A 56221-nucleotide genomic window follows, 5' to 3' on the forward strand; every position below is an offset into this window, starting at 1 on the left:
CAGGCTTTCACCGTCGATCCAGTAGGGTTCGGACAACGCATCGGTAATCCGCTCGGCCAGTTGTGCAGCACGTGTGGATGTATGACGGGTGTCGATCAGCAGAGCGAACTCGTCGCCTCCCAGGCGAGCGATCTGATCCCCGGTATCGAGCTGGCTCTTGAGCCGCGCCACCACTTGCAGGATCAACCGGTCACCGGCCTGATGGCCCAGTGCATCGTTGGCACGGCGGAAGTTATCGAGGTCCAGATGCCCCAAGGCAAAACCGCTGCCTTCGGCCAGACGAGCGGTCAGTAACGCCTGAAAACCCTGTCGGTTGGCGATGCCGGTCAGCGGGTCCTGCCCGGCCAGGCGTTGCAGGGTGTCCTCCAGTACTGCGCGCTCACGCACATGACGCAGGCAGCGACGAAGGGTATCGGTCGTCAGGCTGTCACGGATCAGCCAGTCGCTGACACCTGCCGGCGCGACGAACGGTTCTTCGTCGAGCAGCAACACCATCGGCAATACGCAGCTTCCGGCAGGCGGTTGCAGTTCGGAAGTCGTCAACAGCAAGGCCGAGCGCGGTTTGTCGGGCTGGCTGTTGAATGCATTCCAGTCAGCGGCCTGATACAGAATGACCTCATCGCCCAGCGGCGCCAGACAATTGCGCAGCAGCGCCAGCCATTCGGGTTCCCTGACCAACAGTAACAACCGTAAGGGCTCGACAGGCACAGGCACGCTAACTCCCTAACTGCAAAGGAAAAACCGATAAGCATCCACTCAAACGAGTGCGACCGACTGGCGCATCTTCGCGCTTCGGCAAATGTAACAAAAACAAAAAATTTAGATAGCCGTCACTGCGGTGCAATGATGAACACTGCATAAATGTCTGGGCCTGTTAAAATGCCCGACCTTTTCGCAAACGACTCTCTATACCGCCATGTCCCGACTCAATCCCCGGCAACAGGAAGCCGTGAACTATGTCGGCGGCCCTCTTTTGGTGCTCGCCGGTGCTGGTTCCGGCAAGACCAGCGTGATCACACGCAAGATCGCCCATCTGATCCAGAACTGCGGCATTCGTGCGCAGTACATCGTGGCCATGACCTTCACCAACAAGGCCGCACGGGAGATGAAAGAGCGGGTCGGCACACTGCTGCGAGGTGGCGAAGGTCGCGGCCTGACAGTATCGACGTTCCACAATCTGGGCCTGAACATCATCCGCAAGGAACATGTGCGGCTGGGCTACAAGCCAGGTTTCTCGATCTTCGACGAAACCGACGTCAAGGCCCTGATGACCGACATCATGCAGAAAGAGTATTCGGGCGACGACGGCGTCGACGAGATCAAGAACATGATCGGCGCCTGGAAGAACGACCTGATCCTGCCGCCCGAAGCGCTGGCCAACGCCCGCAACCCCAAGGAACAGACCGCCGCCATCGTCTACACCCACTATCAGCGCACGCTCAAGGCGTACAACGCGGTGGATTTCGACGACCTGATCCTGCTGCCGGTCAAGCTGTTCCAGGAACACGCCGACATTCTGGAAAAGTGGCAGAACAAGGTCCGCTACCTGCTGGTGGATGAGTACCAGGACACCAACGCCAGCCAGTATCTGCTGGTCAAACTGCTGATCGGCACCCGCCACCAGTTCACGGTGGTGGGCGACGATGACCAGTCGATCTATGCATGGCGCGGTGCGCGGCCGGAAAACCTGATGCTGCTCAAGGAAGACTATCCGTCGCTGAAAGTCGTGATGCTGGAGCAGAACTACCGTTCCACCAGCCGCATCCTGCGCTGCGCCAACGTGCTGATTTCCAACAACCCTCACGCCTTCGAGAAGCAGCTCTGGAGTGAAATGGGTCACGGCGACGAGATCCGCGTGATCCGCTGCCGCAACGAAGACGCCGAAGCCGAGCGGGTGGCGATGGAAATCCTCACCCTGCACCTGCGCACCGACCGGCCCTACAGCGATTTCGCCATCCTCTATCGCGGTAACTATCAGGCCAAGCTGATCGAGCTGAAATTGCAGCACCATCAGATTCCCTATCGACTGTCGGGCGGCAACAGCTTCTTTGGCCGCCAGGAAGTGAAGGACCTGATGGCCTACTTCCGCCTGTTGGTGAACCCGGACGACGACAACGCCTTTCTGCGCGTCATCAACGTCCCGCGCCGGGAAATTGGTTCCACGACCCTGGAAAAACTCGGCAACTACGCTACCGAGCGCAAGGTTTCGATGTACGCCGCCACCGAGGAAATCGGCCTGGGCGAACATCTGGACAGCCGTTACACCGACCGCCTGCAACGCTTCAAGCGCTGGATGGACGGCGTGCGCCAGCAATGTGCGCAGAACGACCCTATCGCGGCGCTGCGCAGCATGGTCATGGATATCGATTACGAGAACTGGATTCGTCAGAACAGCTCCAGCGACAAGGCCGCCGATTACCGCATGGGTAACGTCTGGTTCCTGATCGAAGCGCTCAAGAACACCCTGGAAAAAGACGAAGATGGCGGCATGACCATCGAAGAGGCCATTGGCAAGCTGGTCCTGCGTGACATGCTCGAACGTCAGCAGGAGGAGGAAGACGGCGCCGAAGGCGTGCAGATGATGACCCTGCATGCTTCCAAGGGCCTGGAATTCCCTTACGTGTTCATCATGGGCATGGAAGAAGAAATCCTGCCGCACCGCTCCAGCATCGAGGCCGACACCATCGAGGAAGAGCGCCGTCTGGCCTACGTGGGCATTACCCGCGCCCGGCAGACACTGGCGTTCACGTTTGCCGCCAAACGCAAGCAATACGGCGAGATCATCGACTGCGCGCCAAGCCGCTTCCTGGATGAGCTGCCGCCGGACGATCTGGCATGGGAAGGCAACGACGACACACCAACCGAAGTGAAAGCCGTGCGTGGCAATACAGCTCTGGCGGACATACGCGCCATGCTCAAGCGCTGAAACCTGAACAATAAACGATCAACCAATGCGCACTGGCGCACCCAAGGAACCGAAGTGGAAGCACTGCACAAGAAAATTCGCGAAGAAGGCATCGTACTTTCCGATCAGGTCTTGAAGGTCGATGCGTTTCTCAATCATCAGATCGACCCGGCACTGATGAAAGCCATCGGCGACGAGTTCGCCCGGCTGTTCGCGGATGCAGGCATCACCAAGATCGTCACCATCGAGGCCTCGGGCATTGCACCGGCGGTGATGGCCGGCCTGAATCTCGGCGTGCCTGTGATTTTCGCCCGCAAGCATCAGTCGCTGACCCTGACTGAAAACCTGCTGTCGGCCACTGTCTATTCTTTCACCAAACAGGTCGAAAGCACTGTCGCCATCTCGCCACGGCACCTGAACAGCAACGACAACGTGCTGATCATCGATGACTTCCTGGCCAACGGCAAAGCCTCCCAGGCACTGATCTCGATCATCAAGCAAGCAGGCGCCAAGGTGGCCGGGCTCGGCATCGTGATCGAAAAGTCCTTTCAGGGCGGTCGTGCCGAGCTGGATGCGCAGGGTTATCGCGTTGAATCCCTGGCACGGGTGGAGTCGCTGGCAGGTGGCGTGGTGACCTTCAAGTAGAACGGCGACGCTGCCTGTCTACGCTTGCATGGCGTGACAGCCATTTACGGCCATGGAGACACCGCAATGATCATTGGGGAAAGGCTGTATGTCGAAGGCATCTTCGACAGCCATACATGGACCATCAGCTATCTGGTGATGGACCTTGCCAGCAAGCAGTGCGCGCTGATCGACAGCGTGCTGGACTATGATCCGAAGTCCGGCCGTACCCGCACCGAGTCGGCCGATCGCCTGATCGAGCGGGTCAGGGCTTTGCAAGCATCGGTGCAATGGATACTGGAAACCCACGTCCATGCGGATCATGTTTCGGCCGCGCCGTACCTGAAACGGCAACTGGGCGGACAGATCGCCATCGGCAGCCATATCAAGGCCGTACAGCAAGTCTTCGGCAAGCTGTTCAACGCACCGGAGGACTTCGCCCGCGACGGCACCCAGTTCGATGTACTGCTGGATGACAATGGCGCCTTTTCCATCGGCTCGCTCCAGGCTCAGGCACTGCATACGCCGGGTCATACACCCGCCTGCATGACCTATCTTGTGCAAGTTGGTGACGAAACTGTCGCGTTCGTCGGCGATACGCTGTTCATGCCCGATTACGGCACCGCGCGCTGCGACTTTCCGGGGGCCGACGCCCGAACCTTGTATCGCTCCATTCACCGAATCCTCAGCCTGGCGCCACAAACCCGGCTGTTCATGTGCCATGACTACCTGCCCAATGGCCGCGAACTGCAATACATGACGACCGTTGCCGAACAGCGCGCCAACAACATTCATGTACACGAAGGCATCGACGAAGACGCTTTCGTCACAATGCGCGAAGCACGGGATGCAACCCTGGAAATGCCGGTCCTGATGCTGCCGTCGGTGCAGATCAACATGCGCTGCGGCCACTTCCCCGAACCGGAAGCAAACGGCGTCAGCTACCTGAAAATCCCGCTTAACGTCCTTTGAAGTGCTGTACGCACCCGGAAAGCCTGATATGAGCCCGATATGCCCCATTCACCCTGGGCTGATCCATGGATGAGCACCAACTGCTGGGCGCGGGCCTGGGTATGATCATTGGCGCGGTGCTGGCGCTGACAGGTGCAGGCGGTGGCATTCTGGCAGTGCCGATGCTGGTTTTCGGGCTTGGGCTTTCCATGGTCGAAGCCGCGCCCATCGGCTTGCTTGCGGTGGGTATGGCAGCGGCAGTCGGTGCCATTCTTGGATTGAAACAGGGCATTGTCCGCTATCGTGCCGCGCTTTATATCGCCGGCATCGGTGTGCTCATGTCGCCATTGGGCCTGTGGCTCGCCCATCGTCTGCCCAATACACCGCTGGCACTGCTCTTTGCCGTTGTGATGCTGTACGCCTGCGGACGGATCTTTCTCAAGGCCACCCGCGAGCTGAAATACGGGCCACCGGCCTGTCGTCAGGAAGTCTTGCCTTGTGTGCTCAACCCGCTGCAAGGCCGGTTACGCTGGACAATGCCCTGCATTCGGGCTCTGACACTGACCGGGATGACTTCGGGATTGCTGTCGGGGTTGATCGGCGTCGGCGGTGGTTTTGTCATCATCCCGGCACTGACCCGCTATAGCGACCTGAACATGAAGAGCGTCGTCGCAACTTCATTGGCGGTCATCGCACTGGTTTCAACCGGCAGTGTGATTACCGCCTCCGTAGCTGGCGTAATGCACTGGCCCGTCGGCGCGCCTTTCGCGCTGGGGGCCATTATCGGCCTGATGGGCGGCAGACAGGTTTCCCGCTACCTCGCAGGCCCACGCTTGCAGCAGTTGTTCGCCATTGCCGGGTGGGCTGCCGCCGTCATGCTTATTTTCAGCACCCTGACTTGAGAGGGCGATTACGATGGTCATCGACTGGCTTCACTTCACACCCTGGTCATCGCTGGCCGGTGGTCTGTTGATCGGCCTGGCAGCCAGCCTGTTTGTGCTGGCCAACGGGCGCATTACCGGGATCAGCGGCCTGCTGAGCAGCCTTTTGCAGACGGGTGAAGGTCGTGCCGAGAAAGCCTTGTTCATTTTCGGCCTGTTGATAGCACCCCTGATCTGGGGGCTGTTTACCGTCTTGCCCGCCATGTCGTTTGAAACCTCATGGCCTGGCCTGATTGTGGCAGGCCTGCTGGTCGGTATCGGCACCCGATATGGCTCTGGCTGCACCAGCGGTCACGGCGTATGCGGTATCGCTCGCCTTTCTCCCCGCTCGATGGTGGCAACCGTGACCTTCATGCTGACGGGCTTTGCCACGGTATTCATTCTTCGCCACCTGATCGGAGCCTGATCATGCGCAAACTCACGGCACTGATTGCTGGCCTTCTGTTTGGCACCGGCCTGTTGATGGCTGGTATGACTGACCCCGCCAAGGTATTGGGCTTTCTCGACATTGCCGGGCAATGGGACCCATCTCTTGCATTTGTGATGATCGGCGCTATCGCAGTGGCATTCCTGCCGTTTCGCTGGGCAGGCAAACACCGCCATTCACTGCTCGGAGCCCCCATGCAACTGCCAGCCAGCCGAACGCTGGACAAGCGGCTGATCGGTGGCAGCCTGTTGTTTGGCGTCGGATGGGGCATTGCCGGGTTGTGTCCTGGTCCTGCCGTCGCTCTGCTGCTGACTCTCCAGTGGCAACCACTGGTTTTCGTTATTTTGATGCTGGCAGGCATGTTGATTTTCCGGGCTCTGGAAACCCGTTCAAAACGCTGATCCGGCAGAGTTGTGCAGCCCGGCCAGCAGCAAACGCTGGTACAGCTCTTCTTTCAGACCTTGAGGCTCGTCAAGTTGCATGCGCTGCAAGTGCTCGATATAGGCCGAAGGCTCGGGCGCATCCAGTGTGGCTTTGCCCAGCTCCAGAATCTCGGTGAGCTTGAATTTGCTCTTGAGCCAGTTCAAGGCCCGCAGCAGATCACGCTCTCGCGCAGTGAAATCGCAACCCAGCGGATATTCGATGAACAGCGCCGGATAGCGGGATGCAATGTCTTGCAGGCGCTCGGGGGTGTTCTGGGTAAAGCGCGGGTCGAGGTGAAAATCCTTCGGCAGCTTGCCGGCTTTCTGCGCCTGCTCGATCAGGCCGCTCTGAAAGCGTGAGTCACTGATGTTCAGCAGTCGCTCGATCACCGTCGCATCGGTCTGACCACGCAAGTCGGCAATGCCGTATTCGGTCACGACAATATCGCGCAAATGCCGGGGAATGGTCGCGTGGCCGTACTGCCAGACGATATTGGAGCTGATCTCGCCGCCCGACTCCCGCCAGCTTCGCAGGATCAGAATCGAGCGTGCGTCTTCCAGCGCATGAGCCTGGGAAACGAAGTTGTACTGGCCGCCGACGCCACTGAGCACACGCCCGTCTTCCAGTTGATCGGACACCGCCGCGCCCATCAGGGTCATGGTGAAGGCGCTGTTGATAAAGCGCGCATCACGACGTTGCAGGCGCTTGAGCTCTTCGTTGCCGTACAGCTCGTTGATGTAACTGATAGCAGTCATGTTGAACTGCGCCAGTCGCTCCGCAGGTAACTCACGCAAGCGCTCATAAAAACTCAGCGGCCCCAGGAAAAACCCGCCATGCAGCACGACGCCATCCGGGTGAACGCTTTCATCGAGGGTTCCCAGGTTGGCCAGCCGTTGCAACTCGACATCGGCATACACCTTGCGCCGCACAATACCCGCGTCGGCCAGCACCAGCAGGCCGTTGACGAACATCTCGCTGCATCCGTAAAGCCCGCTGGCAAAAGGCTGGACGCCACCTTCGCGGTCGATCAGGGTCTGCCAGTTGCTCATGTTCAGTTCCGCGAGCAACCCGCGATAGGTTTCGTTATTGGCTTGCCTGGCCAGCAGCGCGGCGGTCAGTGCATCGCCCATGGAGCCGATGCCAATCTGCAAGGTGCCGCCATCGCGAACCAGCGTGCTGGCGTGCAGACCGATGAAGTGATCCTGAAAGCCCACCGGCATGTTGGGGGTCGAGAACAGGACGCTGCGCTCCTGCTCATCCAGCAACACATCAAAAGCATCGGCATCCAGTTCTGAGTCGCCGGGCATATAGGGCAGATCGGCATGGATCTGCCCCAGAATCAGAATCGTCTCGCCCGCAGCCCTTCGCCTGGCGACCATCGGCAGCAGGTCGAGGGTCACGTCGGGGTTGCAGCTCAGGCTCAACTTGCCGGGCCTTTGCTCATCACGGGCGACCAGTTGCGCAATCAGGTTCAAACCGCTGGCATTGATGTCCCGCGCCGCATGGCTGTAATTGCTGCTGACGTAGTCTTGCTGGGCCGCTTCGCTGTTGAGCAGGCTGCCCGGCTGCATGAAGAATTGCTGGATGCGAATGTTCGGCGGCAGATCGTCACGGCGCAGCGCCGACAGGAACTCCAGCTCCGGGTAATCCCCGAAAACCCGCTCCAGGAAAGGCTCCAGAAAACGTCCCTGCAACCCCTCACCCGCCGGCGGTCGACCCAGACTCAACGCGGTATAAATCGTCAGTTGCCGCTCGGGAAGCTGCCGGATGCGCTCGTACAGCGCATTGACGAACCGATTGGGCTTGCCCAACCCCAGAGGCATGCCCATATGAATATGCTCGGGCAACTGCGCGAGCACATGATCGACGGCTTGCTCAATGGAACAGGACTTGGGCATCCGAACTCTCCGGGGGTTGTGGCTGGATGGAGGTTGGACCGTCTTGAATGAACAGCGTTGCGGCCCGTAACGGGATTTCTTACACGCGATTGCCTACCCGATGCATCACGGGTGGGCAACGACCCTGGCCTGCAACTCGACCCCCATCGCACGCATCACTTTGAGGATGGTATCGAAACGAGGCTTGGCACCCGGTGCCAGTGCCTTGTAGAGGCTGGCACGCCCAAGACCGGAATCCTTGGCAATTTGCGCCATGCCACGGGCTTTCGCCACATGACCAACGGCACGTATCAGCTCATCGGTGTCGCCTTCGGCCAGCACCTGGGAAAGGTATTCGGTTATTGCTTCATCACTGTCCAGCAGCGATGCCATGTCAAAAGGCACGAGGATCTCGTTCATCATCAAACCTCCTTAGCCATTGTTTTAGCCCGCTTTATATCAGCAGGCTGGGTTGATTTATCGCCTCCCACCAAGAGGACAATGAGCGTCCTGTCGCGGGTCGTGAAATAGACACGGTAGCCAACGCCTACATCCACGCGCATCTCGGAAACACCTTAGCCCACTGACTTCACGTCACCCAGATTACCTGCGGATGCACGCTCGATGCGCCGGGCAATGGCGATTCTTGCGCACATATCACGCAAGGCGGCATGCCATGAAGCGAAAGTACTGGTTTGCTGAACACTATAAGTCATGACGCAAGTGTATCCAACTGGAGACAAAAGTATCACGAAAACTCTGTAAGAATTTCTACCGTTCAGCCTTTGGTTTTCTGTGGCCACAAAAAAACCGCCGAAGATCAGGTTTCCGCGGCGGTTCTCGATACAGCGTTGAGCTTATTTGAGCCCGGACATCTTCTGAATCGCACCTTTGAGGTCCTCATCGGTGCAGTCGCCGCAGGTGCCTTTGGGTGGCATGGCGTTGAGGCCGGTGATGGCTTTGGCCAGCAGGCCGTCAAGGCCACCTTCTTTCCTGGCTCGCTCGTCCCAGGCGGCAGTGTCGCCGATCTTGGGTGCATTCAGCAGCCCGACGCTGTGGCAGGCGGTGCAGTGTTTGGCGATGACATCGTCCGCAGATTTCGCGCCGCCGCCACCGACTGATGCCGTGACTGCCATACCTGCGCATTCCTTGCCTTGAATACAGACCTGCCCGACCGGTTCGAGTCGTTTGGCAATTTCATCATTCGTCGCTGCCTGAGCGTTGAATGCCCAAAAAGCCAACATGGCAGCCGCTGCCAGTCTCTTGTTTATCAGGTTCACGCTTACACCCTCATGGTGACTAATCACGCCCGCGACCACGGTTTGGCAGGCGGGCGAATTATAGCGACTAGCCCTTTGAGCCGAAACACCCCTACAGACAGAAAGGTTATTAGCCTTGAAGCCCATTCATGGGGTGTCTGGCCAGCCAGCCCGTATACATGAGGCGATTGCGCTACTTCTGGTCAAAAATTGGCCGGGGTGGCTGCGCTGATTAGTCGCGCCGGCACATCGAACGGATTGCGGAATCGATGTGGTTTGGTGCTCTCGAAATAGTAGCTGTCGCCTGCTTCGAGGATGTAGGTGTCCAGACCGACGACCAGTTCCAGTCGTCCTTCGACCAGAATTCCGGTTTCTTCGCCTTCGTGTACCAGCATTTCTTCACCGGTATCGGCCCCTGGCGGGTAGATTTCGTTGAGAAAGGCAATGGCCCGACCGGGATGCGATTTGCCCACCAGCTTCATGGTCACGGCACCATCGGAAATATCAATCAACTCGCTGGCCTTGTAGACCACCTGGGTTGGATTTTCCGGCTCAAGCTCTTCGGAAAAGAACTCGACCATGGACATGGGAATCCCGCCGAGCACCTTGCGCAGGGAACTGATCGAGGGGCTGACGCTGTTTTTCTCGATCATGGAAATGGTGCTGTTGGTCACACCTGCCCGCTTGGCGAGTTCGCGCTGGGACAGGCCCTTGAGCTTGCGAATGGATTGCAGTCGTTCACCGACGTCCAATGCGGCATTCCCCCTGGTTCGGTAAGGTTAAAGTCGAGATGAACGACATGATGGCAACAGCGTTCAGTATTTACAACACTTCGGACTTTTAACCGGGCCAGCGGGGTCATTCTTGCGAATAGACCCTCGGGACACGCCGCAGATTGCAGAATATCTGGTAAGGGATGGTGCCAGCCTGCGCAGCAACTTCGCTGGCCAGTACGTTCTTGCCCCACAGCTCGACACGGCTGCCGAGGCCCGCCTGAGGCAAGTCGGTCAGGTCCACACAGAGCATGTCCATGGAAACCCGCCCCAGCAACCGGCTCGGTTGACCGTCGATCCAGACCGGCGTACCAGTAGGCGCCTGGCGCGGATAGCCATCGGCATAACCCATGGCGACTACACCGACACGGGTCGGGCGTTCGGTGACAAAGATGGCGCCATAACCCACAGGCTCGCCAGCAGGCAGTTCGCGCACGCCGATGATTTTCGACTCCAGAGTCATCACCGGCTGCAAGCGGTCAGCCAGTGCCTGCGGCTGGTCGAAGGGCGTTGCGCCATACAGCATGATGCCGGGACGTACCCAGTCACTGGGAATATTCGGCCAGCCCAGTACCGCGGGCGAGTTGCGCAGGCTGACTTCCGCCATGAGGCCCTGGCGGGCGGCCTCGAATACGGCGACCTGCTCATCGCTGCGCGAGCACGCCAGTTCGTCGGCACGGGCGAAGTGGCTCATCAAGACGATCTTCGCCACCTTGCCGGTCGCCAGCAGACGTTGATAACCCGCCTGATACTCGGACGGATGCAAGCCGACCCGGTGCATGCCGGTGTCGAGCTTGAGCCATACGGTCAACGGCTTGCTGATGCTGGCTTTTTCGATGGCTTCCAGTTGCCATAGGGAATGCACGACGAACCACAGGTCATGCTCAACGATCAGCGCCAGCTCATCGGCCTCGAAGAAACCTTCCAGCAACAGGATCGGCGCACGAATGCCCGCTTCACGCAGCTCCAGAGCCTCTTCGATGCAGGCCACGGCAAAACCGTCGGCTTGGGCCTCCAATGCCTGGGCCACACGCACAGCGCCGTGACCATAAGCATCGGCCTTGATAACGGCGAGGGCTTTGGCACCGGTCGCTTCGCGGGCCAGTTGGTAATTGTGACGCAGGGCTTGAAGATCAATCAGGGCGCGGGCTGGACGCATGGGAAGATAGTTCTGATATAGAAAAGATTAAAACTCATGTAGGAGCGAATTCATTCGCGAAAGCCACACCCAACACATCCATGCAGTATGCGGCTCAGCCTTCGCGAATGAATTCCTACGGTTATGGCAACGCAGCAACCACTGAAAGCTCGACAAGGATCTCCGGTTCGCACAGCTTGGCCTCGACCGTCGCACGCGCAGGTGCGACGCCTTTTGGCAGCCATTTGTCCCAGACACTGTTCATGCCGGCAAAGTGAGCATCGATGTCCTTCAGGTAAATCGTGACAGACAGGATGCGACTTTTGGTTGTGCCTGCCAGGTCCAGAAGACGCTCGATGTTATCGAGTGTCTCGCGGGTCTGCTTTTCGATCCCGCCCGCCATGTCATCCCCCACCTGCCCCGACAGATAAACGGTGCCATTGTGGACGACGATCTGACTCATGCGCTCATTGGTGAGCTGGCGCTGGATTGACATGTTTTGCACTCTCCTTGGTACTGCCATAGCGAGAAATATCGAGGCCTGCGGCACTGATCTGAGGTTTTTCGCTCGCCATGAGGTCGGCCAGCAAACGCCCGGAGCCGCAAGCCATGGTCCAGCCAAGTGTTCCGTGGCCGGTATTGAGGAACAGATTACGGAACGGCGTTGCACCCACGATAGGTGTGCCATCCGGCGTGGTCGGACGCAGCCCGGTCCAGAAACTGGCCTGGGTCAGATCGCCGCCCCGAGGATAGAGGTCGTTGACGATCATCTCCAGTGTTTCGCGACGCCGAGGGTTGAGCGACAGGTCGTAACCGGCAATTTCAGCCATACCGCCAACGCGGATACGGTTGTCGAAACGGGTGATGGCAACCTTGTAGGTTTCATCGAGAATGGTCGAGGTCGGTGCCATGTCGGTATTGGTGATCGGCACGGTCAAGGAATAGCCCTTGAGCGGGTAGACCGGCGCCCGGATACCCAGCGGCTTGAGCAATTGCGGCGAGTAGCTGCCCAGCGCCAGCACATAACGGTCTGCGGTTTCGAGCTTGCCATCGATCCAGACGCCATTGATACGGTCGCCCACATGGTCGAGGCGCTCGATGGACTGGCCGTAACGAAACTCGACGCCCAGCTTGACGGCCATTTCCGCCAGACGGGTAGTGAACAGTTGGCAGTCGCCGGTCTGGTCGTTGGGCAGACGCAATGCACCACTCAGAATGTTGGTGACGCCAGCCAGAGCCGGCTCGACCCGGGCAATGCCTTCGCGGTCCAGCAGTTCGTAGGGCACACCGGATTGTTCGAGAACCGCGATGTCTTTCGCAGCGTTGTCCAGTTGCTCCTGGGTGCGGAACAACTGAGTGGTGCCCAGGCTGCGGCCTTCGTAGGCAATGCCGGTTTCAAGACGCAGCTCGTCGAGGCAATCGCGGCTGTACTCGGACAGACGCACCATGCGCTCCTTGTTCACGGCATAGCGGCTGGCGGTGCAGTTGCGCAGCATTTGCGCCATCCACAGGTACTGATCGATATCGGCCGTGGCCTTGATCGCCAAGGGCGCATGACGCTGAAGCAGCCATTTGATTGCCTTGAGCGGCACGCCCGGCGCAGCCCATGGCGATGCGTAGCCTGGCGATACCTGGCCGGCGTTGGCAAAACTGGTTTCCATGGCTACGGCTGGCTGACGATCCACCACTGTAACCTGGAAGCCGGCCCGAGCCAGATAATAGGCACTGGTTGTACCGATCACACCACTACCAAGGACCAGAACACGCATGTCGACAACCTCATCGCGGATATCCGCTGACATTTGAAGTTTAAAGCAGGAATGTGTGCAGTATATTGAGCATCGAGCAGTGTATCTCACTGTATATCTGCGTATATTCAGCGCTAATTATCGGCAAAGAACGTTTTCGTAGAGGGGAAACCGCCTGTGCGCACTCAACACCAGTCAAAACGTGAGCTGGACAAGATCGACCGCAATATCCTGCGCATCCTCCAGGCAGACGGACGAATCTCGTTCACGGAGCTTGGGGAGCGCGTCGGGCTGTCGACCACACCCTGCACCGAGCGGGTGCGCAGGCTGGAACGCGAAGGCATCATCATGGGCTACAACGCCCGTCTCAACCCTCAGTACCTCAAGGCCAGCCTGCTGGTTTTCGTGGAGATTAGTCTGGATTACAAATCAGGCGACACTTTCGACGAGTTTCGTCGGGCAATCCTGAAACTGCCTCATGTACTGGAATGCCATCTGGTGTCAGGCGACTTCGACTACCTGGTCAAGGCCCGCATCTCGGAAATGGCTTCGTACCGCAAGCTGCTGGGCGACATCCTGCTCAAACTGCCCCATGTGCGGGAGTCCAAGAGCTATATCGTGATGGAAGAAGTGAAGGAGAGCCTGAACCTGCCGATTGCGGATTAACCCCAATGCCCCCCGGTGGGAGCGAATTCATTCGCAAATAGGGTTTAGACCAGCACCTGCCTTGTCGAAGCCATGTACTCATGGATCTGTTTCTCGACCCGAGGATGAATCAGCTCGACAGGTCGCCGTCCGTTCGGGCATGGCAGGGTCTGGGTGGTACCGAACAGACGGCAGATCAGCGGGCGCTCGTCATACACCGTGCAGCCGTTGGGGCCAAGATGCACACAGTTCAGCTCGTTCAGCGCGGCTTCCTGTTCGGCGGCGGTCTTGCGGGGCAGGCGGGACATTTCTTCGGGTGAGGTGGTCACCGGGCCACAGCAATCGTGGCAACCAGGCACACACTCGAACGAGGGAATCTGACGCCGCAGATCGCGGATTTTTTCACGGTTGCAGCTCATTGAATCGACCACCCGAACACAGTGATGGGATTTTGCCTCAGTTGGCAGGCGCATGACAGCGGCTTATCCTCGCTGCTGATTTTCACCCCCGCCAACAGGATCACTCCATGAACGCCCGCGTTCACCACAACCAGCACGCCGCCTCGTATTACGCCGCCAGCAGCCATCCGCAACCGGATCACCCTGCGCTACAAGGTGAGCTGACGGTGGATGTGTGTGTGGTTGGCGGCGGGTTTTCCGGGCTGAACACAGCCATCGAACTGGCCGAGCGTGGTTTAAGCGTTGCCTTGCTTGAAGCCCGCAAGATCGGCTGGGGTGCCAGCGGACGCAATGGCGGGCAATTGATCCGTGGCGTCGGCCATGACCTTGAACAGTTCACCCCGGTCATCGGCCATGACGGCGTGCGCCAGCTCAAGCTGATGGGGATCGAAGCGGTCGAGATCGTTCGCCAGCGGGTCGAGCGCCATGGCATCGACTGCGACCTGAAATGGGGTTATTGCGACGTCGCCAACAAGCCGCGTGATCTTGCCGGTTTCGCTGAAGACCTCGAAGAATTGCGCAGCCTGGGCTATCGCCACAGCCTGCAACTGCTGCAACCGGAACAGATGCACTGCGTAGTGGGTTCGGATCGCTACGTCGGAGGCATGATCGACATGGGTTCCGGGCATCTGCATCCCTTGAACCTGGCGCTGGGCGAAGCCGCCGCCGCTCAAGCGCTGGGCGTTCGACTGTTCGAGAACTCAGGCGTGACGCGCATCGACTATGGCCCGCAGGTCAGAGTGCATACCGCATCGGGCTCGGTTCAAGCCAAAACCCTGGTGCTGTGCTGCAACGCCTACATGAATGATCTGAACCCGGAACTCGGCGGCAAGGTTCTGCCTGCCGGCAGCTATATCATTGCGACAGAGCCGCTGACCCAGGCACAGGCAGCCGAACTGATACCGCGGGACATGGCGATCTGTGACCAGCGGGTGACGGTGGATTACTACCGGCTTTCAGCCGACCGGCGCCTGCTGTTCGGTGGCGCGTGTCACTACTCGGGGCGCGACCCACAGGACATCGCCGCCTACATGCGGCCCAAGATGCTTGAGGTCTTCCCGCAACTGGCCGGGGTGAAAATCGATTATCAATGGGGCGGGATGATCGGCATCGGTGCCAACCGTCTGCCGCAGATCGGCCAGCTCAAGAACCAACCCAATGTGTTCTATGCCCAGGCCTATGCGGGCCACGGCCTCAATGCCACTCACCTGGCAGGCAGATTACTGGCCGAAGCCATCGCCGGTCAGCACAGCGATGGCTTCGAGTTGTTTGCCAGGGTGCCGCACATGACCTTCCCCGGCGGCAAGTATCTGCGCTCGCCATTGCTGGCGCTGGGAATGCTCTGGCATCGGCTCAAGGAACTGCGCTGACTTACATCTTCCAGAAGGGTTTCATGGCTTCAGCCATGGCCTGTTGAGCATCGAGCCCGATGTCGCGAAGCTGATCGTCGGTCAGCTTCAGCAGCGCGTGGCGGGTTGTCCAGCGGTGACGGTACAGCGCCCAACGGCTCATGTCTGGCTGTGAGTTCGTCCTGGCCTTGACCGAACTCTTCTCCTCCAACTCCTGGCTGTGAAGCGCTAAACGCACATCGCTGAGCCCGTTCATTTTTCGACCCTCCATCACGTTTTGGTGTGATGTCATGATGGAGCGTCCCGGAAAACCATTACAGATTCAAAAACCATTATTTATTTACATACAGACAAGTCAGAATCCGCACTGAATGCTATATTTTTGCCCAATCTGTATTGCTTATCAGCCCACAACACTCAAGAGTACGCCATGACGCTCTACGTCAATCTTGCCGAACTGCTTGGCTCACGCATTGAAAACGGCTTCTATCGCCCAGGCGACCGCTTGCCGTCGGTTCGGGCTCTGAGCCTTGAACACGGCGTCAGCCTGAGCACCGTTCAACAGGCGTATCGAGTGCTGGAGGACAGTGGGCTGGCAGCACCGAAACCCAAGTCCGGCTATTTCGTGCCCGCCAGCAGAAAGGCACCGGCACTCCCGGCAGTGGGCCGCCCGGTACAAAGGCCGGTGGATATTTCCCAATGGGAACAGGTGCTGGACCTGATTCGCGTCTCACCTGCCAATGCAGTTACCCAGTTGGGGCGTGGCATGCCGGATATCAGCAGCCCGACCCTCAAACCGCTGCTGCGCTCGCTGAGTCAGCTGAGTCGCCGCCAGAGCATGCCCAGTCTGTACTACGACAATATCTACGGTGTCCATACACTTCGCGAACAGATCGCACGCCTGATGCTGGATTCCGGCTGTAACCTCACGGCCAATGACCTGATCATCACTACGGGCTGTCACGAGGCCTTGTCGGCGAGCATCCGCGCCATTTGCTCGCCAGGCGACATCGTGGCAGTGGATTCGCCCAGCTTCTTCGGCGCCATGCAGACCTTGAAAGGGCTGGGCATGAAAGCGCTGGAAATCCCCACCGACCCGATAACGGGCATTAGCCTCGAAGCCCTGGAACTGGCGCTGGAACAATGGCCCATCAAGGTCATACAGCTGACGCCCAGTTGCAACAATCCACTGGGCTACGTGATGCCCGAAGCGCGCAAGCGGGCTTTGCTGACCCTTGCGCAGCGTTTCGATGTGGCGATCATCGAGGACGATGTGTATGGCGACCTCGCCTTCAACTACCCTCGCCCGCGCACCATCAAGTCCTTCGATGAAGATGGCCGCGTCCTGCTGTGCAGTTCGTTCTCCAAGAGCCTTGCCCCTGGGCTGCGTGTCGGCTGGGTCGCGCCGGGGCGTTATCTGGAACGTGTGCTGCACATGAAATACATCGGCACCGGCTCGACAGCCCCTCAGCCGCAACTGGCGATTGCCGAATTCCTTCAGGGTGGCCACTACGAGCCGCATCTGCGGCGCATGCGCACGCAATACCAGCGCAGCCGCGACCAGATGATCGACTGGGTCATGCGCTACTTTCCAGAAGGCACACGGGTCAGCCGGCCTCAAGGCGGCTTCATGCTATGGGTGGAACTGGCGGAAGATTTCGACACATTGCGCCTGAATCGTGCCTTGCTGGAGCACAACGTACAGATCGCAGTGGGCAGTATTTTCTCGGCATCGGGAAAATACCGGAACTGCCTGCGCATGAACTTCGCCCCAAAACCGACACCCGAAATCGAGAGCGCCATACGCAAGATTGGCCTGACGATTGCGAAAATGACCGAACAAACCGACTGACGTCTGAAAATCTTTCCGCTATTCCAGGGTCATATCGCATGCGAAACCCTGCCTGACGGATAAACAATTTGAAGAAATCATGGGCCTTGCCCCTTTGCCTGCTGGTTGCGCTGTGCGTCAGTGGCTGCACTCATCTCAGCGTTCCCAACGAGCCGAGCCAGGCCCTGGCGCCTTCAACCTCCGAATTCGGGCGCTCGATCCAGGCCTTGGCAATGCCCCATGAAGGGCGCTCGGGGTTTCGCCTGCTGCCCGAAAGCACCGATGCCTTCATGGCCCGTGCCGAGCTGATCCGCAATGCCAAAAGCAGCCTGGATCTGCAGTACTACATCGTGCATGACGGCCTGAGCACCCGCGCCCTGATCGATGAGCTGCTCAAGGCGGCAGATCGCGGGGTTCGTGTGCGAATCCTGCTGGACGACACCACCAGTGACGGCCTCGATCAGCCCATTGCCACCCTCGCCGCTCACCCGAACATCCAGATCCGCCTGTTCAACCCGCAGAACCTTGGCCGCGAGACCGGCGTGACACGCAGCGTCGGGAGGCTGATGAACCTGTCACGGCAACATCGACGCATGCACAACAAACTGTGGCTGGCCGACAACAGTGTCGCCATCGTCGGTGGACGCAACCTGGGTGACGAGTACTTCGACGCCGAGCCCAACATGAACTTTACCGACATCGACATGCTCAGCGTCGGGCCGGTCGCCGAGCAATTGGGACACAGCTTCGATCAGTACTGGAACAGCACGCTGAGCAAACCCATTGATGAGTTCATGTACATCCTGCCCACCGCCAGCGACCTGACCCAGGCCCGTGAACGGTTGGCCGCTTCTCTGGAAGAGGCCCATCAGCTACATAAAGCCCTGTACGAGCGCCTGATGAGCTACAAGACCCGGCCTCGCCTGAAAACCTGGCTCAACGAACTGGTCTGGGCACACAACCAGGCCTTGTGGGATGCTCCGACCAAGGTACTGGCGCGCGGAGAGCCCGATCCGCACTTGCTGCTCACGACGCAACTGGCTCCCGAGCTGCTGAAGGCGCATCAGGAGTTGATGCTGATTTCGGCGTACTTCGTGCCGGGCGAAGCCGGCTTGCTGTACCTCACCAACCGAGCGGACGCCGGTGTGTCCGTGAGCCTGCTGACCAACTCACTGGAAGCTACCGACGTACCCGCCGTGCATGGCGGCTATGCGCCCTATCGCAAGGCGCTGCTGGAACATGACGTGAAGCTCTTCGAGCTGCGCCGCCAGCCCGGCGACACGGGAAGCAGCGGCAGCGGCCCGCATCTGTTCAAGAAAAGCTCGTTCCTCACCAGTTCCGACTCAAGCCTGCACAGCAAGGCGATGATTTTTGATCGGCAGAAGATCTTTGTCGGCTCGTTCAATTTCGACCCGCGCTCGGTGCTGTGGAACACCGAAGTAGGCGTGCTGGTCGACAGCCCGCAACTGGCCGAAGAACTGCGCGAACTGACCCTGCAAGGCATGGCCCCGAACCTGAGCTACGAGGTGAAACTGGAAAACGGGCAAGTGGTATGGGTGACCGAAGACAACGGCCAGATGCATACCCTGCACAAGGAGCCAGGCGGCTGGTGGCGCCGCCTGAACTCCTGGGTCAGCAAGGCCATTGGCCTGGAAAAGATGCTCTAAGCGGCAATGGGTTGTTTGCCGCCGAATGCATTGCTTCTCAACGACAGAATCACCAACCCGAATGCCCCGGCCGCCATCATCAACGGCAAGGCATGGCCACTGACCCACTGGCTACCGGCACCGGCAGCCAGCGGCCCGAGCAGGCAACCGATGCCCCAGAGCTGAGCCACATGAGCATTGGCGCGCACCAGCGCATCATCGCGATAACGCTCGCCAATCAGAATCAGCGACAGAGTAAACAAACCACCCGCACTGGCGCCAAACAGCACCCACAGTGGCCAGATCAGCACTGTATCGATCAGCAACGGGATCAACAGGCTGGAAACCAGCAAGGCAATCGCGCAGCCCGAGAACAGGGCACGACGCGATACACGGTCAGCCAGCAGGCCGATCGGCAATTGCAGCAACGCATCCCCGACCACCACAGTGCTCACCATCATCAAGGCGATTTCCGGCGTGAAGCCTTCGCGCAGACAGTAAACCGGCAAGAGCGTCAGGATCAGCGCCTCGAACGCGGCAAACAGAGAAACCGCCCAGGCGATGGCCGGCATGCCCCGGCAAAAGCCGAGCAAATCCCGAAACGTCACCGAGCAGGCTTCGGTACTCGGCGCTCCGCTGCGCCCGAGCAACAGCAAGGGTGAACTGACCAGCAGCGCCACGCCGATCCAGAAACCATAATCGGCCTCGGTGCCGATCACGCCCAGCAACAGCGGCCCGGCCAGTTGGCTCAAGGCATAGCAACTGCCATACAGAGCGACCAGACGCCCACGCAAACGCTCGATCACCAACTGGTTGATCCAGCTCTCGCCCAGAATGAAGACGATGGTCAGAATCACGCCCAGCATCAGGCGCAAGACCAGCCAGACCTCGTAATAAGGCAGCAGCGCCAGCAGACCGACCGAGAATGCACCGGCCCACAGACACAGACGCATCAGGTTCGCCGTGCCGAAGTGTGAGGCCAGTCGGCTCGCAAGCCCCGCGCCCAGCAGCACCCCGATGGCAGGCATCGCCGCCATGATCCCGATGGCAAACGTGCCATAGCCCCAGCTTTCCAACCGCAATGACACCAGCGGCATGCTGACGCCCACCGCCAGGCCGACACTCAGGACCGAGGCCAGCACAGCGAAATAAGTACCCCAACGCATTTCCCTGCTCCGACGGGTCAAGAAGTGTTCAATACAACCGGCAAACCTGGACCTGTGGGAGCGAATTCATTCGCGAATGAATTCGCTCCCACAGATTAAAGCCTTACAAAACCGTGTTTACAGCTTGATCCAGGTTGATTTCAGTTCGGTGTATTTATCGAACGCATGCAGCGACTTGTCGCGGCCATTGCCCGATTGCTTGAAGCCTCCGAACGGAGCGGTCATGTCGCCACCATCGTACTGATTGACCCACACGCTACCGGCCCGCAATGCTCTGGCTGTCAGGTGCGCCTTGGACAAGTCAGACGTCCATACCGCCGCAGCCAGACCATATTGCGTGTCGTTGGCGATCTGAATGGCTTCTTCAGCGCTGTCGAAGGTCAGGACGGACAGAACCGGACCGAAGATTTCTTCCTGGGCGATTTTCATCGCATTGTTCACGCCATCGAAAATGGTCGGCTCGACATACGTACCGCCCGTTTCCTCCAGAATGCGCTTGCCGCCTGCGACCAGCTTGGCGCCATCGGCGTGTCCGGCCTCGATGTACGACAGCACCGTATTCATCTGCTGGGTATCGACCAGAGCACCGACTGTCGTCGCCGGGTCCAGCGGATTGCCTGGCTTCCAGGCCTTGAGAGCCTCGATCACCAGCGGCAGGAAGCGATCCTTGATGGAGCGCTCGACCAACAGCCGCGAACCGGCCGTACAGACTTCACCCTGGTTGAAGGCAATGGCGCTGGCAGCCGCTTCGGCGGCGGCCTGCAAGTCCGGCGCATCGGCAAAGACGATATTCGGGCTCTTGCCGCCAGCCTCAAGCCAGACGCGCTTCATGTTCGACTCGCCCGAATAGACCAGCAATTGCTTGGCGATCTTGGTCGAACCGGTAAACACCACGGTATCCACATCCATATGCAGGGCCAGAGCCTTGCCAACGGTATGACCATGCCCCGGCAGGACATTGAGCACGCCAGCCGGAATACCGGCTTCAATCGCCAGTTGCGCGATGCGGATGGCGGTCAGCGGCGACTTTTCGGAAGGCTTGAGAATCACCGAGTTACCGGTGGACAGCGCAGGCCCCAGCTTCCAGCAGGCCATCAGCAACGGGAAGTTCCACGGCACAATGGCCGCCACGACACCCACAGGCTCGCGGGTTACCAGGCCCAACTGGTCATGAGGCGTGGCGGCGACTTCGTCGTACAGTTTGTCGATGGCCTCGCCACTCCAGCTCAGCGCCTGGGCTGCACCCGGAATGTCGATATTGAAGGAGTCGCTGATCGGCTTGCCCATGTCCAGGGTTTCAAGCAGAGCGAGTTCTTCAACGTGTTTTTTCAGCAGGCCCGCGAAACGGATCATCGTGGCCTTGCGCTTGGTCGGTGCAAGACGCGACCACGCACCGGAATTGAATACGCTACGGGCACTGTCTACGGCACGCTGGGCGTCGGCGGCATCGCAACTGGCGACTTTGGCCAGTAAACGGCCATCAACCGGGCTCAGGCAATCAAAGGTAGCGGCTGAAGCGGAAGCTGTATATTCGCCATGGATGAAGGCGCGGCCTTCTATCTTTAAATCCTGGGCACGTTTTTCCCAGTCAGCATGAGTCAGGGTGGTCATACGCATGTCCTCCTTTTGATGGTAGTGGCGTGGCTGTAGAACATTAAGGACTCGATCCCGAGCCTGCGAGTTCAGCCCGAAGCATTCGCCACCCTAAACCAGCGATCTCACAAATCCAATATATTTGACAAAAATAGCCACTTTTGGCCGTATATGTTGATTTTATTCAACGACCATTTTAAACGTCACGGCACTTATCAAGGCTGCGCGTTATCCAAGCCAGCATCACTTCTCAGCGCCAGGTGAACACATGAGCATCGAAAACATTGTCGATTTCAGCGAAGCCGGTACGACTGCGGAGCACTATCGCCCTGCCCCCGAAAAAGTCTTCAAGGGTGATCCGCAGCAGACGATCTACAACCACTACAACAGCCCGTGCGGACAGATGAATGCCGGCGTCTGGGAAGGGACACCTGGGCAATGGCGGGTCAATTACACCGAACATGAGTATTGCGAGATCGTGCAGGGTGTTTCAGTACTGCGTGACGAGGAAGGCCGCGCCAAGACCTTGCGGGCAGGAGACCGGTTCGTGATCCCGGCAGGCTTCAGGGGGACTTGGGAAGTACTGGAAACATGCCGCAAGATTTACGTCGTGTTTGAGGCCAAAGATATAAATAAGTAACGCTTGGGGCGCGTCTGGATCCATGAATCTAGGGGCGTCCATTCCGGACATTCTTCATAAAGGACTATGAAAATGACTAACGAACAAATCACCCAGACCCTTCAATACCTGATCGGCACCCGCTACATACCGACTATCAAGGCCTACATCAGCGAGCTGACCGGCCGTGCCCGGGTTCTGGGTCCTGACGATTTCAGCACCAGGGAATTCGATCTGAACCGCGTCCAGGTAAACACAGATCAGGCAGGTCTGATTTCGAGCTTCACGTTTGGCTGATCCCGCCAGATGACAGGCACAAAAAAGCCCGCAGCGATGCGGGCTTTTTTGCAGGAGACAGAATCAATTACTTGATTTTGCCTTCTTTGTAGATCACGTGCTTACGTACAACCGGATCGAATTTTTTGATTTCGATCTTGTCGGGAGTAGTGCGCTTGTTCTTGTCGGTAGTGTAGAAGTGACCAGTACCGGCGCTCGAGATCAAACGAATCAATTCACGCATGATTATCTCCTTAGATTTTGCCGTCGCGGCGCAGATCAGCAAGCACAGCTTCGATGCCACGCTTGTCGATGATACGCATGCCTTTGGCAGATACGCGCAGACGGACAAAACGCTTCTCGCCTTCAACCCAGAAGCGATGATGCTGCAGGTTTGGCAGGAAACGACGACGGGTTTTGTTGTTTGCGTGGGAAATGTTATTCCCGGTTACTGGACCCTTACCAGTAACTTGACAGACTCTCGACATGCCTCAGCCCTCTAAAACCACATGCCCAACCCGGCATGGGTTGGCCGCTTAATCTCTCAGTCATTTGGCGCCAGGCGCCGCGTTTCTTTAAGGGTCTTACCGGCTACACCTACAGTGAAGGAACCGGGCCCCTAGAAAAGAGCGCTGCTTTATACCAGAAACCCTTTGAGGCAACAACAAGCAATGTACTTTGCGCCTCAGGAATATGTATTCGCAAGCCCTGCGCTCAAGCTATACGGGCACGCAGGCAAATTGACCGCTCGTCGCGCTGTGACGATTGTTCTGAGCAGGCACATGGTCTAGGGTAAGGCGCTCACCAGACTGCGCCGGCAGATGGACCCTTTCTGATTACAGGAATATCGCCATGCGTCTTGCTGCAATACCCTTTTTGCTCGCCCCGCTGCTCTTCCCGGTCATGACTCAGGCAGCGAGTCTTGTGGTCTGCACCGAAGCCAGCCCCGAAGGCTTCGATGTCGTGCAGTACAACTCACTGACAACCACCAACGCTTCGGCCGATGTGCTGATGAACCGTCTGGTAGATTTCGATGCCAAGAGCGGCAAGCTGGTACCGAGCCTGGCGCAGGAGTGGACAGTCTCAAGCGACGGGCTGACCTACGATTTCAAACTGCGCTCCGGAGTGAAATTCCATAGCACCGCCTATTTCACCCCGACCCGCGAACTCAGCGCAGAAGACGTAGTGTTCAGCTTCAAGCGCATGCTCGACCCGCAGAACCCCTGGCACAAGATTGCCCAGAGCGGCTTCCCGCATGCGCAGTCCATGCAACTGCCTGCACTGATCAAGAATATCGAATCGCCGGACGCCCATACCGTGCGCTTTACCCTGAACCATGCCGACTCGACCTTTCTGGCGACCTTGAGCATGGGGTTTGCGTCGATCTACTCGGCTGAATACACCGACCAGCTGTTGAAAGCCGGCACACCGGAAAAACTCAACAACCAGCCTATCGGCACCGGCCCTTTCGTATTCAAGCGCTTCCAGAAAGACGCTGTGGTGCGCTACGAAGCCAACAAGGATTACTTCGCGGGCAAGCCTGAAAGCGACACGCTGATTTACGCCATCACGCCGGATGCCAATGTGCGCCTGCAGAAGATCCGCCGTGATGAATGCCAGATCGCGCTTTCGCCCAAGCCGCTGGATATCCAGGAGGCCAGCAAAGACCCGACGCTCAAGGTGGAAAAGAACGAAGCCTTCATGACAGCGTTCGTGGCCATCAACAGCCAGCACGCGCCGTTCGACAAACCGGAAGTGCGTCAGGCTGTAAATCTGGCCTTCGACAAGGCGAACTACCTGAAAGCCGTGTTTGAAGACACCGCAGAAATCGCCAACGGCCCTTACCCGCCCAACACCTGGAGCTACGCCAAAGAGCTGCCGGGTTATCCACATGATGTCGCCAAGGCCAAGGAGTTGCTGGCCAAGGCCGGACTGAAGGATGGCTTCAAGACCACCATCTGGACTCGCCCTTCCAGCAGTCTTCTGAACCCCAACCCAAGCCTGGGTGCGCAGTTGCTGCAAGCGGACCTGAAACAGATCGGTATCGATGCCCAGATCAAGGTCATCGAGTGGGGCGAGCTGATTCGTCGCGCCAAGGCAGGCGAGCATGACTTGCTGTTCATGGGCTGGGCAGGCGACAACGGCGACCCGGATAACTTCCTGACGCCGCAGTTCTCCTGTGCCGCCGTGCAGTCGGGCACCAACTTTGCCCGCTACTGCGACAAGACCCTGGACAAGCTGATCAGCGACGGCAAATCCACCAGCGATCAGGCGCAGCGCAGCAAGCTGTATCAACAGGCCCAGGCGCAGATCCAGCAGCAGGCACTGTGGCTGCCACTGGCCCACCCGACCGCCGCCACCCTGACCCGCAAGGACGTTACCGGCTATGAAGTCAGCTCGTTCGGGCGTCAGGACTTTTACAAGGTGAAGGTGAAGTAAGCGCTCTGTGAAACTTCGCGAATGAATTCGCTCCTACGCAGACTGTGTGGGAGCGAATCGGGCGGCGCTCCGCTCATTCGCGAAAGGCCTACACCAAACCCATTTCCACCATCGACAGCGGTTCTCCATCGCCGATGATCACATGGTCCAGCACCCGCACATCGATCAGCGCCAGCGCCTGTTTCAGGCGCTTGGTCAGTTCGATGTCGGAATGGCTGGGGTCGGTGACGCCCGAAGGGTGGTTATGGCACAGGATTACGCTGGCGGCATTGTGGACCATGGCACGTTTGACGACCTGTCGCGGATGCACATACGCCGCGTTGATCGTCCCGTGAAACAGGGTCTCGAACGTCAGGACACGATTCTTGCTGTCGAGAAACAGGCAGCCGAAGACTTCATGCTGTTCCTGCCGAAGTATGGCCTTGAGATACCTGCGCACTTGCAGCGGGCTTTCCAGGATTGAATCACGACGCAATGTTTCGGCCATGTGCCGACGCGCCATCTCCATCACCGCCTGCAACTGGGCAAACTTCGCTGGCCCAAGCCCCAGATGCGAGCTGAACATGCTCAGGTCGCTTTCCAGCAGCGCTCTCAGACTGCCAAATTGATTCAACAGATGACGCGCCAGATCTACAGCGCTTTTTCCGGCCACGCCGGTACGTAAAAAGATGGCTAACAACTCGGCGTCGGAAAGGCTTTGCGCCCCCGATGCCAATAAACGCTCACGCGGGCGTTCGGACACAGGCCAATTGCGAATACTCATAGCACCTCCATGTGTGTGGCGCCGCTGTTCCGGTGCGGTCGCTGTGCTATCTTAGCCCATCTTTTTTGCGCGGCGACCTGGCCTGGGGAGGCGTCATCGCTGTCGCGTATTCAATCGACCAAAAAGGCAGGCCTATGCAGCGGCTGTATCGAAAACGCATCGTTCTGGGCGTCGGCGGCGGCATCGCGGCCTACAAGAGCGCCGAACTGGTTCGCCGGTTGCGCGACCACGGCGCAGAAGTGCGTGTCGTCATGACCAAAGGTGGCGCCGAGTTCATCACGCCCCTGACCATGCAGGCCCTTTCCGGGCACCCCGTACACATGGATCTGCTGGACCCGGCGGCCGAGGCCGCGATGGGCCATATCGAGCTGGCCAAGTGGGCCGACCTGATCCTCGTCGCTCCGGCCACTGCCGACCTGATAGCCCGTCTGTCACAAGGCATTGCCAATGACCTGCTGACCACCATCGTCCTGGCGACCGACGCAACGGTCGCCATTGCCCCGGCCATGAACCAGGCCATGTGGCGCGACGAGTCGGTGCAGGCCAATACCCGCCTGCTGGAAGACCGCGGCTTTCGCGTCTTCGGCCCGGCATCCGGCAGCCAGGCCTGTGGCGACGTGGGTTTCGGGCGCATGCTCGAAGCCAACGATCTGGCCCAGTGCGCCGCCGACTGCTTCCAGCGCCTGACCCTGACCGGCAAGCATGTCCTGATCACCGCAGGCCCGACCCAGGAAAACATCGACCCGGTGCGTTACATCACCAACCACAGCTCCGGCAAGATGGGCTTTGCCCTGGCCGAAGCCGCCGTGGAAGCGGGTGCCCGTGTCACGCTGATTACCGGCCCGGTCAACCTGCAAACGCCGGATCGCGTATCGCGTATCGATGTGGTCAGCGCCCGCGACATGCTGGCCGCCTGTGAAGCTGCGATCCCCTGCGACTTGTTCATCGCCTCCGCAGCCGTGGCCGACTACCGCCCGGAAGTCATCGCGCCACACAAACTCAAGAAAGATCCTACCAACGGCGACGGCCTTCTGCTCCAGATGGTCCGCAACCCGGACATCCTGGCCACCATCGCCACCCGCCCGGATCGCCCTTTCAGTGTCGGCTTCGCCGCCGAGACCGAACACCTGCTCGACTATGCTGCACGCAAGCTCAAGGACAAGAACCTCGACCTGATCGTCGCCAACGATGTTGCCAACCCCAGCATCGGCTTCAACAGCGAGGAAAACGCCTGCAGCGTGATCGACCGGGCGTTGCACGCAACGCTTTTCGCCCAGACCAGCAAGGCCAAGATTGCCCGCCAGCTGATCACTTTTATCGCAGAACGCATGAATCAGGTTTAACTACGAATGCACGCTCTACAAGCAAAGATCCTCGACCCTCGCATCGGCAACGAATTCCCGCTCCCGGCCTACGCCACTCCAGGTTCGGCCGGCCTGGACCTGCGCGCCATGCTCAAGGAGGAAACCATCCTCGAACCTGGCCAGACGCTGCTGATCCCCACCGGCCTGTCGATCTACATCGGTGATCCGGGTCTGGCAGCCATGATCCTGCCGCGCTCGGGCCTGGGCCACAAACACGGCATCGTGCTGGGTAATCTGGTTGGCCTGATCGACTCCGATTATCAGGGCGAACTGATGGTTTCCTGCTGGAACCGTGGACAGACCGCATTCAAGATCTCCATCGGCGAACGCATCGCCCAACTGGTGTTGGTACCGGTGGTTCAGGCCCGCTTCGAGCTGGTCGAAGAGTTCGATGAAAGCCAGCGTGGCGCTGGTGGTTTCGGTCACTCCGGCAGCCACTGATCGCTCGCGGCTCAGGAAGATCACCCCGTTTCAGGACGAATCGCAGGAGAGGTCGGGTGAAAGGCAGTCAAAACGTGTCAAAGCAGTCTGTAACCGCCACGAACCCGCTTCCGGCTGCAAGCCTGCAAGGCTTGTTTCCCGGCCTCCTCCTTGCCGTCGCAGGCTTGCTGTGCTCAGCGGTGCTGATCTGGTTTGCGCTGTTGAGCAACCCCCAGCAACAAAACCCGCTGACCCAAGCCTGGGGAAGCAGCCAGGCCTCGGCCGTCAATCTGGCCCTCAAGCAGATGAACGCCGACACCCAGGCTGCCGCCTCCAACGACGCTCTCGTACAAGCCCTGCAAAGCAAGGACACTGCTGCGCTGGCGGCACTGCAACACCAGCTCAGGTACTGGGATGGCCTGGTCGGTGCCCGAATCGATCCCAAAGGCCTGAATGACGTCGATCCGCAAGGCCCGCTGCCAGTGAGCTTTGCGACTCTGGATATGCTGAACGACGCCGCCCAGGGCCAGACCGTACCTCCCGAAGCCCGCAAGCTGGGCGAACGCTGGGTGATCTACAGCGCAGCACCGGTGCGGGCCAGCCCGACACAACCGGTCATTGGCACCCTGTTGCTGGCGTTCGATCCACAACGCTTGCTCAACGCACTGCCGGTCATGCCTGACGAGGCCGGAAAAATCGTTCTGAGCCAGCAATTCGGTACAGGGCAAGAGCAGGTTTTCCTGCAACGCGGGGAAGCAGACAACGGCAAGCCGTTGAGCTTCGATACGGGTCATGCCAACTGGAAACTCGAATTCACCCCTGGCTCATCACTGCAATCTTCACCTTCCCTGCTGCTTCTGTTAGTGGCGGCAATCATTGCTCTGGCTGGCGTATTACTGGGGCTGCACTTTAATGAAAGGGCTCTGCAACGGCGTATTTGCGAGGATGCACGGCAACTGAATCAGCTGCTTCAAGAACTCTCGGACGGAAAAACCGTCAAACCCTTCGGTTTGAGCCTTGAGGCACTCAACAGTCTGGCTCAGGCCCTTGCCCGCTTTTCGCCTCGCGGCCAGCCACAGCCGGTCGTGAACGAGGAGTCGGACGCCGCAAGCAGTACGAGAAACAGTGTTTCGACCCCATTCACAGCACCTGACGCCCAATGGACAGATCCGCTGTTTCAAGATACCGATATTCTTGATATCGACCTTCTCGACGAAAACCAGGACTTCCTGAGATCGGAGCATCCCCCAGTTATGAGCAGCCAAGAATCCACGGCACCTAAACTTCCCGACAATATTTTCCGCGCCTATGACATCCGCGGCGTGGTCGGGGATACCCTCAATGCTGAAACGGCTTATTGGATCGGTCGCGCCATAGGCTCCGAAAGCCTGGCCCAGAACGAGCCGAACGTCAGTGTTGGACGCGACGGACGTCTTTCAGGTCCTGAACTGGTGCAACAACTGATTCAAGGCCTGCACGACAGCGGCTGCCACGTCAGCGATGTCGGCCTGGTGCCAACCCCTGCGCTTTACTATGCGGCCAATGTGCTGGCTGGCAAGACCGGCGTCATGTTGACCGGCAGCCACAACCCCAAGGACTACAACGGCTTCAAGATCGTCATTGCTGGCGACACCCTGGCCAACGAGCAGATCCAGGCGCTGCACGAACGCATCAAGACCAACAACCTGACTTCCCAGAAAGGCAGCATCACCAAGGTCGACATCCTTGATCGCTACTTCCAGCAGATCAAGAACGACATCGTGCTGGCTCGCAAACTGAAAGTCGTGGTCGACTGCGGCAACGGCGCAGCCGGTGTAATCGCCCCGCAACTGATCGAAGCCCTGGGCTGTGAAGTGATCTCCCTGTTCGCGGAAGTCGACGGCAACTTCCCCAACCACCACCCGGACCCGGGCAAGCTGGAAAACCTCGAAGACCTGATCGCCAAGGTCAAGGAAACAGGTGCAGACCTGGGCCTGGCCTTCGACGGCGACGGCGACCGTGTGGGTGTGGTGACCAACAAAGGCAATGTGGTCTACCCCGACCGCCTGCTGATGCTCTTCGCGCTGGACGTGCTGAAACGCAATCCGGGCGCCGATATCATTTTCGACGTGAAATGCACCCGCCGCCTGACCCCGCTGATCAGCGAGCACGGTGGTCGTCCGGTCATGTGGAAAACCGGCCACTCCCTGATCAAGAAAGAGATGAAAAAGAGCGGTGCGCTGCTCGCTGGCGAGATGAGCGGCCATATCTTCTTCAAGGAGCGCTGGTTCGGTTTCGACGACGGTATCTACAGTGCTGCACGCCTGCTGGAAATCCTCAGCCAGGAATCCCAGAGCGCCGAAGACCTGTTCGAGACCTTCCCGAACGACATTTCTACGCCTGAGATCAACATTAAGGTGACCGATGTCACCAAGTTCAGCATCATTGAGGCCCTTGAGAAAGACGCCCAGTGGGGCGACGCTAAACTGACCAGCATCGACGGTGTGCGCGTGGACTATCCGAACGGCTGGGGCCTGGTACGTGCTTCCAATACTACACCAGTGCTGGTATTGCGCTTCGAGGCTGAAACCGAAGCCGAATTGCAGCGTATCAAGGATGTTTTCCACGCCGAGATCAAGAAAGTTGCACCGGATCTCAAACTTCCGTTCTGATTGTTTTTTCCTTTTGACTGGAGCCCTGAATGACCCTCGACCGTGATGCCGCCTCTAATGTAGCCAAGGTTCTATCCGAAGCGCTGCCTTACATTCGCCGCTTCGTCGGCAAGACGCTGGTAATCAAGTACGGCGGCAACGCCATGGAGAGCGAGGAGCTGAAAACCGGCTTCGCGCGCGACATCGTGCTGATGAAAGCGGTAGGCATCAACCCGGTGGTCGTTCACGGCGGCGGCCCTCAAATCGGTGATCTGCTCAAGCGCCTGTCCATCGAGAGCCACTTCATCGATGGCATGCGCGTCACCGATGCCCAGACCATGGACGTGGTGGAAATGGTCCTGGGCGGCCAGGTCAACAAGGACATCGTCAACCTGATCAACCGTCATGGCGGCAGCGCGATTGGCCTGACCGGCAAGGACGCTGAACTGATTCGTGCGCGCAAGCTCACCGTCAGCCGCCAGACACCAGAAATGACCAAGCCTGAAATCATCGACATCGGCCACGTGGGCGAAGTCGTGGGCGTCAACACCGAACTGCTGAACATGCTGGTCAAAGGCGACTTCATCCCGGTCATCGCACCTATCGGTGTCGGCCCGGACGGCGAGTCCTACAACATCAACGCCGACCTGGTTGCCGGCAAGGTTGCAGAAGCCCTCAAGGCCGAAAAACTGATGCTGCTGACCAACATCGCCGGCCTGATGGACAAGCAAGGTGAAGTCCTCACCGGCCTGACCACCGAGCAGGTAGACAGCCTGATCGCCGACGGCACCATCTACGGCGGCATGCTGCCCAAGATCCGCTGCGCACTGGAAGCAGTCCAGGGCGGCGTTCACAGCTCGCACATCATCGACGGCCGCGTACCCAACGCCGTCCTGCTGGAAATCTTCACCGACAGCGGCGTCGGCACGTTGATTACCAACCGCAAGCGTCACTGATTGCGATAAGAAGCGCCCAAAGCCCTGCCAGCTTTTGTTGGCGGGGCTTTTTTACAGGTGTCATGAATTCGGTGCTTCGTGGTCCCGTCGCCGGCAAGCCGCCTCCCACAGACGACACCGCTCTGACTTGGCAACGCTTAACGAAGACAGAGCGAATGAATTCGCTTACCTGATCACCACTCCTCTACAAGTCCTCATTCCCGATCGACTTGAAGACTCGCAAGTTACTCTCCTGCCCACCAATGCTTTGATTGACGCTACGGATCAGATTGGCCATGTCCGCCGCTGCTACCCGCAGATCCACGTCTGGCATATGCAGGATGTAGTTTGTCATCACATAAGCATCGTTGATCGCGTGTACCGAAGACAGGGACTGGAGCGGCCCCAGCGGTGCAACGATGCCTGCGGCCCGAAATTGTTCTTCATACTCGATCACCGATTTGAAAGGTAAACCTTTACACAAGTCATCGGTCCCCAGGTACTTGTGAGTGCATTCGTGGATGAGCGTATCGACCAGGTCTTCCATCCGCGTACTCATTACTTTGTTGAACCGGAGATTGACGTCGCTGGAGTTGTGATACCCCGCTGGATTTGTGTTTAGGCAACCGTTAGTCGACGGTCCGCCGAACAGAATGTGAGACAGCGGTTTTGTTACATAAGCAACCACCCCAGGCCCGGGGGGCTTTAGCCAGTGATAGCCAAACTCCGCCAAACGCAGGCCAGGCGAACGCATACCAGCCAGCAATTGCTGCAACTTCAGGTTCAGAGCTTCCAGAGCCTCAAAAACCTGAGGGACCGAACTCAGGCGGAAGTGAACTACCAAATGCCGATAGAAGTCCGGATGTAGCATCTGCACCGACTCTTCGTCGTCAAAGCCTGAGTGTTGCGCCTCTCTGACCACATGAAGGGCGATTACCGCTCTCTCGACAGCTTCGTGAACGGCTGCACGTGCCAGACGCATGGCTTCAGACAATTTGCTTAGCGCAGGGGGCGTAATCTCGTTGATGGCGATAATGTTCAGGCCGCCGATCTTATATTCCACTGCCATGTGTGCTCCGGACCGGATGAGAGTAAGGACGATTGTGCATGACCATCCGTACGAACGGCCAGTTGATACTAGCCTCCGCCCCAGGTCGCCCAATAGAGGCGTATACCTGGAGTGACGCTTATCCGCCCCCGAACTCACGTCCAGGCACCTGATCGCAAGATGCCTCTCTTTCTCTTGAGTGAAACTTCCGAGACAATCTCGACCGCTTGCGCCTGTCTATTTCGGTAACTAGTCTGCGTCGGTCGCTGAAACTCAGCGATCGGGTTTAGCAGCCCGTTCTTATCAGGCGTACAGCGCTCCCATTACCCAAGGTGCTTTTGCAGCCCTGCGTTATGGTGGCCGTGCGTGGGGCATCTTCGGGTGCGCCGGGTTCCTGATAACCGGTCTGCTAACCCGCGCATGGCTACCACCCACTCGTTTAGCAGCGAGGGTGTTGGCTTCTTTTAATTATCAGGAGTTACACCATGGTTAAAAAACTTGTTCCCGACCCGCCTGTTTTTGGGCTGTCTTCCCCGGACAACACCATCGACTGCCATGAAACCCAACTGGCCCATGTCTCAGACCTTTTGCGCTGCGCAGGTGCGACGGCCTATGAAGGTGGCGATGCGTTGAATGGCCAGCAGCGAGACCTGATTATGGCTTCAATGCACTTGATCAGTCAGGCTCAGGGGGTGATTGACCAGATGCTTGATACCCCCGTCTCCAACAGACGAAGTTGAAACATCTTCGCGAATGAATTCGCTCCTACCCGAACGCTGCAGGAGCGAATTCATTCGCGAAAACGCCAGACACCACCTTACCTGAGCAACTTCTCCACCCGAGCCCGATCCTCGGCAAAGCTTGCCTCGGCCTGGACGCGGGATGTCTGGTAGCGGGTGATGTCGGCCTGAATACGCTGTTGCTGCTCCTGCACGTCGTTCAACTGATCGATGAGGGCCTGGGGAATCGGGCGACCGGCGCGTTCCAGGTCGGCGGCCTGGCTTTGCATGTTGCGTTGCTGGGCGGTAAGGCCCTGGATATTGCCTTGGGCCACACCAATCAACGCATCCAGCTCGGCCAGTTTGCGGGCCTTGACGCGGTCCACCTCTTCGACGCTGCTGTAGAGGCTCAGCAATTGCGCATCGGCGCTGGCCTGAACCTTGTCGGCTTCGGCCTGCCGGATCTGTTCGGCGGTGGGTGCGGGCGGTACGACCTGCACCACTCGCCCTCGGGCGTTGAGCACTTCGTAGCCTTTGGCGACATACTCCGGCGGCACGCCCTGACGATCCAGTACGGTCACGCCGCGGCTGTCGATATAGCGATAGAACAGAACGTCAGCCGTATCCGCAGCCAGAGCCGCCACGGGCGTCAGTACGCCCAATGACAGCAAAAGCCCCAGCGCATTCAGCAAACGCATGTCGAATCCCGATCACAGCCAGCGACAGCCATACACTCCCCTTGTCAGATTCCGTATTGCGCCCTGTAGGCTTCAACCGCAGGCAAGTGCTGCTTGAGCTGCGGATCGTCTGCAAGGAATTGTAGAACCTGATTGAGGGATACGATGCTCACGACCGGGATCCCGAAGTCACGTTCGACTTCCTGGATGGCCGAAAGCTCGCCATTGCCGCGTTCCTGACGATTGAGTGCGATCAGAACACCGGCCGCGGTTGCGTCCTGGCCCTTGATGATCTGCATGACCTCGCGAATCGCGGTGCCGGCGGTGATCACGTCGTCGATGATCAGCACGTTACCGGTCAACGGTGCGCCAACCAGGCTGCCGCCTTCGCCGTGTGCCTTGGCCTCTTTGCGGTTGAAACACCAGGGCAGATCCATGCCGTGATGTTCAGCCAAAGCCACGGCTGTCGCGGCCGCCAGAGGAATACCCTTGTAGGCCGGCCCGAACAGGACGTCGAAGGAAATGCCACTGTCGACCACCGCTGCGGCATAGAAACGCCCCAGCTGAGACAGGGCCGAACCGCTGTTGAACAGACCGGCGTTGAAGAAATACGGACTGGTGCGCCCGGACTTGAGAGTGAACTCACCGAAGCGCAAAACGCCGCGATCGATGGCAAAACGAATGAAATCGCGTTGATACGCTTGCATGAAAAAAGCCCCGAATACCACGGATTTAGCTAAATAGGTAGAGCTCGGGTATCATACACGCACGTGATTTTTGGGGCCATTTATGCGGATCATCAGTGTGAACGTGAATGGCATTCAGGCTGCAGTCGAGCGTGGTTTGCTCAGTTGGCTGCAAGCTCAGAATGCCGACGTCATCTGTCTACAGGACACCCGCGCCTCCACCTTTGAACTGGATGATCCAGCCTTCCAACTGGATGGCTACTTCCTCTATGCCTGCGAAGCCGAAGTTCCAGCCCAGGGTGGTGTGGCGCTGTATTCGCGGTTGCAACCGAAGGCGGTAATCAGCGGCCTGGGCTTTGAAACAGCCGACCGCTACGGGCGTTACCTGCAAGCAGATTTCGATAAAGTCAGTATTGCAACCCTGCTTTTCCCGTCGGGAATGAACGGGGACGAAGACTTGAATCAGAAATTCAAGCTCATGGACGACTTCGCCAAGTACATGGACAAGCAACGCCGCAAGCGTCGCGAGTACATCTACTGCGGCTCGTTCTATGTGGCGCAGCAGAAGCTCGACATCAAGAACTGGCGTGACAGCCAGCAATCTCCTGGTTTCCTGGCACCGGAACGCGCCTGGATGGACGAGATTGTCGGCACCATGGGTTATGTCGACGCCCTGCGTGAAGTCAACCGTGAAGGCGATCAGTACAGCTGGTGGCCCGACAGCGAGCAGGCCGAGATGCTGAATCTGGGCTGGCGCTTCGACTATCAGATCCTGACACCGGGTCTGCGTCGTTTCGTGCGCAGCGCCCGCTTGCCGCGTCAGCCACGCTTCTCGCAGCATGCGCCGCTGATCGTGGACTACGACTGGACCCTGACGATCTGACCCGGACCATCCGGCCCCATGAGAATCAGGCCTTTGCCGGTCGATAGAGAAAATGCCCGTATCGCAAGGTACGGGCATTTTTCTTGCGCGTTATAACGCTCTGCGCCCATAACGCCCGCGTGCAGTTTCAATTCCGATCTATAGTAGTGACTTCAGTTTGGCTAAAACCTGTTGTGCAGGAATGGCAGGTCTCGCCGAAAGCATGAACACATGGCTATGTAATTCATCAGGACCAGCCATCCCAGACCGGAATCCAGACATGAATGCACCGAAAGAATCCGTCATCATCACAGGCATCACGGGCCAGGATGGCGCTTATCTGACTCAATTGCTGTTGGAAAAGGGCTACAAGGTTTACGGCACTTATCGCCGTACCAGTTCAGTCACCTTCTGGCGTCTTGAAGAGCTTGGAGTCACTAACCATCCCAACCTGCACCTCGTCGAGCATGACCTTACGGATCTGAGCGCAAGCATTCGCCTCCTGCAAAAAGCCGAACCTACACAAATCTACAACCTTGCGGCCCAGAGTTTTGTGGGCGTTTCCTTCGACCAGCCGCTGACTACAGCCGAAATTACCGGGCTGGGCGCCGTCAACCTGCTGGAAGCCATCCGCATCGTCAACCCGAAGATCCGCTTCTATCAGGCCTCGACTTCGGAGATGTTCGGCAAGGTGCAGCAGGTCCCACAAACCGAAGAGACCTCGTTCTACCCTCGCAGCCCTTATGGCGTGGCGAAGCTTTATGCGCACTGGATGACGATCAACTATCGCGAGTCCTATGGCATCTTTGGTTCGAGCGGCATTCTGTTCAACCACGAGTCGCCACTGCGCGGTAAAGAATTCGTGACCCGCAAGATTACCGATGCCGTGGCGCGGATCTCCCTGGGCATGCAGGACGTGCTGGAACTGGGGAACATGGACGCCAAACGCGACTGGGGCTTCGCCAAGGAATATGTAGAAGGCATGTGGCGCATGTTGCAGGCTGACGAGCCGGACACCTTCGTACTGGCCACCAATCGCACTGAAACCGTTCGTGACTTCGTGTCGATGGCCTTCAAGGCCGTCGATATCCATCTGGACTGGAAAGGCAGTGCCGACAATGAGCACGGCATCGACACCCGCACCGGCAAGACCGTGATCCGGGTCAATCCGAAGTTCTATCGCCCGGCCGAGGTCGAACTGTTGATCGGCAATCCTGAAAAAGCCAAGCGTGTGCTGGGCTGGCAAGCCAGTACCAACCTGGAACAACTCTGCCAGTTGATGGTGGAAACAGATTTGAAGCGCAACAAGAACGGCACTTCATTCTGATGTGATCCCGCATCCCCCGGCTGCACTGGCATTCGGGGGACAGGCGATCAGCGAGCCTCTTTTACCTCGGCACGCCAGTAATCCAGCAGCGTGGCGAGGGTTTCCTGCAGGTCGATACCGGGTTGCCAGCCAATGGCATTACGGATGGCCGAGTTATCACCGACTGCACTGGGAATATCAGAAGGACGCATCCGCTGCGGGTCTTCACCAACTTCGATATCTTTCGAGCTCATTGCCAGGAGCATGTCGAGCATCGTCTGGATCTTGCGCGGCTGGCCGCTGCAAATATTGAAACAGCGCGGATAGTCGCCGTCCCTGTCGGCCAATTGCAGTAACGCGACGTAGGCATTGCAGACATCGCGCACATCAAGAAAGTCGCGCTCGGCCTGCAGATTTCCCACCTTCAATAACGGCGGCTGTTCGCCAGCCTCGACAAGTGCGATCTGCCGGGCAAAGGATGCCGTGGCAAAGTCGGGCGATTGCTGTGCGCCGATATGATTGAAAGGGCGCACGATAATGCCCGGCTGGCCTTGCCGGAAGTATTCGTTGACTGCCGCTTCGGCGGCCAGCTTGCTGGCGGCGTAAGGGTTGAGTGGCTGACACGGGCTGCTTTCATTCAGGGGAATCGCCTGCTTGAAGCTGCCGCCGTAGACCTCCGAAGAGCTGACGAACAATACAAATGCCTTGGGCGCCTTGTTCTGTAAGGCCTGCAACAGGTTGACGCTGCCCATGACGTTGGTTTCCCAGGTCAGCAAAGGCTCCTTGAAGCTGGTCGGCACATGCGTAATGGCCGCCAGATGCACCACATGGGTAGGATCGGCTTCGGCAATGGCCTGTTCCAGAGCCTCGGCATTGCGAATATCGCATTGCAGGAGATGGTCGGCATGGGAGGGTGCCGGCGAGGTGTTTCCCACCAGGGCAATGACATGATGCCCGGCGTCTTGCAGGGTCTCGCATAAAATCTTCCCAACGAAACCGTTGGCGCCGGTAATCAGGATGCGCTGCATCTTGGGGGCTTCCTCAGTGACTTTTGGCAAGTAGTGGAGTGTGAAAGGCAGACTTTGCTGCAAGCAGGCTAGCCCGAGTATCCAGCTTTGTCCTGCAATGGGCTGCGCGGGCCAGTATCAGAGGTTTTTTAGCTATCTAAGTTCAGCACATGCATTTTTCCCATACCGCCGTCCGCTCATTAGACGAAGAGCATTAAGCCTTCTACGCTTCAATTCGATAGCACTGAAATCCACTACTCTGGTGTCGCCCATGTTCAATACCAGCTTGAAAAAGGAATTACAGGCGCAACAAGCCGAGTTATCGATGTACCGACAGATGCAAAGGGGCATGGACGCCCGAATGGTGTCCATCACGGTGGATGCCAACTATCGCATTACTCACGCCAACACCAACTTTCTCAAGATGCTGGGTTATTCCGGCGAGCAATTGGTGGGGCGCAACATGGACCAGCTCATTCCGCCTTACGTCAAACAGCTCGACTGCTACCGCAACCTTGTGGCGGCGGTGCAAAAGGGCGAGTCGGCCTTCGACAATTACCGCTTTATCAGGGCTGACGGCAGCCTGGCGTGGATTCGCGCCATGTGGCAGCCGATTCTGGATGACAGCGGCAAACTCCTGGAGATCAAGTGCTATGGCTCGGACATCACCCAGACTGTCGAAACCGCAGCCGAGAACTCGGCCTTCATCCAGGCATTGCTGCGCTCTACTGCCGTGATCGAGTTCGATCTGGGTGGTCACGTGCTGGTCGCCAATGATCAGTTCATGCGAGGCATGGGTTACAACCTTGGACAGATCAAGGGCAAACACCACAGCATGTTTTGCGACCCGCAAGAGAGTTCGTCGAGCCAGTACAAGGAGTTCTGGGCAACCCTGAACCGTGGCGAGTTCGTTGCCAACCGCTTCAAGCGTATCGACAGCAATGGCCGGGTGGTATGGCTGGAGGCGACCTATAACCCGGTCCACGATGCCCAGGGCAAGCTCTACAAGGTCGTGAAATTCGCTACGGTGGTGACGGATCAGGTCCTGCGTGAAGAAGAGGTCAGCAAGGCAGCCAGTATCGCCTTTGAAATCTCTCAACAAACCGACGTCAGCGCCCAGCGAGGGGCAACAGTGGTCCAGAACACCGTTCAGACCATGCACCGGATCTCCGATGAACTGCAATCTGCCTCCTCGGGCATTGAGGCGCTGGGCAAGCAATCACTGCTGATCAGCTCCATCGTGCAGACCATCGGCGGTATCGCTCAACAAACCAACCTGCTGGCACTCAACGCCGCCATCGAAGCCGCAAGGGCTGGAGAGCAGGGCCGCGGGTTTGCGGTCGTGGCCGATGAGGTCCGCCAACTGGCAGGCCGAACCAGCGCGGCCACCGAAGAGATTGTCAGCGTCGTGCAGCAGAACCAGACACTGGCTGATGAAGCCGTGCGCGGTATGGCCAACAGCAGAGGGCAGGCAGAGCAGGGCCTGGCGCTGGCCAACGAGGCAGGCTCGGTGATTGTCGAAATCCAGGAGGGCGCCAAGCAGGTAGTCGGAGCAGTCGGGCAGTTTGCCAATCAACTGAAATAAGGTAGTAACAGAGTAACTCGATACAGAAACGGACTTGAGCCACAATGGCACCCTTTAGTTCATGACGCTGCCCGCATGCCGACGCATCGGGCAGCCTGTCGAAGGAAAGTCCACCGATGACTCTGTTTTCCAGACAATGGCGTAAAGGTCTGGCGCTTGCTGCACCACTGACCCTTCTACTCACGGCCTGTGATGTTTCCGAGAAGCCCGCCAAGACCACACCACCTCATACCTCGTACAACAAGGCCACATGGGAAGCCCTGCCGGCTGTTACTGACAGTGACTTGCAGGCCGGTTTCGGCTCATGGCGCAGCGCATGTACTCGTCTCAAGGCCGATCCGGTCTGGGGCGGCACCTGTAGTGCGGCAGCCAGTCTGGCCGCAAATGCCAGCGCGACAGATATCCGCGGTTTCCTGCAAGCCAATCTGCAGGTCTACAGCCTGCGCAATGATGGCGGCAGCGCCGACGGCCTGATTACCGGCTACTACGAACCCATATACCCCGGCAGCCTGACCCAGACCGCACAGGCTACGGTCCCGGTCTATGGCATCCCCGAAGATCTGATCGTGGTCAATCTGGACAGCATCTATCCAGAACTCAAGGGCAAGCGTCTGCGTGGGCGGCTTGAAGGGCGAGTGCTCAAGCCTTATGACGACGCAGCAACCATCAACGAGCAAGGGCTGAATGCGCCCGTGATCGCCTGGCTGACCAACCCGATGGATCTGCAATTCCTGCAGATTCAGGGTTCCGGACGGGTGAGCCTGCCAGACGGTACGCAAGCACGCCTGGCATACGCCGATCAGAACGGTCGTCCTTATCGCGCCATTGGCCGCTGGCTGGTGGAGCAAGGCGAGTTGAAGAAAGAAGACGTGACCATGGGCACCATCGCAGCCTGGGCCAAGGCCAATCCGCAGCGCATCCCGGAACTGCTGGCCAGTAACCCCAGTTATGTGTTCTTCACTCGCAATCCGGACAGCAACGAAGGGCCGCGAGGTTCACTGAACGTGCCGCTGACTGCAGGTTACAGCGTGGCCATCGACCGCAAGGTGATCCCGCTGGGCAGCCTGCTCTGGCTGTCGACCACACGTCCTGACGGCAGCAGTCTGGTTCGGCCAGTCGCGGCTCAGGACACCGGTGGTGCAATTGCCGGGGAAGTACGCGCCGACCTGTTCTGGGGCACAGGAGACGAAGCCGGGCATCTGGCCGGGGACATGAAGCAGAAAGGCAACATCTGGCTCTTGTGGCCCAAGGACAAAGCCCTGCCTCAGGATCCTGAGCCAGCGCAGAAGTAAGGTTCTGCGCAGCTCAACCGCCTCGGGCTATCCGAGGCGGTTATCCACCGTGAAATCCAGCTCCTTCGCCTTGGCCACAAGGGTCTTGAAGGACGAATGCTGCACATTGAGCAGATAGTTGGATTCACGCGGCACGATCACGCTGGGCACTGCCAGTGCCAGGCTTTGGCCGGAGTCCAGCCACGCATCGCCGAAGGATGCGGTCGAAGGCGGAGCAGGCTCCTCGCGCCAGTCCGGGGGAAGAATGTCGGGGCGCGCCTTGAGGATGCGATCCTTGGGAATCTGCAGTTCAAGCATGACGTAGTGCTGAACCATGCTGGAGTTATCCAGATGGACCAGCACTTCCAGCAATGCCAGTGACTCACTGCCAGCGCAGTACACGCAAGCCCGGCCCTTGCTGTTCCAGCGTCCACCGTAGAGCTTTGCGCCTTCGCCATCGAAAGCCTGGGCCAGCCATTTGCGTTTTACCAGACGGTAGACATGGATCACGCCACAACCCCGTGCTCAAGGCGGCCGATCAGGTCCAGTACGGCCTGGGCTTCGGCCGAAGTCGTGAGCATTTCCAGGGGCCGACGCTGGCCCATTCCATAGACCGGCTTGGTCAGCCAGCGGCGGGTGGCTTCAATGTCGTCTTCAAACAAATCCAGCGCAGCCTTGTAAATGGCCGCCAGCCGAAACAGTCGGTCGCTTTCCTCTGCATTGAACTGACGCACTTTAAGGCGCCGTTGCAAGGTTGCAGGGGCGATCCCCAGGTGTTCGGCCAGAGTCGAGCGATTCAGGTCGGTGTAGTTGGCCAACCGCTCGAATACTTCGTAGGGCAACCCGGCACGCAGGGAGGTATACAACTGAGCGCCACGAGCAGGAACGCCCAGCTTTTGCCAGAAATCCTCGTCCTGAACCGGGGCAGGGTAATAGTCGCGAATAGCGAGTGGCATGACAGAATCCTTCCATCTACTGATAGTGACTAGCTATATCACTTGATCATTGATCTGTCATTCACACCACGGACAGACGGTTGAAAAACACCCGAATCAACAGGAAGTTCATGCTCTTTTTATTGGCGCAATATCCAGGAAAAAGCGTCAATAAATCATTATGTCATTGAGGTATATATCAGTTTCGTTGCCCTGCTATATTGAACCTGTGCTGTAGCGTAATCCCATGTGCGGCAAGGCTTGGTGCAATAAAGCATCATTGATTCATCAGGCTTTCACGAGCACAGTTATTGCATGAAAACCGGAAAGGGAACTATTGGGTTCAAGGATGTGTGTCGAGGTATCAAAAGGTTTTTTTATTGGCTCCGATCCGGCTCGTTTTCGTGAAGGCAATCGGACGTGTTGATACTCTGCTGCCGTCAGCCTGAAACTTTTGTAGTGAGAAACAATGAATGTCCATGATTCCGCTGCTGATTTGCGATGACTCCAACATGGCTCGCAAGCAACTGTTGCGAGCCTTGCCTGAGGACTGGGGTGTATCGGTCACGATGGCAACCAATGGACTTGAAGGGCTGGGTGCCGTTCGCAATGGATTGGGTCAGGTTGTATTGCTGGACCTGACGATGCCTGTGATGGATGGCTATCAGGCGTTGGCTGCCATCCGTGCAGAAAACCTTGAAGCCAAGGTCATTGTCGTCTCCGGCGACGTTCAGGATGAAGCCGTTCGGCGCGTCATGGAGCTGGGCGCGCTGGCCTTCCTGAAAAAGCCCGCCGACCCCGACGAACTCAAGCAGACCCTTGTACGACTGGGCCTGATGGGCGAACCGACAAAGGTGCCGACCGTCGTTCCTCCACTCAAGGATGGCGTCATCAGTTTCCAGGATGCCTTCCGGGAAACCATCAACGTCGCCATGGGCCGAGCGGCAGCTTTGCTTGCCAAGGTGCTGGGTGTGTTCGTGCAGTTGCCGGTCCCCAACGTCAACATGCTCGAAGTCGGTGAGCTGCATATGGCGCTGGCCGACGCCCACCGCGATCAACGCCTGACGGCGGTGTGCCAAGGCTATATCGGCGGCGGTATTTCCGGCGAAGCGCTGCTGATTTTCCATGACTCCGAACTCTCCGACATGTCTCAGCTCATGCAGCGCAGCTCGCCCGATTATTCGGACATGGAGATGCTGCTGGACCTGTCCACCGTCCTGATCGGTGCCTGTCTGAGCGGGATTGCCGAGCAGATCGATATCGCCTTTTCTCAGGGCCATCCACAGATTCTCGGAGCTCAGGGCGGGATCGATGACCTGATTCGCGTCAACAGCAAGCGCTGGAAGAAAACCCTCGCGGTGGAAATCAGTTACAGCGTCGAAGGCCATAACATCCATTTCGATCTGTTGATGCTGTTCACCGAAGACTCGGTCGAACTGCTTACGCGCAAACTTGCCTACATGATGAGCTGACCCCATGAGCCATATCGATATCAACGAGCTGCATTGGCTATTGGCCGTTACACAGAACATCGATGTCGGCATCGTGGTTCTGGATCGGGATTTCCGGGTGATGGTCTGGAATACCTTCATGGAGAACCGCTCCGGCGTGACACCGTACGAAGCGACCAGCAAGACCTTCTTCGAGCTGTTCCCCGAGGTCAACCAACAGTGGTTCAGCAAGAAGGTCGAGAATGTCGTGACCCTCGGCACGCCCGCCTTCACGATCTGGGAGCAGCGGCCTTATCTGGTGCGTTTCAAGAACTATCAGCCCATTACCGGGCAGGAAGAGTTCATGTACCAGAACACGACGATGTTTCCGCTGCGTGCGACCAACAACGAAATCAACCAGATCTGTCTGGTGATCTACGACGTGACGGATGTGGCCACCAACCGGCATCAGTTGCAGGCGGCGCTCAAGCAACTCTCCGACAGCAAGCCTGCAAACGGGTAAGCATCACAAGGACAAGGGCCGCCATCAGGCTGCGGCCCGCCTCCTGCTCGTGCTAGGATCGCGATTTTTCCGGTGACGTTCAGGGACATCATGCGACCTCAATCCACACTCACTGTTTTGCCTGTCGAGCACCCTCTGGTCGGGCGCGTCAGCCCGCCGGGCTCCAAATCGATCACCAACCGTGCGTTGCTGCTGGCTGGCCTGGCAAAAGGGACGAGTCGCCTGACCGGCGCCTTGAAGAGTGACGATACGCGCGTCATGTCCGAAGCCCTGCGCCTGATGGGCGTGCAGGTCGACGAGCCGGATGACAGCACCTTCGTGGTCACCAGCTCCGGCCACTGGCAGGCCCCGCAACAAGCGCTGTTCCTGGGCAATGCCGGCACCGCGACCCGTTTTCTGACGGCTGCACTGGCCAACTTCGAAGGTGAATTCATCGTCGATGGCGATGAGTACATGCGCAAGCGCCCGATTGGTCCGCTGGTCGATGCCTTGCAGCGCATGGGCGTGCAGGTCAGCGCACCGACCGGTTGCCCGCCAGTCACGATCAAGGGCCTGGGCGGCCTGTCCGCCGGGCGTATCGAAATCGACGGCAACCTTTCCAGCCAGTACGTCTCGGCCTTGCTGATGGCTGGCGCCTGCGGACAAGGCCCGATTGAAGTGGCCCTGACCGGCAGCGAAATCGGCGCACGCGGCTATGTGGACCTGACCCTGGCGGCGATGAAAGCCTTCGGCGCGGAAGTCGAGGCAATTGGCGATGCGGCCTGGAAAGTCTCGGCCACCGGTTATCAAGCCACGGATTTCCATATCGAGCCTGACGCTTCGGCGGCCACTTACCTGTGGGCGGCCCAAGTGCTGACCGAAGGCAAGATCGACCTGGGTGTCGCCACTGAAGAGTTCACCCAGCCCGATGCACTGGCCAGCCAGATCATCGACAGCTTCCCGAACATGCCGGCCGTGATCGACGGTTCGCAGATGCAGGACGCAATCCCGACGCTGGCGGTGCTGGCAGCGTTCAACAACCATCCTGTGCGCTTCGTGGGCCTGGCGAACCTGCGGGTCAAGGAATGCGACCGTATTTGCGCGCTGTCCCACGGGCTGTGCGCCATCGCACCGGGGCTGGCGGTAGAAGAGGGTGATGACCTGCTGGTGCATGCCAACCCGGCATTGAGCGGCCAGACCGTCGATGCGCTGATCGACACCCACTCCGACCATCGCATCGCCATGTGCTTCGCTCTGGCGGGCCTGAAAATCGCGGGTATCCGTATTCTCGATCCAGACTGTGTAGGCAAGACCTATCCCGGTTACTGGGCAGCGCTTGAGTCGCTGGGCGTGCAGATCGAACGCTAAAGCCCTTCGCGAATGAATTCGCTACACCGTGGGGAATTCATTCGCGAAAACGATATTTCGCTTCAGATCCCGAAGATTGGCTGCAACATCCGGGCAATCAGACCCTGGAAACGGAGCGGCGAGTCCGCAGCCAGTACGCAGATGCAATATTCATCTTTATTGGCCGTGGGCTGATGCTGGGTGTCGCTGTCCAGATCGGCGAGGTCTCCGGATCGGTATTCGCCCAGTTCATCGTGATACGAGCCCTGGAGCACGAGGGTCATTTCATTACTCTCGTGGCCATGCAACGGCATGCTGACGCCGGGGGCGATTCTCAGCAGCATGAGCTTGCCTTGCTCAAGCCCCTGGGCACGAACCCGCTGCACGCCGGGGAGCAGGGTTTTCCAGGGTTGCTCGCTCAAATACCGGCCAAAATGAGCGTGCAGAGAAACAGGCAGTAAATCCGCGCTCCGCTCTGGCGATACAACAGACTCGCGCTGTGGCAGGACAGCGGGCAGTTCATCCAGACGAGCAAGCATGGCTGCACGCCCCTTCAGTGGCTCCGCGACGCCACTGTGCTGCTGAATCAGCAAACCACCGATGCGTTCTGCATGGCGCAACCGTGTCCGGCATTCGGCGCACAGCTCAAGGTGAGCAGCGGTGACCAGAGAAATAGCCTGTGAAAGCGCACCCGAGGCGTAACTGACCAGGGTGGCCTCATCGGGGTGATGGACTGGGCTCATCATGACTCCTCGACTCTGGAGCGCAACTTCTGAAAGGCCAGACGCAGACACGACTTCACTGTCCCCAGAGGCATGCCGAGGCGTTGGGCGATCTCTCGATGGCTGAGCGCTTCAAAGTAGGACATCCGTAGAACCCTGGCCTGATCGGCAGGCAGGTTCTGGATGGCCATGTTCAGTTGTTGTTCCTGACGCTGGCTGTAATCGAGCGATCTGTCGGCGGGTGCCTCCAGAAGTTCGAGTTGCTCCAGCGAGTTCTGCACCACGACCCAGCCGCTGTCCTTGCGCACGCTGTCGATATAGAGGTTGCGCGCAATCCTGAACAGCCAGGTTCCGAGGCTGGCCTTGGCCGGATCAAAGGACTCGGCCTTGTGCCACAGCTTGAGCAGTACTTCCTGCACCAACTCTTCGGCCTGCCCGTCAGGCACCTTCAAGCCCGTCAGATAGCGCAACAGGCGAGGGGCGAAGTGATCGTAGATGCGCATGAAGCTGTCGCGGTCCTGACTACGGGCCACGGCGGTGACTTCATCGATCCAAAGTCGGGTTATGGGCAAGTCGCTGGGCGAGGGTGACACGTGACGGAAGGTCCTGATGCTGGCAATGCTGCTCATGATCCACCTTCTGGTCGCCGTTGTCTGGTATTGGTCGGGCTGCCTGTGTGTTACGCAACCTGGGCCAGAACGGATCACAAGATGAACTGCTGCGAAAAATATTTTTTAACTGGCGACCATGATAGCTGTCTGCCACAGGCTGGTGGAGCCTGCGGTGTAGAAAAGCATCGGGAGACCGAATCGGCTCAAAGGCGGGAAGTTTATTTCAAAGCCGTCTAAGCCACTATGATTTCTGACAGTGGCCGAGAACGCCCTATTCATTACCCTAGGAGGCAAGGACGTTACTTCAACTCATCCCCTCGAGGGAGTTCTCATGGACATCGACCTTTCGCACCACCCAATGAAAAACCTTCTGCTACGGCTAAGCCTGCTGCTGATGTTTATCGTCGGCACAGGGCTGCTGATCACACCTGGTCGCGCAGAAGCTGTCAATCTGGCCGAATGCACAGGCACCCACACGGCAGAGTGGTCGCCTGGCCTGACCAACACGTCACAAACCATCAATGTTTCGACGAACAGCAACTGGTCCGTCTGTGTACTTCCATTAGGCGTCAGCGCAGCATCTGCGCAGAGCTTTCAGGCGACCTTTTCCTGCCAGTCGTTTTTCTTGCAAACGCCCACCATCACATGGGTCATCAACTGGAGCGACGGAGCCACCAGTACCTATGCATTCACAGCGCAGATAGACAATCTCGGTAATTTGAATACCACGATCACCGGCGATGGCACGATCACCGACGGGCGTTACAAGGGGGCAGCTGCACGGACCCTTTTCACGCTTCAGAACCTTACCTCCATCCTGAATAACGATTGCAACCAGCCTTCGGGCGTCACCAAGGTGAGCGGTATTTCAAAACTGGTCATTTCACCTTTATAAGTGAACCCATGCACAAGAAGGTTGTGTGGCCGATCCCGCACAACCTTCCCTGCATCACTTCCCCGCCTTAAAGCACCACGCTGGGCAACCACAGCGAAATGGCAGGAATGTAGGTCACCATCATCAGCACCATGAACAGCGCCAGATAGAACGGCAGCAGTGCCTTGACGGTGGCTTCGATGGAGACCTTGCCCACCGCCGCCCCGACGAACAGCACCGCGCCCACCGGCGGTGTAATCAGGCCTATTCCCAGATTGACCAGCATGATCATGCCGAAGTGAACCGGATCGACGCCGATGCCGGTAATCACGGGCAGCAGGATCGGAGTCAGAATCAGGATCAACGGTGCCATGTCCATCACCGTGCCCAGCAACAGCAGCATGACGTTGATGCACATCAGGATCACGTAACGGTTATCCGACAGGGTCAGGAAGGCCGTGGTGATCTTCATGGGGATTTCCATCAGCGTCAGGATGTAACCGAAGCTGGCAGCAAAACCGATCAGGATCATGACGATGGAAATGGTCCGTACCGCCCGGTGCATCAGCTTGGGCAGGTCGCGCCACTTATAGTCGCGGTAGATGAACATGGTGACGAAGAACGACCAGACCACGGCAACAGCCGCCGACTCGGTCGCCGTGAACACCCCGGTGAGGATCCCGCCCAGGATGATGACCATGGCCATCAGGCCCCAGAGCGCATCGGCAGCAATTTTCAGTGCCTGGCGCAGTGGAATGACTTCGCCCTTGGGGTAATTGCGTTTGCGCGCAAAGATCATGCACAGAACCATCAGCACCGCGCTGAGCAACAGCCCGGGCATGATCCCGGCCATGAACAGCGAAGCGATGGACACCGTGCCGCCAGCCGCCAGCGAATACAGCACCGAGTTATGGCTGGGCGGCGTCAGCAAGGCTTGCACCGAACCACTGACCGTCACGGCGGTGGAGAAGTCCCGCGGGTAGCCTTTGCGCTCCATTTCCGGAATCAGCACCGAACCGACCGAAGCGGTGTCAGCCACTGAGGAGCCCGAGATGGCGCCAAAGAAAGTCGAGGCGACGATGTTCACCAGCGACAGACCACCCCGTACGAAACCGACCAGTACACCGGCAAACGCGACCAGTCGTCGGGACATTCCGCCTTCGGCCATGATTGCGCCAGCCAGCACGAAGAACGGAATCGCCAGCAGCGAAAACTTGTTCACGCCGCCTGCCACCTGAATCATCAGTGCATCGAAAGGAATCTCGATCCACCAGGCTCCAATAAGCGCCGAAAGGCCCAGTGCATAAGCGACCGGCATGCCCAGGAGAATCAGCGCGATGAAGCTTCCCAGCAATATAAAAGCGTCCATTCATGCAGCCTCTTCGCTTTCTTCCAACAGATCGAAGCGCACGGCACGGCGGTGGCTTTGATCGCCCAGAAACAGTTTTTCCAGCACGAAGATCAGGGTCAGAATTCCGCCAATGGGAATCGGCAGGTAGGAAATCCCCACGCGCAGGAAAGGCATATCACCGAGAAATTGATTCCAGGTCGTCGCGCAGAGCTTGAACCCCTTGGTGGTCATGAACACACACACCACCGCCATGAGGATTTGCACCAGGACCGCAGCGGCCTTGCGCAGTTGCGGCGACATGCGTTCAGTCGCCATCGCTACCGCCATGTGCGCACCGGCACGGTAACTGGCGGCTGCGCCGAAGAAGGTGAACACCACCATCAGCAGGATCGCGGTGGGCTCCGGCCAACTGGAACCACTGCCCAGTACGTAACGGGCGAAAATGCCCCAGGGGATGATCAGGCTCATCGTCAGCACCGACAGACCGGCAATTGCGATGCAGATCCGGTAAAGCACGTCGTTAATGCGCAGTAGCGTATTTTTCATTGGGCTCACCACAGCAGCAAGCGGGCTTTCGCCCGCTGCGCGGCATTATCGAATGGGCTTAGTTGGCGCCGACCTTTGGTGCGTCTGACTTGACGGCTTCGATACGGCTGATCAGGTCTTTGTACGGCGCACCATATTTGTCGCGTACAGGTTGCGTGGCATCGTAGAAAGCCTTCTTCTGCTCAGGCGTGAGAGTGATGAACTCCACACCGCTCGCCTTGAGTTTTGCCTCGGCTTCGGACGACTTCTTGTCCCACAGCACACGCTCTTCCATCTGGGCTTCACGGGCCAGTTTTTTCACCAGCGCCTGCTGATCGGGGTTGAGCTTTTCCCAGGTCGCCTTGGAGATCACCACAGGCTCGGGCAGGATCAGGTGCTCGGTCAGGGTGTAGAACTTGGCGTTCTGATAATGGTTGTGCTCCAGCAAGGTTGGCGGATTGTTCTCAGCGCCGTCGATTACGCCGGTCTGCAAGGCACTGAAGATTTCGCCCGTGGCCATGGCAATACCGTTGCCGCCCATGCCATTGATGGTGTCGATGAATACCGGATTGCCTTGCACCCGGATCTTCATGCCCTTGAGGTCGGAGATCTGACGCACCGGCTTCTTGGTGTACAGGTTGCGAGTACCGCCATCCATCCAGGCCAGGGCCACCAGGTTGAAGTTCGAGTTGGTGATCTTGTCGAGGATTTCCTGACCGATTTCACCGTCGATGATGGCGCGCATGTGTTCATGGTCGCGGAAGACAAACGGCAGGTTGAACACGTTGACGTCCGGTACCACCGGGCCAACGATGCCCAGGCTGACCCTGGCCATTTGTATGGCATTGGCCTGAACCTGCTCGATCACTTCTTTCTCCGAACCCAGCACGCCGCCGGCGAACATCTTGAAGCTGATATCGCCGTTGCTTTGTTCCTGAAGTTTCTTGCCCATGTTCTGTTCGGCCACCACGGGCGGGTAACCGGAAGGATGTACTTCGGCGAATTTGATCTTTATCTCCGCCAGGGCGGCGTTCGAGAAACAGAAAGCCAACGGCAATACGGTGAGGAGGAGCTTGCGTTTGAAATCCATGGAGTTCTCCGATTTTGTTGTTTTTGGTCGGTGCTACGGGGATTTTCAGTGTCAGCAGATCAGCCTTGGAATATCGGCTCCTCAAGTCCCGTAACGCCGGGCCTGAAGGCAAAGACGCCGCCAGCCAGAGGTTGGTCGCTGAGGTCGCCGCCAGGACGAATGGAAGTGATGAACAGGGTATCCAGCCCTGAACCGCCGAAGGCGCACATGGTTGGTTTTTTCACCGGCACGGTCACGGAGCGGTCGAGCTTGCCCTGTGGCGTGAACCGGTGGATCAGACCGGCATCGTTGGCGCAGATCCAGTAACAGCCATCGCTATCGACTGCCGCGCCATCGGGGCGGCCCGGATAGTCGTTCATGTCCACAAACAGACGGCGGTCGTAGGGCGTGCCGCTGTCCGTGTCGTAATCGAACGTCCAGATTTTCTGCACGTTGGGGTGAGAGTCGGACAGGTACATCGTTTTACCGTCAGGGCTGAACCCTAGACCATTGGGAACGATATAGCCCTGCAATTGCGAATTCAGTTGCTGTTGCCCCGCGCTGTAGCGATACAAAGCCCCGGCAGACACGCCAGCGGCCATATCGAGCAGCATGGTGCCCGCCCAGAAACGGCCCTGACGGTCGCAGCGACCATCGTTGAAGCGCATGCCCGGCTGGCCATGCTCAACGCCTGCCAACAGGGTGCTGGTCAGGTTCTCGCCTTCACCGGGCTGCAAGTGAAACAGGCCACTTTCCATCCCGGCGATCCAGCCGCCCTTGCTGTGGGCTGCAATGCAGGCCAGCATTTGCGGGGCTTTCCAGCTTTGGGTGAGGTTATCGGCAGCATTCCAGCGGTACAGGCGTCCGGCTGGAATGTCGACCCAGTAAAGCGCTTGCTCGCGAACACTCCAGACCGGGCTTTCACCCGTAGCGTTGCGGGCATCGAAGATCAGTTCAGCATCCATGGCGGTTCAGATCTCTATAGATAGTTACTCGTCGCCGAAAGGCCCTGCTGCAACAAAGGCGCCGCCCTGATAGACCATGGCCGGATCGTCGGCCGCAGGCATCGGCTGCGCCTCGACCTTGGCGCGGAAGACTTCGGAGCTGTCCTTGGGGGAATATTCCAGATGGCTGGCCAGCCGGTTGTCCCACCACACGGTCTTGTTGTCCGACATCCCGTACACCACGGTATGCCCGACATTCGGCGTATACAGGGCGCGCTCCAGGAGTTGGGTCAGGTCGTCATAGCTGAGCCAGGTGCTCATCATCCGACGGTTTTGCGGTTCATCGAACGAAGAGCCGATGCGGATACTCACAGTTTCAATGCCGTAGCGATCGAAATAGAAACTGGCCATGTCTTCGCCATAGGACTTGGACAGGCCGTAGTAGCCGTCCGGGCGACGAGGGGCATGGGCATCGATGACCTGGTCTTGTTTGTAAAAACCGATGACATGGTTGGAGCTGGCGAAGATCACCCGTTTTACGCCATGGCGACGGGCGGCTTCGTAGATATGAAACACGCCGGCGATATTGGCGCCGAGGATTTCCTCGAAAGGACGTTCGACTGAAACGCCACCGAAATGCAGGATCGCATCGACGCCTTCCACCAGTTGGTGTACGGCCTGTTTGTCGGAGAGATCACATCTCTGGATTTCTTCACTACTATCAATGGCAGGTGCCAGCTCTGCGATATCCGAGAGTCGGAGCGTTTTCGCATAAGGGCGCAGGGTCTTGCGCAGCACCTTGCCCAAGCCTCCTGCCGCACCTGTAAGCAGGAGGCGATTGAAGGGATTTTGAGTGTGACGAGCTATGGTCATGAGAAATTCCTTGTTTGTTATTGTTATATGTTGTCGTACAACATGAACGAGTATTTACACCAGAGGACGCTTTGTCAACGCATCGGCAACCAATAGCCGGACCGATGGATGACGCAAATCAGTCAATTCATGTCAGAACCAGTGACTCCGCTGCATCACTCACGCACAGGCCTGTAATGAACACTTTCCAGCATCTCGATACCAACGTTGTCGGGCGCGATTTTGCAGTCGGCGATATCCACGGACATTTCGCACGCCTGCAAGGGGTTCTTGATGAGATCGGCTTTGATACGGTCGTCGACCGTCTGTTCTGCGTGGGCAACCTGATTGATCGCGGCCCGCAGAGCTATCTGTCTCTGGAATGGCTGGACAAACCATGGTTCTTTGCCGTCCAGGGCAGCCACGAAGCATTGGCCATCGAGCATGTGGAAGGCGAGATGCTGGACTATCACAAGTATGTCGCCAATGGCGCGAGCTGGTTTCTGGAACTGTCCGATGAAAACCAGCTGCGTTTCGCCGAGCGTTTCGCCCAAATGCCCCTCGCGCTGGAAGTCGACACCCTGAACGGCCTGATAGGAATGGTGCATGCCTGTTGCCCGCTTCCCACCTGGGATCTGCTGCGTTCGGTCCTGCGCGAAGAACTTCCAGGGCTGTTGCAACTGCGCAGATCATGTCAGTGGTCGCATCTGCGCTCGGGAGGCGAGAGCGGCATCCCTGACCTGCGAGCACTGATCGTGGGGCACACCCTGGTGCCGAAAGCCGAAATCATGGGCAATGTCTTTCATATCGACACCGGTGGATGGCAGACCGATAGCATCGGTCACTTCACCATCATGGATCTCGATACGTTCTACATGCATAGCGGGAAATAAAGCAGCGCCCCCGATATTTCTCATGAAGACTTAGTGCAAACAGGAAGTTCATGTTTCACCCATGAAACAACAAGACGGTGTTTATTGATTAAACAATAAAAATATTAACCACCCATCGCCTAAAAAGGCCCGACACCCAAGGGCCTGCCACACTGCTTTTGCAGCAGTAAACGGCCACCCGCTCCCCAGGCCCTGAAAATGATCGACGATCCTGCAAAAGGACGCTCAAGTCATATTCATGGTAGTTCGCGTGTAAATGAAGGTTTGACGCCTCCCGCAACACTGAATGCTTCTGAAGCGATTTCAGAGGCGGTAGCCATCTTTGAAGAAAGCTCAGGACCACCGATATCCGGCACGGCGGGTGAAGAAACCCGTGAGCCACAGCAACAGGATCGTCCACAGGTTGCCATTCTGCTGTGTACTTTCAATGGCCAGCGCTTTTTGCCCCAACAACTGGAGTCCATAAAGAACCAGTGCAGGCCATCCTGGTTCATTGCTTTATCGGATGATGGTTCCAGCGATAACACGCTGGATATAGCGAGCCATTATCAAGCCTTGTGGGGTAAAGAAAAGATCAATGTGTGGCGCGGTCCAGGCCGAGGGTTCGCACGAAACTTCATGTCCATTACCCGCAACACTCCGCAAGCCGACTTTTATGCCTGGTGTGATCAGGACGATATCTGGGACGAAAACAAGTTGCAGGTGGCCGTCAGTTGGCTGCAAAGCGTGCCCCACGACGAACCGGCGATTTATCTGGGTCGCACCGAACTGATCAGCGAACAAGGCGAAGTACTTGGCTACTCGCCGCTGTTCACAAGGCCGCCGTCCTTCGCCAATGCTCTGGTGCAGAACATCGGCGGCGGCAACACCATGGTGTTCAACCATGCAGCCCGCTGCCTGATTCAGGATGCATCCGAACATCTGGCGTTATTGTCGCTGGATATCGTGTCCCATGACTGGTGGGCCTATCTGTTGGTCACAGGAGTAGGCGGGCACGTGCGCTACGACCCCAAGCCCTACGTTCGCTATCGCCAGCATGACGGTAATCTGGTGGGTTCCAACACGGGCTGGAGAGCCCGGATAGTACGTATTCGCCTGCTGCTGAAAGGGCGTTTCCGGGACTGGAACACCACCAATATTGCTGCGCTGGAAGCGGTCATCCTGTATCTGCCCAACGATAGCCGCGACTTGCTGGAACAACTCAAGGCGTTGCGTTCTCCCTCTCTTGCCGTACGCCTGGCAAGTCTCAGACGTACCGATCTTTACCGCCAGACAAGGCTGGGCAATCTGGGATTGCTGATGGCGGTCCTCATTAATGTGATGTGAATTGTCTCTTCGCGAATGAATTCCGGTTTACAGGAGCGAATTCATTCGCGAAAGAGCGCAATGGAGCCCGAATGCTCAACCCCCATCTGGTCCCCGCAGCAAGTCCTGTGGCACTCGTTCGCAGCCTCTGGCATCACCGCCAGCTCATTCTCACGATGACGCGGCGCGATGTGATTGGTCGTTACCGCGGCTCGGTCATGGGCATTGCATGGTCTTTTTTTAACCCCGTGCTCATGTTGGCGGTATACACCTTCGTATTCTCCGAAATATTCCAGGCACGCTGGACAGGTCAGGAAACAGGCAAGGGAACCTTTGCCATTCTGTTGTTCGTGGGAATGATTGTTCATGGTTTGTTTGCCGAGTGTGCCAACCGATCCACCTCGCTGATTATTTCCAACAACAACTATGTAAAGAAGGTGCTGTTCCCGCTGGAAATCCTGCCCGTGGTGACATTGGGCTCAGCAATCTTTCATACGCTGATCAGCCTGGTCGTCCTGTTGCTCGCGCAACTCCTCCTCACTCATACGCTGTACGCAACAGCCATTACCTTTCCGCTGGTCCTGCTGCCGTTGTTGATTGCGACGCTGGGGTTCAGTTGGCTCTTGGCTGCGCTGGGCGTTTACCTGAGGGATGTGGGGCAATTCATTGGCGTGCTGACCACCGTTCTGCTGTTCCTGTCTCCCGTGCTTTATCCGGTGGCGGCCTTGCCGGAGGCTTATCAACCCTGGCTGAAGCTCAACCCGCTGACCTACATCATCGAAGAAAGCCGCAATGTCCTGCTGTTCGGGCTCTGGCCGCAGTGGGACAGCCTTGCGCTGGCGATGCTGATCGGCTTCGGCTTCGCGGCGCTGGGCTTTGGGTTCTTTCAGAAAACTCGAAAAGGGTTTGCCGATGTCCTCTGATGAAATAGCCATCAGCGTACGCGATGTCTCCAAGTGTTTTTACACCTACGACAAGCCTGTGGACCGCTTGCTGCATTCGCTGATCCCAAGGATGCAGTCCATGCTGGGCCTGCCTGCCAGGACCTATGGCCGCGAGTTCTGGGCGCTGCGCAATATCGACTTTGAAGTCGCAAGAGGCGAAACGGTCGCCGTGGTCGGGCGCAACGGCTCTGGAAAATCGACCCTGTTGCAGATCATCTGCGGCACCTTGATTCCCACGGGCGGGGCAGTCGAAACACAGGGTCGGGTTGCAGCCCTGCTGGAACTGGGCTCCGGTTTCAATCCCGAGTTCACAGGCCGGGAAAACGTCTACCTGAACGCCTCGGTACTGGGCCTGGCGCGCGAAGAAGTCGATCAGCGCTTCAGTGCCATTGCCGACTTTGCCGACATCGGCGACTTCATGGATCAACAGGTCAAGACCTACTCCAGCGGGATGGCCGTACGCCTGGCGTTTGCGGTCCAGGCCCAGGTCGATCCACAGGTGTTGATTGTCGATGAAGCGCTGTCGGTCGGGGATGCGAAATTTCAGGCCAAATGCTTCGAGCGGCTACGGCAACTGAAGCAGAACGGTACCAGCATTCTGTTGGTCACCCATGCCAGCGAACAGGTCGTGACCCACTGCAACCGGGCGATCCTGCTCGACCGGGGCCATGTGGAAATGATCGGAGCATCACGCCCGGTCATCAACCGCTACATGGACCTGCTGTTCGGCCGCGACAGGCGCGTCGAGCAGGCTGTGCAGAGACAACAGGTTCCAGTCAATGACCGCAAGAGCGAACACGGGCCGCTCTTGCACTTCGATCACGACGCCTACAGCTCACGCACAGGCTTCAACCAGCATGAATATCGCTGGGGCGATGGTGCCGCCAGCCTTCAGGATTTTCACCTTGCGGCAAACGGCCTTGAGTTCCCTACCAGCATCGGGCCGGGCGACGAGGTCGTGCTGTACCTGGCCATCTGTTTCAACCACACGATCAGCAACCCCGTGCTGGGCTTCACAATAAAGACCAAGGAAGGAGTCACCGTCTATGGCACCAACTCTTACCTGCTGGGCAGCGCTTCCAGCCAGGACATATACAGCGCCGGATCACGGCTCAAGGCCTGTATGAAATTCACAAACCGACTGGCCAGTGGCGACTACTTCATCTCGATAGGCATCGCCTCCCGTGAAGGGGAAGACATCATTCCCCATGACCGCCGCTATGACTCCATTCACTTTGTTGTCGCTGCGACCACCACGCTGTTCGGCCTGGTCGATCTTGCCGTTACGATGGATTTCGACCAGGTAAACCACCCATGATCGAGCTTGAGAAAAGCGGTTACCGCCAGGACACAGACACCGGAGTATGGGCACGGCCCGATTATCAGGGGCTTGCTTACAATGACGGTGACGAAAGCGAAGAGCGCCTGGCACAGATCATACGAGACGCACAGGATTTGTCCGTGTTGTCCGGCGAGTTGGGCAGGCATTGCACGGACTGGGCATCGCTGTACCACCTGGGCCGTGCGCGTGGAAACATCCTGCGCCCTTTTGAACA

The 56221-nt window shown here is 58.2% G+C and carries 58 protein-coding genes and 3 pseudogenes (2 of these 61 running past the window's edge); 32 read left to right on the forward strand and 29 right to left on the reverse strand.

Annotated elements, in window-relative coordinates:
* Nucleotides 1-714 carry the beginning of a putative bifunctional diguanylate cyclase/phosphodiesterase gene (locus tag JL015_RS18410; protein WP_201019455.1) on the reverse strand. It extends 948 nt beyond the left edge of the window, so the window shows 714 of its 1662 coding nt (coding positions 1-714); its start codon is at nt 712-714; the stop codon falls past the left edge of the window.
* Nucleotides 715-916: 202 nt separating this feature from the next.
* On the opposite strand from JL015_RS18410, the gene rep reads away from it, so the two are divergent.
* The 6 genes from rep to JL015_RS18440 all read left to right on the forward strand — a co-directional run bounded on the left by rep (nt 917) and on the right by JL015_RS18440 (nt 6249).
* Nucleotides 917-2926, forward strand: coding sequence for a DNA helicase Rep (gene rep / locus JL015_RS18415; protein WP_201001072.1), 2010 nt, complete (start codon nt 917-919; stop codon nt 2924-2926).
* Between the two features lie 54 nt (nt 2927-2980).
* Entirely contained in the window at nt 2981-3550 is a 570-nt protein-coding gene (locus tag JL015_RS18420) for a xanthine phosphoribosyltransferase (RefSeq protein WP_117163780.1), read from the forward strand.
* A 66-nt stretch (nt 3551-3616) separates the two neighbouring features.
* The gene (locus tag JL015_RS18425; RefSeq protein ID WP_201019456.1) at nt 3617-4501 is read left to right on the forward strand and encodes an MBL fold metallo-hydrolase; all 885 of its coding nucleotides are present in this window, start codon (nt 3617-3619) and stop codon (nt 4499-4501) included.
* Between the two features lie 65 nt (nt 4502-4566).
* Nucleotides 4567-5382, forward strand: a complete 816-nt coding sequence (locus JL015_RS18430; protein ID WP_201019457.1) for a sulfite exporter TauE/SafE family protein — start codon at nt 4567-4569, stop codon at nt 5380-5382.
* A 13-nt stretch (nt 5383-5395) separates the two neighbouring features.
* Entirely contained in the window at nt 5396-5827 is a 432-nt protein-coding gene (locus JL015_RS18435; RefSeq protein ID WP_201019458.1) for a YeeE/YedE family protein, read from the forward strand.
* A gap of 2 nt (nt 5828-5829) precedes the next feature.
* Nucleotides 5830-6249, forward strand: coding sequence for a DUF6691 family protein (locus tag JL015_RS18440; RefSeq protein WP_201019459.1), 420 nt, complete (start codon nt 5830-5832; stop codon nt 6247-6249).
* Here JL015_RS18440 and JL015_RS18445 read toward each other — a convergent pair.
* The 8 genes and pseudogenes from JL015_RS18445 to dadA all read right to left on the reverse strand — a co-directional run bounded on the left by JL015_RS18445 (nt 6238) and on the right by dadA (nt 13087).
* Complete coding sequence (locus JL015_RS18445) at nt 6238-8169, reverse strand: acetyl-CoA hydrolase/transferase family protein (RefSeq protein ID WP_201019460.1); 1932 nt, start codon at nt 8167-8169, stop codon at nt 6238-6240. The genes JL015_RS18440 and JL015_RS18445 overlap by 12 nt on opposite strands.
* Before the next feature lie 105 nt (nt 8170-8274).
* A complete protein-coding gene (locus tag JL015_RS18450) occupies nt 8275-8568 on the reverse strand; it encodes an addiction module antidote protein (RefSeq protein WP_201001063.1) in 294 nt (97 codons plus the stop codon).
* A 2-nt stretch (nt 8569-8570) separates the two neighbouring features.
* Nucleotides 8571-8864, reverse strand: a pseudogene (locus tag JL015_RS27745) (type II toxin-antitoxin system RelE/ParE family toxin).
* A 141-nt stretch (nt 8865-9005) separates the two neighbouring features.
* Nucleotides 9006-9428, reverse strand: coding sequence for a c-type cytochrome (locus JL015_RS18465; RefSeq protein ID WP_201019463.1), 423 nt, complete (start codon nt 9426-9428; stop codon nt 9006-9008).
* 182 nt (nt 9429-9610) lie between these two features.
* Entirely contained in the window at nt 9611-10159 is a 549-nt protein-coding gene (locus JL015_RS18470) for a cupin domain-containing protein (RefSeq protein ID WP_025257935.1), read from the reverse strand.
* A 106-nt stretch (nt 10160-10265) separates the two neighbouring features.
* Nucleotides 10266-11339, reverse strand: a complete 1074-nt coding sequence (alr, locus tag JL015_RS18475; RefSeq protein ID WP_201019464.1) for an alanine racemase — start codon at nt 11337-11339, stop codon at nt 10266-10268.
* A 121-nt stretch (nt 11340-11460) separates the two neighbouring features.
* Nucleotides 11461-11814, reverse strand: coding sequence for a RidA family protein (locus JL015_RS18480; RefSeq protein WP_201001054.1), 354 nt, complete (start codon nt 11812-11814; stop codon nt 11461-11463).
* Entirely contained in the window at nt 11786-13087 is a 1302-nt protein-coding gene (gene dadA / locus JL015_RS18485; protein ID WP_201019465.1) for a D-amino acid dehydrogenase, read from the reverse strand. Before dadA ends, JL015_RS18480 begins: the two co-directional genes overlap by 29 nt.
* Before the next feature lie 156 nt (nt 13088-13243).
* On the opposite strand from dadA, the gene JL015_RS18490 reads away from it, so the two are divergent.
* Nucleotides 13244-13732, forward strand: a complete 489-nt coding sequence (locus JL015_RS18490; RefSeq protein ID WP_025257931.1) for an Lrp/AsnC ligand binding domain-containing protein — start codon at nt 13244-13246, stop codon at nt 13730-13732.
* Nucleotides 13733-13776: 44 nt separating this feature from the next.
* On the opposite strand, the gene JL015_RS18495 is transcribed toward JL015_RS18490, so the two are convergent.
* A complete protein-coding gene (locus JL015_RS18495) occupies nt 13777-14130 on the reverse strand; it encodes a YkgJ family cysteine cluster protein (RefSeq protein ID WP_200993666.1) in 354 nt (117 codons plus the stop codon).
* Between the two features lie 107 nt (nt 14131-14237).
* Here JL015_RS18495 and JL015_RS18500 point away from each other — a divergent pair, with 107 nt between their 5' ends.
* A complete protein-coding gene (locus tag JL015_RS18500) occupies nt 14238-15539 on the forward strand; it encodes an NAD(P)/FAD-dependent oxidoreductase (protein WP_201019466.1) in 1302 nt (433 codons plus the stop codon).
* A gap of 1 nt (nt 15540) precedes the next feature.
* Here the strand turns inward: JL015_RS18500 and JL015_RS18505 are convergent, their stop codons facing one another.
* On the reverse strand, nt 15541-15774 hold the full coding sequence (locus tag JL015_RS18505; RefSeq protein WP_201019467.1) for a DUF1127 domain-containing protein: 234 nt from the start codon (nt 15772-15774) through the stop codon (nt 15541-15543).
* 174 nt (nt 15775-15948) lie between these two features.
* On the opposite strand from JL015_RS18505, the gene JL015_RS18510 reads away from it, so the two are divergent.
* Nucleotides 15949-17370 carry an aminotransferase-like domain-containing protein gene (locus JL015_RS18510; protein ID WP_201019468.1) on the forward strand — a complete coding sequence of 474 codons (1422 nt, stop codon included), beginning with the start codon at nt 15949-15951 and terminating at the stop codon, nt 17368-17370.
* 68 nt (nt 17371-17438) lie between these two features.
* Complete coding sequence (locus tag JL015_RS18515; RefSeq protein ID WP_201019469.1) at nt 17439-19016, forward strand: phospholipase D family protein; 1578 nt, start codon at nt 17439-17441, stop codon at nt 19014-19016.
* Here JL015_RS18515 and JL015_RS18520 read toward each other — a convergent pair.
* Together JL015_RS18520 and JL015_RS18525 are read right to left on the reverse strand one after the other, a co-directional pair.
* Entirely contained in the window at nt 19013-20161 is a 1149-nt protein-coding gene (locus tag JL015_RS18520) for an MFS transporter (RefSeq protein WP_201019470.1), read from the reverse strand. The genes JL015_RS18515 and JL015_RS18520 overlap by 4 nt on opposite strands.
* Nucleotides 20162-20278: 117 nt before the next feature.
* Nucleotides 20279-21772 (reverse strand): aldehyde dehydrogenase, encoded by a 1494-nt coding sequence (locus tag JL015_RS18525; protein WP_201001043.1) that lies wholly within the window; start codon nt 21770-21772, stop codon nt 20279-20281.
* Between the two features lie 250 nt (nt 21773-22022).
* On the opposite strand from JL015_RS18525, the gene JL015_RS18530 reads away from it, so the two are divergent.
* A complete protein-coding gene (locus JL015_RS18530; protein WP_201019471.1) occupies nt 22023-22394 on the forward strand; it encodes a cupin domain-containing protein in 372 nt (123 codons plus the stop codon).
* A 72-nt stretch (nt 22395-22466) separates the two neighbouring features.
* Nucleotides 22467-22670: a hypothetical protein gene (locus JL015_RS18535; RefSeq protein ID WP_201019472.1), complete on the forward strand. Its 204-nt coding sequence runs from the start codon at nt 22467-22469 to the stop codon at nt 22668-22670.
* Between the two features lie 67 nt (nt 22671-22737).
* Here the strand turns inward: JL015_RS18535 and rpmG are convergent, their stop codons facing one another.
* Nucleotides 22738-22893, reverse strand: coding sequence for a 50S ribosomal protein L33 (gene rpmG, locus JL015_RS18540; RefSeq protein ID WP_007894709.1), 156 nt, complete (start codon nt 22891-22893; stop codon nt 22738-22740).
* A gap of 10 nt (nt 22894-22903) precedes the next feature.
* Complete coding sequence (rpmB, locus tag JL015_RS18545; RefSeq protein ID WP_025257921.1) at nt 22904-23137, reverse strand: 50S ribosomal protein L28; 234 nt, start codon at nt 23135-23137, stop codon at nt 22904-22906.
* Between the two features lie 364 nt (nt 23138-23501).
* Here rpmB and JL015_RS18550 point away from each other — a divergent pair, with 364 nt between their 5' ends.
* Nucleotides 23502-25088, forward strand: a complete 1587-nt coding sequence (locus JL015_RS18550) for an ABC transporter substrate-binding protein (RefSeq protein ID WP_201019473.1) — start codon at nt 23502-23504, stop codon at nt 25086-25088.
* 88 nt (nt 25089-25176) lie between these two features.
* On the opposite strand, the gene radC is transcribed toward JL015_RS18550, so the two are convergent.
* Nucleotides 25177-25851: a RadC family protein gene (radC, locus tag JL015_RS18555; protein ID WP_201001037.1), complete on the reverse strand. Its 675-nt coding sequence runs from the start codon at nt 25849-25851 to the stop codon at nt 25177-25179.
* 134 nt (nt 25852-25985) lie between these two features.
* Here radC and coaBC point away from each other — a divergent pair, with 134 nt between their 5' ends.
* From coaBC to argB, 4 genes are read left to right on the forward strand one after another with little or no spacing between them, the layout of a single operon-like run.
* The gene (gene coaBC / locus JL015_RS18560) at nt 25986-27194 is read left to right on the forward strand and encodes a bifunctional phosphopantothenoylcysteine decarboxylase/phosphopantothenate--cysteine ligase CoaBC (protein WP_201001035.1); all 1209 of its coding nucleotides are present in this window, start codon (nt 25986-25988) and stop codon (nt 27192-27194) included.
* A gap of 6 nt (nt 27195-27200) precedes the next feature.
* Nucleotides 27201-27656 carry a dUTP diphosphatase gene (dut, locus tag JL015_RS18565; RefSeq protein ID WP_201019474.1) on the forward strand — a complete coding sequence of 152 codons (456 nt, stop codon included), beginning with the start codon at nt 27201-27203 and terminating at the stop codon, nt 27654-27656.
* 56 nt (nt 27657-27712) lie between these two features.
* On the forward strand, nt 27713-30286 hold the full coding sequence (locus tag JL015_RS27965) for a phosphomannomutase/phosphoglucomutase (protein WP_307726270.1): 2574 nt from the start codon (nt 27713-27715) through the stop codon (nt 30284-30286).
* 29 nt (nt 30287-30315) lie between these two features.
* The gene (gene argB / locus JL015_RS18575) at nt 30316-31221 is read left to right on the forward strand and encodes an acetylglutamate kinase (protein ID WP_025257915.1); all 906 of its coding nucleotides are present in this window, start codon (nt 30316-30318) and stop codon (nt 31219-31221) included.
* A gap of 184 nt (nt 31222-31405) precedes the next feature.
* Here the strand turns inward: argB and JL015_RS18580 are convergent, their stop codons facing one another.
* Nucleotides 31406-32269 carry a hypothetical protein gene (locus JL015_RS18580; protein ID WP_201019475.1) on the reverse strand — a complete coding sequence of 288 codons (864 nt, stop codon included), beginning with the start codon at nt 32267-32269 and terminating at the stop codon, nt 31406-31408.
* A 464-nt stretch (nt 32270-32733) separates the two neighbouring features.
* Here JL015_RS18580 and JL015_RS18585 point away from each other — a divergent pair, with 464 nt between their 5' ends.
* On the forward strand, nt 32734-32988 hold the full coding sequence (locus tag JL015_RS18585) for a DUF6124 family protein (protein ID WP_201019476.1): 255 nt from the start codon (nt 32734-32736) through the stop codon (nt 32986-32988).
* A gap of 77 nt (nt 32989-33065) precedes the next feature.
* Here the strand turns inward: JL015_RS18585 and JL015_RS18590 are convergent, their stop codons facing one another.
* Entirely contained in the window at nt 33066-33665 is a 600-nt protein-coding gene (locus JL015_RS18590; RefSeq protein WP_201019477.1) for a DUF4124 domain-containing protein, read from the reverse strand.
* Nucleotides 33666-33709: 44 nt separating this feature from the next.
* Complete coding sequence (pyrE, locus tag JL015_RS18595) at nt 33710-34351, reverse strand: orotate phosphoribosyltransferase (RefSeq protein WP_117180673.1); 642 nt, start codon at nt 34349-34351, stop codon at nt 33710-33712.
* An 82-nt stretch (nt 34352-34433) separates the two neighbouring features.
* On the opposite strand from pyrE, the gene JL015_RS18600 reads away from it, so the two are divergent.
* Both JL015_RS18600 and gmd read left to right on the forward strand, forming a co-directional pair.
* On the forward strand, nt 34434-35213 hold the full coding sequence (locus JL015_RS18600; protein WP_025257912.1) for an exodeoxyribonuclease III: 780 nt from the start codon (nt 34434-34436) through the stop codon (nt 35211-35213).
* A gap of 259 nt (nt 35214-35472) precedes the next feature.
* On the forward strand, nt 35473-36519 hold the full coding sequence (gmd, locus tag JL015_RS18605; protein ID WP_201001029.1) for a GDP-mannose 4,6-dehydratase: 1047 nt from the start codon (nt 35473-35475) through the stop codon (nt 36517-36519).
* 47 nt (nt 36520-36566) lie between these two features.
* On the opposite strand, the gene JL015_RS18610 is transcribed toward gmd, so the two are convergent.
* Entirely contained in the window at nt 36567-37526 is a 960-nt protein-coding gene (locus tag JL015_RS18610) for a GDP-mannose 4,6-dehydratase (RefSeq protein ID WP_201019478.1), read from the reverse strand.
* Between the two features lie 304 nt (nt 37527-37830).
* Here JL015_RS18610 and JL015_RS28135 point away from each other — a divergent pair.
* From JL015_RS28135 to mltA, 3 genes and pseudogenes are all read left to right on the forward strand, one after another.
* Nucleotides 37831-38553 (forward strand): annotated as a pseudogene (locus JL015_RS28135) (PAS domain-containing protein); the annotation flags it as partial.
* Nucleotides 38554-38655: 102 nt separating this feature from the next.
* Nucleotides 38656-39090, forward strand: a pseudogene (locus tag JL015_RS28140) (methyl-accepting chemotaxis protein); the annotation flags it as partial.
* 116 nt (nt 39091-39206) lie between these two features.
* Nucleotides 39207-40382, forward strand: coding sequence for a murein transglycosylase A (gene mltA / locus JL015_RS18620; protein ID WP_201019480.1), 1176 nt, complete (start codon nt 39207-39209; stop codon nt 40380-40382).
* A gap of 27 nt (nt 40383-40409) precedes the next feature.
* Here mltA and JL015_RS18625 read toward each other — a convergent pair whose 3' ends face one another.
* The gene (locus JL015_RS18625; protein WP_201019481.1) at nt 40410-40871 is read right to left on the reverse strand and encodes an RES family NAD+ phosphorylase; all 462 of its coding nucleotides are present in this window, start codon (nt 40869-40871) and stop codon (nt 40410-40412) included.
* Nucleotides 40868-41317, reverse strand: coding sequence for a type II RES/Xre toxin-antitoxin system antitoxin (parS, locus tag JL015_RS18630; protein WP_201019482.1), 450 nt, complete (start codon nt 41315-41317; stop codon nt 40868-40870). The genes JL015_RS18625 and parS overlap by 4 nt, the downstream gene beginning before the upstream one ends.
* Nucleotides 41318-41769: 452 nt before the next feature.
* Between parS and JL015_RS18635 the strand changes: the two genes are divergently transcribed.
* The 3 genes from JL015_RS18635 to JL015_RS18645 all read left to right on the forward strand — a co-directional run bounded on the left by JL015_RS18635 (nt 41770) and on the right by JL015_RS18645 (nt 44596).
* Entirely contained in the window at nt 41770-42768 is a 999-nt protein-coding gene (locus JL015_RS18635) for a response regulator (protein WP_201019483.1), read from the forward strand.
* 4 nt (nt 42769-42772) lie between these two features.
* Complete coding sequence (locus JL015_RS18640; RefSeq protein WP_122320436.1) at nt 42773-43249, forward strand: PAS domain-containing protein; 477 nt, start codon at nt 42773-42775, stop codon at nt 43247-43249.
* 90 nt (nt 43250-43339) lie between these two features.
* On the forward strand, nt 43340-44596 hold the full coding sequence (locus JL015_RS18645; RefSeq protein ID WP_201019484.1) for a 3-phosphoshikimate 1-carboxyvinyltransferase: 1257 nt from the start codon (nt 43340-43342) through the stop codon (nt 44594-44596).
* A 62-nt stretch (nt 44597-44658) separates the two neighbouring features.
* Here JL015_RS18645 and JL015_RS18650 read toward each other — a convergent pair whose 3' ends face one another.
* Complete coding sequence (locus tag JL015_RS18650) at nt 44659-45318, reverse strand: ChrR family anti-sigma-E factor (RefSeq protein WP_201019485.1); 660 nt, start codon at nt 45316-45318, stop codon at nt 44659-44661.
* Nucleotides 45318-45830, reverse strand: a complete 513-nt coding sequence (locus JL015_RS18655; protein WP_201019530.1) for a sigma-70 family RNA polymerase sigma factor — start codon at nt 45828-45830, stop codon at nt 45318-45320. Before JL015_RS18655 ends, JL015_RS18650 begins: the two co-directional genes overlap by 1 nt.
* Nucleotides 45831-46239: 409 nt before the next feature.
* Here JL015_RS18655 and JL015_RS18660 point away from each other — a divergent pair, with 409 nt between their 5' ends.
* Nucleotides 46240-46803, forward strand: a complete 564-nt coding sequence (locus tag JL015_RS18660) for a hypothetical protein (protein WP_236123995.1) — start codon at nt 46240-46242, stop codon at nt 46801-46803.
* Nucleotides 46804-46870: 67 nt separating this feature from the next.
* Here the strand turns inward: JL015_RS18660 and JL015_RS18665 are convergent, their stop codons facing one another.
* Genes JL015_RS18665 through JL015_RS18685 form a run of 5 tightly spaced genes read right to left on the reverse strand, consistent with a single transcriptional unit; the run spans nt 46871 to nt 51544 of the window.
* The gene (locus JL015_RS18665) at nt 46871-48151 is read right to left on the reverse strand and encodes a TRAP transporter large permease (RefSeq protein WP_025257899.1); all 1281 of its coding nucleotides are present in this window, start codon (nt 48149-48151) and stop codon (nt 46871-46873) included.
* The gene (locus JL015_RS18670) at nt 48152-48679 is read right to left on the reverse strand and encodes a TRAP transporter small permease (protein ID WP_201019486.1); all 528 of its coding nucleotides are present in this window, start codon (nt 48677-48679) and stop codon (nt 48152-48154) included.
* A gap of 58 nt (nt 48680-48737) precedes the next feature.
* On the reverse strand, nt 48738-49748 hold the full coding sequence (locus tag JL015_RS18675) for a TRAP transporter substrate-binding protein (RefSeq protein WP_201019487.1): 1011 nt from the start codon (nt 49746-49748) through the stop codon (nt 48738-48740).
* 59 nt (nt 49749-49807) lie between these two features.
* Entirely contained in the window at nt 49808-50692 is an 885-nt protein-coding gene (locus JL015_RS18680; RefSeq protein WP_201019488.1) for a glucurono-1,5-lactonase, read from the reverse strand.
* 24 nt (nt 50693-50716) lie between these two features.
* Entirely contained in the window at nt 50717-51544 is an 828-nt protein-coding gene (locus JL015_RS18685; protein ID WP_201001009.1) for an NAD-dependent epimerase/dehydratase family protein, read from the reverse strand.
* 176 nt (nt 51545-51720) lie between these two features.
* Between JL015_RS18685 and JL015_RS18690 the strand changes: the two genes are divergently transcribed.
* The 5 genes from JL015_RS18690 to JL015_RS18710 form a co-directional block, all read left to right on the forward strand.
* Complete coding sequence (locus JL015_RS18690; RefSeq protein ID WP_201019489.1) at nt 51721-52416, forward strand: metallophosphoesterase; 696 nt, start codon at nt 51721-51723, stop codon at nt 52414-52416.
* A 198-nt stretch (nt 52417-52614) separates the two neighbouring features.
* Nucleotides 52615-53742: a glycosyltransferase family 2 protein gene (locus JL015_RS18695; RefSeq protein WP_201019490.1), complete on the forward strand. Its 1128-nt coding sequence runs from the start codon at nt 52615-52617 to the stop codon at nt 53740-53742.
* Nucleotides 53743-53813: 71 nt separating this feature from the next.
* A complete protein-coding gene (locus JL015_RS18700) occupies nt 53814-54644 on the forward strand; it encodes an ABC transporter permease (protein WP_201001003.1) in 831 nt (276 codons plus the stop codon).
* Nucleotides 54634-55983, forward strand: coding sequence for an ABC transporter ATP-binding protein (locus JL015_RS18705; protein WP_201019491.1), 1350 nt, complete (start codon nt 54634-54636; stop codon nt 55981-55983). The genes JL015_RS18700 and JL015_RS18705 overlap by 11 nt, the downstream gene beginning before the upstream one ends.
* Nucleotides 55980-56221, forward strand: partial view of a glycosyltransferase gene (locus JL015_RS18710; RefSeq protein ID WP_201019492.1) — the start only. The gene runs 4132 nt beyond the window's last position; 242 of the gene's 4374 nt are visible here — the first part of the coding sequence; the start codon lies at nt 55980-55982; its stop codon lies off the right edge, out of view. The genes JL015_RS18705 and JL015_RS18710 overlap by 4 nt, the downstream gene beginning before the upstream one ends.

Origin of the sequence: Pseudomonas cichorii (assembly GCF_015471405.1) — a bacterium.
GTDB lineage: Bacteria > Pseudomonadota > Gammaproteobacteria > Pseudomonadales > Pseudomonadaceae > Aquipseudomonas > Aquipseudomonas serbiensis.

What these genes read in the sequence shown, in the direction of transcription:
- mltA (WP_201019480.1), top strand. Translation starts at nt 39,207, where the DNA reads ATGACTCTGTTTTCCAGACAATGGCGTAAAGGTCTGGCGCTTGCTGCA.
- JL015_RS18510 (WP_201019468.1), top strand. Translation starts at nt 15,949, where the DNA reads ATGACGCTCTACGTCAATCTTGCCGAACTGCTTGGCTCACGCATTGAA.
- JL015_RS18525 (WP_201001043.1), bottom strand. Translation starts at nt 21,772, where the DNA reads ATGACCACCCTGACTCATGCTGACTGGGAAAAACGTGCCCAGGATTTA.
- parS (WP_201019482.1), bottom strand. Translation starts at nt 41,317, where the DNA reads ATGCCACTCGCTATTCGCGACTATTACCCTGCCCCGGTTCAGGACGAG.
- rep (WP_201001072.1), top strand. Translation starts at nt 917, where the DNA reads ATGTCCCGACTCAATCCCCGGCAACAGGAAGCCGTGAACTATGTCGGC.
- pyrE (WP_117180673.1), bottom strand. Translation starts at nt 34,351, where the DNA reads ATGCAAGCGTATCAACGCGATTTCATTCGTTTTGCCATCGATCGCGGC.
- JL015_RS18695 (WP_201019490.1), top strand. Translation starts at nt 52,615, where the DNA reads ATGATCGACGATCCTGCAAAAGGACGCTCAAGTCATATTCATGGTAGT.
- JL015_RS18445 (WP_201019460.1), bottom strand. Translation starts at nt 8,169, where the DNA reads ATGCCCAAGTCCTGTTCCATTGAGCAAGCCGTCGATCATGTGCTCGCG.
- JL015_RS18440 (WP_201019459.1), top strand. Translation starts at nt 5,830, where the DNA reads ATGCGCAAACTCACGGCACTGATTGCTGGCCTTCTGTTTGGCACCGGC.
- JL015_RS18535 (WP_201019472.1), top strand. Translation starts at nt 22,467, where the DNA reads ATGACTAACGAACAAATCACCCAGACCCTTCAATACCTGATCGGCACC.
- JL015_RS18685 (WP_201001009.1), bottom strand. Translation starts at nt 51,544, where the DNA reads ATGACCATAGCTCGTCACACTCAAAATCCCTTCAATCGCCTCCTGCTT.
- JL015_RS18435 (WP_201019458.1), top strand. Translation starts at nt 5,396, where the DNA reads ATGGTCATCGACTGGCTTCACTTCACACCCTGGTCATCGCTGGCCGGT.
- rpmG (WP_007894709.1), bottom strand. Translation starts at nt 22,893, where the DNA reads ATGCGTGAATTGATTCGTTTGATCTCGAGCGCCGGTACTGGTCACTTC.
- JL015_RS18680 (WP_201019488.1), bottom strand. Translation starts at nt 50,692, where the DNA reads ATGGATGCTGAACTGATCTTCGATGCCCGCAACGCTACGGGTGAAAGC.
- JL015_RS18530 (WP_201019471.1), top strand. Translation starts at nt 22,023, where the DNA reads ATGAGCATCGAAAACATTGTCGATTTCAGCGAAGCCGGTACGACTGCG.
- JL015_RS18610 (WP_201019478.1), bottom strand. Translation starts at nt 37,526, where the DNA reads ATGCAGCGCATCCTGATTACCGGCGCCAACGGTTTCGTTGGGAAGATT.
- JL015_RS18600 (WP_025257912.1), top strand. Translation starts at nt 34,434, where the DNA reads ATGCGGATCATCAGTGTGAACGTGAATGGCATTCAGGCTGCAGTCGAG.
- JL015_RS18495 (WP_200993666.1), bottom strand. Translation starts at nt 14,130, where the DNA reads ATGAGCTGCAACCGTGAAAAAATCCGCGATCTGCGGCGTCAGATTCCC.
- JL015_RS18690 (WP_201019489.1), top strand. Translation starts at nt 51,721, where the DNA reads ATGAACACTTTCCAGCATCTCGATACCAACGTTGTCGGGCGCGATTTT.
- dadA (WP_201019465.1), bottom strand. Translation starts at nt 13,087, where the DNA reads ATGCGTGTTCTGGTCCTTGGTAGTGGTGTGATCGGTACAACCAGTGCC.
- argB (WP_025257915.1), top strand. Translation starts at nt 30,316, where the DNA reads ATGACCCTCGACCGTGATGCCGCCTCTAATGTAGCCAAGGTTCTATCC.
- JL015_RS18580 (WP_201019475.1), bottom strand. Translation starts at nt 32,269, where the DNA reads ATGGCAGTGGAATATAAGATCGGCGGCCTGAACATTATCGCCATCAAC.
- JL015_RS18645 (WP_201019484.1), top strand. Translation starts at nt 43,340, where the DNA reads ATGCGACCTCAATCCACACTCACTGTTTTGCCTGTCGAGCACCCTCTG.
- radC (WP_201001037.1), bottom strand. Translation starts at nt 25,851, where the DNA reads ATGAGTATTCGCAATTGGCCTGTGTCCGAACGCCCGCGTGAGCGTTTA.
- JL015_RS18705 (WP_201019491.1), top strand. Translation starts at nt 54,634, where the DNA reads ATGTCCTCTGATGAAATAGCCATCAGCGTACGCGATGTCTCCAAGTGT.
- JL015_RS18550 (WP_201019473.1), top strand. Translation starts at nt 23,502, where the DNA reads ATGCGTCTTGCTGCAATACCCTTTTTGCTCGCCCCGCTGCTCTTCCCG.
- coaBC (WP_201001035.1), top strand. Translation starts at nt 25,986, where the DNA reads ATGCAGCGGCTGTATCGAAAACGCATCGTTCTGGGCGTCGGCGGCGGC.
- JL015_RS18635 (WP_201019483.1), top strand. Translation starts at nt 41,770, where the DNA reads ATGTCCATGATTCCGCTGCTGATTTGCGATGACTCCAACATGGCTCGC.
- JL015_RS18590 (WP_201019477.1), bottom strand. Translation starts at nt 33,665, where the DNA reads ATGCGTTTGCTGAATGCGCTGGGGCTTTTGCTGTCATTGGGCGTACTG.
- rpmB (WP_025257921.1), bottom strand. Translation starts at nt 23,137, where the DNA reads ATGTCGAGAGTCTGTCAAGTTACTGGTAAGGGTCCAGTAACCGGGAAT.
- JL015_RS18660 (WP_236123995.1), top strand. Translation starts at nt 46,240, where the DNA reads ATGGACATCGACCTTTCGCACCACCCAATGAAAAACCTTCTGCTACGG.
- JL015_RS18640 (WP_122320436.1), top strand. Translation starts at nt 42,773, where the DNA reads ATGAGCCATATCGATATCAACGAGCTGCATTGGCTATTGGCCGTTACA.
- JL015_RS18430 (WP_201019457.1), top strand. Translation starts at nt 4,567, where the DNA reads ATGGATGAGCACCAACTGCTGGGCGCGGGCCTGGGTATGATCATTGGC.
- JL015_RS18670 (WP_201019486.1), bottom strand. Translation starts at nt 48,679, where the DNA reads ATGAAAAATACGCTACTGCGCATTAACGACGTGCTTTACCGGATCTGC.
- gmd (WP_201001029.1), top strand. Translation starts at nt 35,473, where the DNA reads ATGAATGCACCGAAAGAATCCGTCATCATCACAGGCATCACGGGCCAG.
- JL015_RS18505 (WP_201019467.1), bottom strand. Translation starts at nt 15,774, where the DNA reads ATGAACGGGCTCAGCGATGTGCGTTTAGCGCTTCACAGCCAGGAGTTG.
- JL015_RS18520 (WP_201019470.1), bottom strand. Translation starts at nt 20,161, where the DNA reads ATGCGTTGGGGTACTTATTTCGCTGTGCTGGCCTCGGTCCTGAGTGTC.
- JL015_RS18700 (WP_201001003.1), top strand. Translation starts at nt 53,814, where the DNA reads ATGCTCAACCCCCATCTGGTCCCCGCAGCAAGTCCTGTGGCACTCGTT.
- alr (WP_201019464.1), bottom strand. Translation starts at nt 11,339, where the DNA reads ATGCGTCCAGCCCGCGCCCTGATTGATCTTCAAGCCCTGCGTCACAAT.
- dut (WP_201019474.1), top strand. Translation starts at nt 27,201, where the DNA reads ATGCACGCTCTACAAGCAAAGATCCTCGACCCTCGCATCGGCAACGAA.
- JL015_RS18585 (WP_201019476.1), top strand. Translation starts at nt 32,734, where the DNA reads ATGGTTAAAAAACTTGTTCCCGACCCGCCTGTTTTTGGGCTGTCTTCC.
- JL015_RS18665 (WP_025257899.1), bottom strand. Translation starts at nt 48,151, where the DNA reads ATGGACGCTTTTATATTGCTGGGAAGCTTCATCGCGCTGATTCTCCTG.
- JL015_RS18650 (WP_201019485.1), bottom strand. Translation starts at nt 45,318, where the DNA reads ATGAGCCCAGTCCATCACCCCGATGAGGCCACCCTGGTCAGTTACGCC.
- JL015_RS18480 (WP_201001054.1), bottom strand. Translation starts at nt 11,814, where the DNA reads ATGTCAATCCAGCGCCAGCTCACCAATGAGCGCATGAGTCAGATCGTC.
- JL015_RS18450 (WP_201001063.1), bottom strand. Translation starts at nt 8,568, where the DNA reads ATGAACGAGATCCTCGTGCCTTTTGACATGGCATCGCTGCTGGACAGT.
- JL015_RS18425 (WP_201019456.1), top strand. Translation starts at nt 3,617, where the DNA reads ATGATCATTGGGGAAAGGCTGTATGTCGAAGGCATCTTCGACAGCCAT.
- JL015_RS18500 (WP_201019466.1), top strand. Translation starts at nt 14,238, where the DNA reads ATGAACGCCCGCGTTCACCACAACCAGCACGCCGCCTCGTATTACGCC.
- JL015_RS18675 (WP_201019487.1), bottom strand. Translation starts at nt 49,748, where the DNA reads ATGGATTTCAAACGCAAGCTCCTCCTCACCGTATTGCCGTTGGCTTTC.